Source organism: Providencia sp., assembly GCF_040396775.1.
In the GTDB taxonomy this organism is placed as follows: Bacteria; Pseudomonadota; Gammaproteobacteria; order Enterobacterales; family Enterobacteriaceae; genus Providencia.
In genome coordinates, this window is sequence record NZ_JBEBNT010000004.1 from 57,672 (window position 1) to 115,342 (window position 57,671).

Consider the following 57,671-nt stretch of genomic DNA (forward strand, 5'->3'; position numbering starts at 1 on the left):
CGCAAAGTTATACATTATCCCAATATTCGTTGTAACACCTACGGCAGGTTGACTCCAGTATCCTAAATCAATATTAGGTACACTTGGGTTTGTAATTGTCGCCGTTATACCGCCACCAATTGCACTTCTTTGCGTCACAGTTACGCCACTATTAATTAAAAGCGACTTTATCTCTGGAGGCATGGCATTTTTAAAATAAACATGATTAGGTGTAGCTACCGACCCTGTAAAATCACATGAAAATGAGATAAAAGAAGATGCTGCAGATGCTAATAATGCTCCAGTCGCTATTGTCGAATTACTATTCGTAATTTCGAATGTGATGTCTTGCTGTATATAATCAGGCCCTGAGTTTACTCGGCAATTTGATACCGCTGCCGACACATTAAAACTGAGAAATATAAAACCGAATACAATAAATGACACTATTTTTTTAAAATAGAACATAGAACCCTCTTATTCTTTTTCTGCATTAAGCACACATGATGTATTACGGCATGAATAGGTTAATAATTTAGGGGAACCATAATCATCAATATATGTTACAACTATTTCAGATGTATTCTTTTGTTTATCAGATAAAAAATAATTTGTATTACTATTCGGTTTAATGATTATTTCTTCAAAATTAGCAACCTTATTTTTATTATCATTAATATTGATCACAACTACATGATAAGCCGTCGGGTTTACCAGTTTTAATGTGCTCCCCATTTTTTCAATTTTAAGCTCTTTTTGCCAATTATTATCTGCATACTTAGTTATTCCCTTTGGGCGATAAAACAACTTAAAGCGAGACTGAATGACAATTTCAACTGCATTCTCTAATTGGCTTTTAGGTGGAATACCAAGTACATTAAAATAAAATAATGATTCTTTATCATTAGGAATATTGAGGCTATTCTTTGATGTGCTGATCCTAATTTGTTTCTTTTGGTTCGCTTCAATACGTTGTAATACAGGTAAAGCCACTAAAGGATCTGTAATTTTCTTACCTTTTTCATCTTCAACCCAAGACTGAACTAAGAATGGATCTTTACTATCTGTATTTTCAACAACGACACTAACGCCCTTACTATTTTCATCATAAATAACGCGAGTTCGGTCAACGGAAATTGATGCATGTGTATATGTGCTTACTAAAAGTAATGCACTCATTATTAATTTTAAATTTTTCATAATCTTCTACTATTTATAACAATTTATATTTTGAACATTAGTGTTATCTAGCACAATTCGGCAAGACTGACTTCCATTCCATTTAACAATTAATTTTTGATTCAGTTGAATACCAGCCAAATAAACTTCACCTTGTTCAGCAATCATACCCAATACTTTCTCACCATCAGAATCATAAACTAGTGCACCAAATGGCGGTGTTTTTCCATCAGGGAAACTAATTGTTAATAGTGCTTTCTCTCCCATAATAGTGTTTAGTTTTGAATATCCAACCGCACCATCTGTCAGTGTTGATTCAACAACGCTATCATCGATACTGACATTTGCTGGTATATTATTTAAATCTACATACTGAGTTGATCTGTAATAGGTTGGCACGTTGCTGATCGCAGCTAAGCCAAACCTATTAGTTATTGATTCATTTTTATTAATAGACACATCTTTTGCTTTATCTGTATCTATTACCAATCGTGCCTGATTTTCGTAAACTCGACGATGTAAAACAGGCCCTTGACTTGTCAATGTTAAAGAACCATCTAATGAGCCACTCGCTGTATGGTAATCATTGCTATAAGCCCCAGTAAACTGAGCTGTGCCATATTGAGTATCACGATATAATGATGTATTAATGGCGGCATTCTCGAAAAAGTCTCTACTCGACAAACCAATATTTACATTATTACCATTCATTTTGGTGTAATAACTCACATTATTGCTATACTTCTTATCTCGGTCATTATAAGAAGCAAAGTATTGTAATCTAGAATCTCGTTCCCCTCCCAAAGGAAGGCTTAAAGACAGATAAGCTTGTTTAGAACGTTTTCCTTTTAAATAACTACTTTCACCAATTGAAAAAGATAAAAGTGCATTGTTGATATAGTCATTTTTAATCGTTTTATTAAAAGATAAATTTAATGTGTCATTACTTTTAGATTCATCCCAATAGCTTTCTCTTGAATAACTCAAACTGACATCTGCATTCCAATTAGGGACTTGTTGAGTAAAAGATGTTGTAAATACATTCTTTTGTCGATAATAATTTCCAGAAGGATTGCCTTTAGTATCAATATAATTATTGACTGACATAAAACCTTCATTAGAAAATTGGTACCCTGTCAAATCAAGACGACTTGTGTTGGAAAAACGTTTAGCATAATTAATTCGATAGCTCTCTCCTGTATGCGAAGCAGCATCTTTCAATTGGTTTCTAGATTGCGTAATATCAAATGACATCGCACCTAAACGTTCCATATTTAACCCAACACCCACACTATAGGCATTATATTCATTATCAGAAGTTGCAAATAACCCGCCAAATGCAGATAAGTTATTTAAAATTCCCCACGAAAACTCAGTTGAGATAAAATCATTTTTAACATTCTTATATCCCATAGGATCGAGCTGACCCGCGTTTAATTTATACTGAACCATACCTGGTCGCGTTAAGAATGGAATGCTTGTCGAAGATATCTGGTACTCTCTAATAGAGCCATCCTCTTCTGTTACCTTAACATCTAATGTACCTGATAAAGAGGAACTTAAATTATCAATCGAAAATGGCCCGGGAGCGACTTTAACTTGGTTTAATATCCGTCCATTTTGCGATACTGTCACTGTCGCATTACTTGTTGCTATTCCTGAAACATTCGGAGCATACCCCCTTAATGAGGCAGGTAACATGTTATCATCTGTGAAAATACTAACTCCATTAAAACGAACAGAGTCAAATAACTGGTTAGCTGTATAATATTTTCCAGCAAAAAATTTAGCTGATAAACTCGGTAAATCAGTAAAAAGGTATGTTTGAACCCATTTGAAATTATCATTCTGGTTATCGTTAAAATCTTTCAAGAACTGATAATTACTGCGTAGTCTCCATCGCCCAATATTGGCACCTACAGAACCGAATGAGCTCAAGTTATTCGTACTTTCAGTATTTTTATACTTAAAGTAATTTTCGATGATATTGTAATCAAAAACTAATGCATTAATACCGACCTCACGTTGCATTGGAGGAACCCAATTATCATCCGCATACAAAAAATAAGCTTGTGGTATTGATAATGCTAGCTCTTGTTTTTCATCATCAAATCTTGATGTAATATTTTTATCCTGTGATGATAAATCATAACATTGGCCATCTTGCCATGTAGGAGTTTCATTGATGAAATTTTCTTTTAAACCAATAATCTCCACTAATTTTTGTGAAATACAAGGTTGAACTATCCCTTCTTTATTCAAGAAATCAATTTTATCAAAAAAATTAACTCGTTTTCCATTTACAGAAACATTTGAAAAATAAGCACCTTCAACAACTCCATTTTTTTCAAAGGCGCTTAAGTCAATATCTGAATCACCAGAAATAGACAAAGCATCCTGATTAAATTGGACTGAGTCTGCATTAACATAGTTTGAATAAAAAAATAGGCTAGATATTAAGCTAGCTACTATGTTTTTTTTAAAATTATCCATTTTCATTAGCCGGAATATTCTGTGATTAATATATTTATTACTTTCTTATTTATAAACAGCCGAAAACGCTGTGAAATATTATTTTCACATAGCATAATCGGCATATTAATAACTAAATAGAAAATTTACTTATAGCAATTAAATACTACAATATACTTATTGATAATCTAGGACGTAAGCGACTGTTGATTTCACTGAACCTGCTGTTGCCGCACCTAATGCTTGCATACGCGCAGATAAATTAATCGTATTAGAACCCGCATTTAAATTTTGAGTAATAATATCACCTGTTTTTAAGTCAGTACCATTACCATTCTGGAATAAAATACCGACATTCTGCGCTGTACCGCTGTTTGCCCATAAAGCACCAGCTGCATCCATTTGACCTGTGAACTTAACAGTGACTTTAGAGTAATCTGTACCGCTTGCTGATGGGTCTAACACACAGTCAGCCAGTTCAAGGGTAAAATCAACATTAGGACCTTGCGCACCCGCTGTTTTTAAAGAAACAGCTGGCACAGAACCTAACTGAACTTCTTTATTAACTGATGATGGTGCGATAGTACAAGCACCTGAGTTAACTGTACCGTTAAATTCAATAGTACCGCTTCCAAGATCTGCAGCAAATGAAGTTGATGCAGCAGTGAATGTTAAAGCAATAATTGAAGAGGCTAAAAGCGTCTTTTTCATTTTTAAATCCTTATTTCATAATATAATTGTTACACAAAGAAGTTTCTTCGTGTGAGATAACAGCGATATCTGCAATAACAAATATCGCTAATTAGATTCATATGTTGTCTTTGCTTATTAAGTTTAAGTCCCCGAGAACATGTGCAATAGATTATTATTTAATGGAAATAATAAATATAAGGGAACCCTTAAAAAACCTAATGGCTATAACTCATTAATTAATAACTATTTTTATCTTCTGGAGGTAAATTACTATTTAAATCATCACTATTTAGCCATGAATGATCTATAGACTCAAAGGAAGATATATCCTCAAAAAAGTAATGAATACTTACTTTCAAAAAATTTGCAATAATAACTAAAGAATCAATATCAATTCGGTTAACGCCTCGCTCATATCGAGAGAATTGCTGCTGACTGACATGTAAGTATGCTGCCAATTCTGTTCCTGTAAGCCCATGTTCTTTTCTTAATCTTTTTATTTTACTCCCTACTATTTTAGCAACGGGGTACTTAGGCATTATTTCCCTTCCATTATTAAAGTCACATCTAAAAATCTAATCCAATACAAATACAACACTAACGAGTGGGCAAATAGTAATTAAACCAAATAAAAATAACAAACCGATGCCCGAGTAAACTTCCACTTCAATTCATCAGTTTAATTTAATGATTATTATTTTTTTTGATCTTTATTATTTGTTTTTCAGTCTTTATGTTCAATTCTGCAAAACAATCATGAATAAACATATCTTTTTTCAGGTAAACTCAATGGATAAATACAGTGAATTATAACCCTTAAGTCAAAAATACAATTTTTTACACTATACAAGTGTTATTGCCTCAATCGATTAACAAATAACGCCGTGAAAAAACAAAACAATTCATTAACATTTATAGGGGGGAGTAATTTAGAAATAGTCGTTATTGACTTATATACAAAAATAGCAGCAAAACTGATTAGTTGCAGGAAACTACCTCGTTTTACCCCCCTAAGTGAAAAAGATATAATGAGATAAATTGTATTGCTGGATTAAATATTATGTCGATTATTGATCTCTGGGCTGAACGCCATATTCAGGAATCCTTACATAAAGGGGAATTGTCACAACTTAATGGCGAAGGCAAACCGCTGCATCTTGAAGATGATAGTTTAGTTCCTCCTGAGTTAAGAGCTGGATATCGCTTATTAAAGAATTCGGGGTATTTGCCTGCTGAGTTGCAGCAAAGAAAGGATGCGCTAACACTTAGCCATCTACTTCAAGGGCTATCAGTTGATGATCCAAATTATGTCAATGTGAGTAAGCAGCTCTCACTACTTGAATTAAAATTGAGACAAGCTGGCGTCAATACTGATTTTTTACAAGGTGAGTATTCGCAGGCGATTTCGACACACATGGCACAGACTGATAAATAACTTTAACGGGATATTGTTGCTTGTGTTCGGTATTCAAGCGGGGTTTTGCCATAGTATTTTTTAAATGCATGGCTAAATGCAGAGTGAGAATCATAGCCAACACTGAGGCCTATCGTTTCTATACTGCTGTTGGTGAGCAATAAGCTCCCCGCGGCTTCCATCCTTTTTTGTTGAATAAATTGCATCGCTGTTAAATCTGTTTCGGCCTTAATTCTTCGTTGTAATGTACTGACTGACATGCAAAAAGCCAATGCCATATCTTCACAACTAATGGGTAAATGTAGCCGGGTTTCAACCCACTGGGAAACCCCATCAATCCACTGACTTTCGGGTTTTAATTGCGCCAACAGTAAACGCGCCACCGCAAAATTATTTTCAGGTGCTTGGGGAAAGCTTTGTAACCAATGAAGCAAACCCATTGCTGAGGGCGTAAGTGCAAATTGGGTCATTTTTTCGTCTAGCGCCCACTGTGCAGTGGCTGGCATTTCCAGAACGTAGTTTTGATTACCATCTTGGCCACTAAACGCATGGTTCACACTTGGCGGGATCACGATGCCCTTTCCTGCATCTAATTGAAAATGCTGCCGATACATATTGATTTCCATTTGCCCAGATAACGACAATACGACTTGCCACTGCCCATCGTGTTGATGAGAAATGACCTCGTCAGAATATTGTCGAAAATGCAGCTCAGGTAATCGCAAAGGAAACACTCCCACTGATACAGATAGTCAGAGTATAACCTTTTTACCTATAAATGGCAGTGATGCCAATATGGCATCACTTGAGAATTCAAATAAATATAATGAAAAGTTATATCAAATTAAATGCTCTAAATAGTTCGTGCTGTAGCAAGGCGGCAAACACAGTTATCCCTAGGAACATACATAAGTATGTGACTAGGGTAACTTTGTGCAGCCAACACCGCTACAGTGCGAAATATGACGAGCATTAAGCGAGTAAAGCGCCATTCGGAAGTGGCAAATTAAATTCAGCAAGAACAATTGCCCCCGCTTCATCTGGTGCCCCTGTGATTAACACTTCGGACTTAATCCCTGCTATACGTTTTACTTCAAAGTTACAAACACAAAGAACACGTTTGCCGATTAGGCTTTCAGGGGTGTAATTGACGGTAATTTGTGCGCTTGAGCGTTTGATGCCCAGTTCACCTAGGTCAACTTCCATCACGTACGCGGGTTTCTTGGCTTTGCTGTTTAGCTCTGCACTGATAATGGTACCTACACGCATTTCAACACGGGTAAAATCATCCCACTCAATAATTTGCATACTCTTCATTCCTAAACTAAATCACTATTGGTCACTAAATTAGCATAGGACTCGCAGAAAACATTATCGCCAAACAATCATTTTTTATTGCAAAAAACTCAGTAACCTCAGATGATTTGCAAAAAATAGCCCTCAACAAAAAATGATTGAGGGCAAATAATGAACGAGATAAAGAACAAAATAAAATAAGGCCTACATCGTTGAGAAGGTATTCATGATAATCCCACCAGAAATAATTAACCCCATCGCGAATACCGCAGGGAAATCTGGTTTTTGTTTATATAAAATCATGGAAACTAATGTCACACCGACAATACCAAACCCACACCATAATGAATAAGCCACTCCGACAGGGATATACCCCATTGCGCGGGTCAATGCGAAATAACATAAACAATAGGCGATGATCACTAAAATAGACGGGCCCAGCTTACTAAAGCTATTAGTCTTTTTGATCATTGAAGTTCCCGTTATTTCAGAACCAATCGAAAGTGCTAGCCATAAAAACCCAGTAAACATAATCTTTCCCCTTAAATTTTAATTAATGAACAGCTTTATTATTGGTGGATAATAATGACTCTTGCGTTTCTTTCTTTGGTTCTTCGGCTTCTTCTTCATCCGCTCCCATTTTGGAGAACAGATTCATGATCACAATGCCACTTGCGATAACAGCCATGCCAATCATTGCTGCCGTATCAGGGTGTTGCCCATAAAATAGCATACCAAGTGTGGATACCATAAGGATCCCAGTACCGGACCATGTTGCATAAGCTAAGCCTACAGGGATATATTTAACTGCTCGGGAAAGTGAGTAATAACAGATAACATACAATACAACGATCAGCGCTAATAATAAGGATTTTGTGGTGCCTTCACTATTATCGAACATTTTCAATGTAGAGGTTGCTGAGGTTTCTGAAATAATAACCGCTAGCATCCAAAGCCATGATTTTGCTTTAGGGGACATAGATAATACTCCTACAATAAATAGACAAATTAGATTTAATTAATTTTGATATTTTATTTCTTTAAAGACTTTAAATAATCGGTAGCTGAATCCGTTAATTTATTATCATTCGCAATATACCCTCCAGGGTTTTTCATTACTTCATTTAAAGTAATATAGCGACGTTCGTAGTGGTTATTTTCAGGCTTTATTTTTTGATTAAATTTATTCTCTAAAAATTTATTTTCTATTTCATTGAATGTATTGAATTGCACACCCAATGAAATAAGCTTCGTCATATTCTCTTTAATCAAACTGTTATAGTGTTTATTTTTATCTAAACCTAAAATTTGGTTGATTTCACTTTCAGGGCAACAATGGTGTTTTAATGCCAATACAGGGATATTTTGTGCAAGGGCATGCAAAACCAGCTGGCTTTCCTCACTGGTAAACAAGCCATTTGCCACTTCCCCAACCACTTTGGCATCAATAAAAGGCAAAAATACGCTGTGATAACGCCCTAATGCATTTAGCTGCAACGTATTTTTATCTAACATTATTCCCAACGCTGCCCATTGCCCAAAATGCGGTGTTGAGGGCATTAAATTCGTGGCGTAGAGTGAAAAAGAAATCGATGAAAATTGCATTAGTCTTTGGTAAATCGCCTGTTGGTAGCCCTCGACTGGGGATAACACCACAAGAACGCGTTGATTTAGCTGCCGTACAATTTGTTCAACTATCTGTTCAATTTGCTTTTCGTTCACCTTGCCACCATCCCTTAACCAACAATAAATACGCTGTCATTATTACGCAGACCCGCAGCGTTGGCCTCGTCAGTATCAATATGAAATTCAAGGGAAAACCTCTCATCTATACGGACAACAACTTCATCAAACACTAAGCGGCGCTCACCTTCCGTGCGAATATTAACCTTTTGCCCATTCACCACGTTTAACGCTCTGGCGTCCATCGTGTTCATATGAATATGTCGCTGCGCACAAATCACTTGAGATTCAAGGTTTGCATGCCCTGCTGGGCCAATTAATAATGCGCTGCCAGAATCCGTTAAATCCCCTGACTCCCTCACTGGCGCTTTAATTCCTAAGGCAAAGCAATCCGCTTTTGAAACCTCTAACTGGCTTTTTGGGCGCACAGGGCCTAACACTCTGACTTTGCTGATTGAGCCTTTTGGCCCAACCACCATCACGCACTCTTTCGCCGCAAACTGCCCAAGTTGCTTGAGATCCTTAAACGGCGTGAGTTGATATCCTTGACCAAATAAGGCTTCAACATCCTGTTGCGAAAGGTGCACATGGCGGTTAGAAACGCCCACAGGGATAGCAATCGCAGGTTGCATTCCACTTGCAGGGTTGTAAGTTGAAAGGCGAGATAAAATTTTGCCCATCAATTGCTCATTTATCATGATTTTTTACCTTTACGCAGGTCATTTTTAGGCTCTTTAACGCTATTTTCCGTTACCTCTGGCTCAGCTTTTTCCTCAGTAACCAAATTTTCTTTTGGTTTTTCAGCTTGTTCGGCGCTTTTTGCTAACTCACCCTTTTTGCTTTTTACTGTTAATAATTTGGTAATCACACTTTCTTCAGGGCGCGCAATCACCAGCGAGCCTACACATAATTGGCTATTGCTGATTACGGCAATACCGTGATCGACGGCGGTACGTACTGCACTGATTTCCCCTTGAAAACAAACGGAAACTAAACCAGAACCAATTTTCCGATAACCGACAATCTCAACACTCGCGGCTTTACACGCCGCATCCGCAGCCTGTATTGCGGATGTCAGTCCCCGCGTTTCAATCACACCTAAACTTTTCATCTGTCTCTCCTACTTAGTGACGAACCAGTCGAATATCAAAATCAAACTGTTTAAAGAACGCTTCCAATTGGTCAAGCTCTTCTGCGCTATAAGTTGGGTCTTGCTTCACTGGGTAAATCATGTCCAGTTTGTCGTATTTACCGCGTCCCAACTGGTGATAAGGTAGAATATCGATACGTTTTACATTGCCGCGTTTGGCTAATTCCATCGCGTATTCAATGGCACCCGTGATGGCATCGTACGAATCGTTATACCCACGAACCAAAGGCATCCGCACCACTACGTTTGCACCTAATTCAATAAGCCTTTCAAGATTTTGGCGTACATTCTCGTTACCAATACCAAAGATACTTTTATGCTGTGCGCTATCGATGTGTTTGATGTCATACAAAAACAAATCAACAACTTGGGCGAGCTTTTCATAGTTAGCTAATGATGTTGTCCCTTGGGTTTCTACCGCAGTATTGATCATCATTTTTTTGCATTCACGCAGCAGCTCAACCGCGAAATCGGTTTGCAGGCTCATTTCCCCGCCACCAATCGTGACGCCACCACCAGAAGAAATATAAAAATCATAATCTTGCATAATGATTTCCATCATTTCTGCAACCGTGACATCTTTGCCCATAATGTCTAATGCGCCGCCAATGCACACCTCTTCACACTTACGGCAACCAATACAATCAATGCTGCGATTAACACGGTGAATCTGTTCACCCTGCTCATTGGTTGTTTTGTAATGAATACCCGTTGGGCAAACATCCACGCACTTACCGCAATTGACGCATTTATCGTGGGAAAACATCACTTGAAATTGGCTACTTAACCCTTCAGGGTTCGCACACCACGGACAACGAATATTGCACCCTTTAAGGAAGATCAGCGTGCGAATACCATCGCCGTCATAAATGGAATATTTTTGGATATTAAATATCCGACCTTTAATATCTGCCGCGCTCATCATTGCACCTCAAAACATGACAAAACTTATTGTTTTTATTCTGAAATGGCAGGTATGTCGCCATACCTGCCGATATCGATTTAGAATTTCTCAATCACGGTACGGCTAATAATTTCATCTTGAACTTCTTTACAGAGTTCGACGAAGTAAGCACTGTAACCTGCGACTCGAACGATTAAATCACGATATTTTTCAGGCTCTTGCTGTGCTTTTTTCAGCATTTCATTATCAACATAACTAAATTGCATTTGGCCATTACCTAAAATTGAAGCCGTTCTGAGTAAGGTAATTAAGCCGTGGCGGCCTTCTGGTGTATCCAGCAAGCCTTTTAAGAACTTGAAGTTATGCACCATACCGATGTTCATTGTTTCCACATTCATCTTACTGATGGATTTAATGATGGCGGTTGGGCCTTGTTTGTCTGCACCTTGCGTTGGGCTGATACCATCGGATAATGGCATCCACGCCAAGCGGCCATTGGCACTCGCGGCAGTCAATTCCCCGATTGGGGTATTATTCGAAATCGACAAAGTCCCGTGGCTGAATGTGGAGTACAACATGTCGTATTTACGGCACTCACGCTCTGTCCACTCCGTAATATCCAGCGCATATTGGTCAACATAGTTGTCATCGTTACCGAATTTCGGCGCATTTAAGCAGTCACGGCGCAGTTCGTCATAGCCTTCAAAGTTAGCTAATAGGCCATCACGCACTTGCTCAAGGGTGTAACGTTTATCTTCATAAACCAATTTACGAATAGCAGCGAGGGAATCGACATAAGTTGCAAGGCCAGAGAAAATCAAACCTGGGCCGTGGTTTACCATCGCACCACCTGCCGCAACGTCTTTACCTTTTTCCATACAGCCTTCCACCAGCAAGGACATTAATGGTTTTGGCGCAACATCACGGTGTACACGCTGGCTAATCACCGTACCGACCGCAGATAAACGGACAATATGGGCGATTTGTTGTTTCACAGCACGGTCAAAGTCTTCGAAAGTTCTCAAATCACGCAGGTCACCGGTATCTAAACCTTGGTAACTATCAAACAACACCATACGACCACGGTTTAGTACAAACTCAATGGCAATTGGCCACTGGGTATAACCTGTTGATGTCCATTGATAAATTCGGCCTGATTTTTGTGGTTCAACGCAGCCCATCAAGCAGTAGTCACGCGCATCTTCAAAATCGAAGCCTTTACGCAGCATCATTTTTATATGGGAATCATCGAAGTGGCAGGCAGGGAAGCCCATACCGGCTTTAACCACATCAACAATTTTTTCCATGTATTTCTGTGGTGATTGGTTATGGATACGGCAAGCCAGCGATGGCTGATACACTTTAACAAAGCGCACTGCGTCCATAATTAAGTAGGTCAGGTCATTACACGCATCACCGCCTGAGCGTTTTTGCCCGCCCACCGTTAAGTTGATAAACGGCTGGTAACCCGCAAAATATTTTGCTCCTAACTCACTGGACATCCACATTAATTCAGCACATTTGATGATAAACGCCTGCATCATTTCCAGTGCTTGCTCTTGTGTTATGCGGCCTGTTTTGATGTCGTTTTCGTACATCGGCAAGCAATATTGGTCGAGGCGCCCTAAAGAAAGACCTGTTTGGTTTTCTTCGATTTCAAACAGGGATTCCACCGTCCAAATGCTTTGTAATGCTTCTTGCAAGGTCACTGGTGGATTAGCCGGTACGTTTTCATTCACTTGCGCAATAGTCAGTAACTCTTCACGGCGTTTTGCATCCGTTTCTTGTGCGGCTAATTCACGTGCATGCTCTGCGATGCGATGTGCGTAAGCCACAACACCTTCGCAAGTTTCAATAGACGCTTTATAGAAATAGATGCGGTCAATATCGTCTGGGTTTTCCATGCTGAGCTCGGCCAGTTTCGCCTGTGCATCTGCCTTAATCCCATTCATCCCTTTAGTGAATAACAAGACATCGTAGCCTGGGCAAGTATCGCCACCACCGTTGATTTGGTGATAGGACAAATCACTGACAAACGTTTCGCCACTAAATTCCCACACACCTGCCTCACGGTATTGCGCCTCACAGATTTCATCTAATGAGCGGCCTTCCCAGAACGGTGCAATATCTTCACGAATGACTTTTTTGTCTTCTTCAGAGATAACAAACGGGTCTTGTGGGCGTGTGCTCATGGTGTCGAGTTCTTCGACCACCCAGCGCCATGCAATATCAGGTGAGAACGCACCAGCACGGGGCTTGCCACATGGATGTCCAACAATTAACTCTTCGGGTTGAATTAAGATTGGTGCAGTTTCACATGCGCGGCGAAATGCTTTTGCACGCAGTAAAATCGGCGGTAAACCAGGGTTATTTTTGACAACGTCAGTAAAAGCTAAAGCGCGGTAAATAGAAACACTTGGGCGTGCTTCCAAGTAGCGGTTACGCAGGCGTTGTAAACGCGGAGTCAGCCCTTCCATGACTTTGAATTCGGTCTCAGCTTGTGCAGACGGTGCAACATAGCTGGCATTCGGTGCAGAATATTGCGGTTGCGTGCTTACTTGGCCACAATATAAACGAACTTTTAACCCATTATTGACGGCCATGATATTTTCATGAGCCGATAACATCATATCCGATAATTCGTTAATGCATACGCGAGGGTCGGTTAAATATACACCACCTTTTAATGCATCAAACATTGGGTAGCCATCCACCATTTTTGTCGAGCGCACTTCAGAAAGCTCCGCCAATTTCAGCCATAAACTTTCAACCACTTCATACGCTTGGGCTGGTGTTAAACGGCCTTGCTCGATGTCCCGTTGGTAGAACGGATAAACCGCTTTGTCGAAGCCCATTGGGTTAACTGCATAGCTGCCATTTTCCAGATGTAAAATAAGCTGCAATAAATAGAACGCTTGGCAAGCCTCTTTAAAGGTTTGTGCAGGTTTGGCTGGGACATTACGTAAAGTCGCTGCGCTTTCTTGCAGTTCTAAACGGCGATATTGGTTTGATTCCACCGCTGCCATGCTTTCCGCTTTTGACGCGAGGGATTGTGCAAAATGAATTGCTGCATCACAGGCATAAATTGCAGCGCGGCAGTTATTTGCCTCATCAATGCTATTGCGGCTGACTGCGCTACCAATATTTCTAACTCGGTTTTCCAATTGGGATTTAATTTCTAAAAAACCAATGTTTAGTACAGCTAAATAGTCAGGAGCGTCAACGGTGGTATCTCCTGCTAAGAAAGTGTAAATGCTGTTGCTGTTAATTTCGTTTTCAGTGAAAAAAATCGCACCACGCGGTGTGGAGGATTGGCTACCAATAATCAATTCATCTTGCGCGATAAACGCAGGGAAATGGCGAATAAATTCATAAAAACGTTGGGCAGGTTTAATTGCCTGCGGTGCACCCGAAAGCTGGTTTTCCAGTGCTTCTAAAATGTTGGCTCGTTCAGTAATAATTGAGCTATTGCGGGCACTTAAGCGTTCAGCCAGCATTTTTACGCGTGGGGTCAGAGCATATTTAGTCATGTTAGCCTATCCTGATGTTCGTTTTAGTTTGTTGTTCATCACCTAACAGCTTGCGGCTGTTAAAAAGATTGCCGATATAGCGTTTCAAGTTGCACTTGGTTCACATCCCGTGGATTGGTCGGAGTGCAACTATCACGCAGTGCTTGCCCCACCATTTCCCCTAAACGGGCGTTAAAATCGGTTTCATTAATGCCTGTAGCTTGAATGCCTTTTGGCATATTCATTTCATCTTTCAATACGTTGATTGCCATAATGAGGCTTTCAACGCCTTCACGTACGTTAGAAGCAGGTAAATTCAAATTCTTCGCAAGGTGCGCATAACGCCTCGCCGCGTCAGTATCACAACGCCCTTCTAACTCGGCATTAAATGCCACTACGTGTGCCATCAATAATGCATTGGCACGGCCGTGTGGAATGTGAAACACACCGCCTAATGCGTGGGCTAAACTGTGCGTGATCCCTAAAGATGCATTGGTAAATGCCATTCCTGCGATGCAAGAGGCGTTATGCATTTTTTCGCGAGCAAGCAAGTTGCCCCCTTCGCGGTAGCAGTCAATCAAATGACCAAAAACCAGCTGCACCGCTTTTTCCGCTAGCGCATCAGAAAAATCAGACGCAGTGCGGGAAACATACGCTTCTAAGGCATGGCAAAGTACATCCATCCCTGTATCTGCGGTAATCGAAGCGGGTACGGATTTCACTAAAACAGGGTCGAGGATCGCCACATCAGGCAACATAAACTCATCCACTAGCACCAGTTTTTCAGAGTGAGACTTAATCACTGAAAAACTGGTCACTTCAGAGCCTGTGCCGCTGGTCGTTGGGATGGCAATAAACTGCGGTTTTGCCCGATTGGCGTCATTTTTCGTGTGCCATAAGGAGTAAATAATCGCTTTCGCCGCATCAATCACTGAACCGCCACCCAGTGCAATCACCACATCGGGATATTGCACATCCATGACTTTCATGCCTTTTACGATGGCTGAAATATCGGGGTCTGGCAGGACATCGTCATACATTGAAAACGCAATGCCTGAGTGTGTTAACCGACGAGTGACTTCCTCTGCTAAGCCAAACTTCACCATGGCTTTATCAGTGACGATAAACGCCTGCTGCGCTTGCATCGTTGAGATGAAATCCAGTGCATTGGCACCAAATTGCACTCGCGGTTTAATGAGAAACTGGTTCATGCTGTTGTTTACTCCTTGGTATAAACCTTTTCGACAATGGCAACCACTGACATGGCTTTGTATTTGTCTTTGTTCAACGCGAAGTACGCTTCGGCTAACACAATGTCGTTGATACCTGCACCAACGCTGTCTACCGCCACATACGTTCGGTTTTTCAACGGTTCAAGGTCATCCCCCAGCGCAGCAACCATCAATAAGTTGCTTCCACTAAGTTCTTGGCATTTTTGCGTTGCGACAACATGTCCGATTACTTTTGCCAAAATCATGGTTTATACCGCCTTATTTCAATGAGTTACTTATTTAGGCGACCGAGAACGGCCTTGATGATTTGCTCAACATTTTCCTCAGTGATATCACCTTGGGAAACCACCGCTTCCGTGATGGCCGCCGTGCTAAAACGATTGTCTGCGATATTAGAAGCAGGCGCAGAAGCCGTTACTGGCTGGCGAAAACGGTCATCATCTAAAATGCTAATTTGCGATTGATTTACCGCTGTTGAAACCGCAGGCTGGGCAACTGAGCACGGTTGAGCAGGCTGTCTTAAATCATCAATAGAGCGCACGCCATAACCTACTTTACGAATGTTCAGTAAGTTCATTGGCCCGACGTTATCTGAGCTCGAACCGCCGCCCACTGCACCGCAACCTAAGGTTAATGCCGGCGTAATGTTGGTCGTAGCCCCAATGCCACCCAGTGCTGCAGGGGTATTAATTAAAATACGGTTAACCGGTTTTTCGAGGGAGAACTGGCGGATCACGTCTTCGTTTTGCGTGTGGATCACCAGTGTGTGGCCTAAACCTTCATTGGTCAGTAAATCCACCACACGATGGCAGGCTGATTGCCAATCTTCTTCGATATACATCCCTAAGATTGGGCACAGTTTTTCACGTGAATAGGGGTTTTTCGGTGAAACGGTGTCTTGTAACGCAATGAGTACACGAGTATTAGCTGGCACGCTAAACCCTGCGCGTTGGCTCAACGTAATAGCATCTTTCCCTACCACTTCAGGGTTGATGGTGCCATTTGCTCTCAATAACATTGACGCCATACGCTTCGCTTCGTCTTCATTCATAAAGTAAGCGCCTTGCGCTAACAGCTCGCGGTGTACTTCGTTATAAATACAACGTTCGACGATAATCGATTGCTCAGACGCACAAATCACCCCGTTATCAAACGTTTTACTGGTGATAATGTCATTCACGGCTTGTTTGATATTGGCGCTGCGCTCAATAAAGGCTGGGCCATTACCCGGACCGCCACTGATTGTTGGCGTACCCGATGCATAGGCTGCACGCACCATGCCCTCCCCGCCAGTCGCTAAAATTAAGGAAACATCTTTGCTGTGCATCAGCTCTTTGGTCGCTTCAAGGGTCAGCATCGTGACGCCATCAACGATCCCGGCTGGTGCACCAGCTTCTAATGCCGCTTTTTTAACGATGTCTAATGTGCGGAAACTACAGGCTTTGGCATTAGGATGCGGGGAAAAGACAATGGCGTTACCAGCTTTTAAGGCAATCAACGTTTTGTAGATGATGGTCGATGTCGGGTTTGTCGATGGCACCAGTGCCGTGATCACCCCTAATGGAACGCCTACATCCATGACTTTGTTGATTTTGTCATCATTAATGATGCCAACGGTTTTGAGATCTTTGATGTGTTCATAGACACGCATTGAAGCGAAGGTATTTTTCAAGACTTTATCTTGCCACTTACCAAAACCTGTCTCTTCATTGGCCATTTTCGCCAGCTCTTCAGCATGAAGGGCGGATTCAATAGCAATGTGTTTCACGATACTGTCGATTTTTTCCTGCGAAAATGTCGCAAAAACTTTCTGCGCTTGTTTCGCGTTTCTAACTAGCTCTCTTGCCAGTTGTCTGGATTGCAGATCTTTATCTAATGCAACCATGTCTTCCCCCGTATCGGAGTCAAAATTAACTAATTAACTTGTTGTTTTATTTACTTATCAGCCAACAACTTAGGCTTTGTGCTGCTGTGCAATTTTGCCGATATCGTTATGCGGTCTTGCTATCACACGTGATGTCACCACGGTGCCAACACGTTTTGCAGCTTCAACACCAGACTCAACGGCTGCGTTAACCGCACCGACATCGCCTTTCACCATCGCAGTAACCAGCCCTGAGCCGACATTTTCATAGCCAATCAGTTCGACATTAGCGGCTTTACACATGGCATCAGCGGCTTCAATACAGGCCACTAAACCTTTGGTTTCGATTAATCCAAGCGCTTCTTTCATAAGTAATTTCCTTTTTATTCCGTGACTTTATACTGGGCGACGATTTTCTGAATATCGCTGTGAGGACGTGCAATAACCAGAGATGTCACAACTGTGCCAACGCGAGAAGCCGATTCAACACCTGAATCAACCGCCGCTTTGACTGCACCAACATCCCCTTTCACCATTGCCGTCACTAAACCTGACCCAACATTTTCATAACCAATCAGCACAACATTTGCGGCTTTACACATTGAGTCAGCCGCTTCAATACATGCCACTAACCCTTGAGTTTCGATAAGACCTAATGCGTCACCCATGTTTTTTCCTCCGGAAAAAGTTATGCCTTATGTTTAATCACGATTTTGTTGATATCGTTATGTGGACGCGCAATGACCAGCGATGTCACGACTTCGCCAACACGCTGAGCAGATTCAACACCTGAATCAACTGCCGCTTTGACTGCGCCAACATCACCTTTAACCATTGCGGTTACGAGGCCTGAACCGACATTTTCATAACCGATTAGCTCAACGTTTGCAGCTTTACACATTGCATCAGCCGCTTCGATGCAAGCTACCAAACCTTTAGTTTCGATAAGACCTAATGCATCACCCATTGTTGTTTCCTCCGAAAAGCCTTCTTCATTTTTCTTTACCGCGCTCTTTAAGTTGATGTGTCCGAATACATGTTTCTTGCAGAACCGAGGTAATCATTTACGCCAACAGTGTCTGCGCGGTGATTAATTGAACGCAGCCTTTGGCTTCAAACTCACTATAGAGGCGAAAAATAAAAACAAAATATAAATCCGCAACAGGGAGATACTTAGAATATTTGACTGGAAATTAGATTTGATAAGCCTCTGATTCACACAACCATGCTAAAAAAACGAAAAATTCACGTATCTATCTGGTGAATAAAAAACACAAAAAATAGATTAAGGATTAATCAGGGGGGATTGTTAACAGGATATTATTAGGCTGATACCAAGGGGTAACTTACGCAATGATAACTGTGGGGCGGCTCACTGGCTTATAAGCTTTGCTCGCAAATAAAGATAGCCTTTTACATTACGGTACTTAGGAACTGAGCCAAGAAACTCACACTAAGATAGTCTGCAAATAATACGAAAGGTGCTTATCATTTCAATGGAAGTTAAAAGCAATTAGAAGGGAAAGATACACAAAATAATAGGCCTACCTTAATACTTTCGGCAGGCATTTTGTTAATCAAACTTACTGCCAGGCTTTAATGTGCAGATATAGAGTGGGGAGTTAATTGAACTTAGTAACAGCGCTTTGTCATTCAGCTTTTGAGCGTTAAGAAATAACCCATCATGGCTATCAGACATTTCCCGCATAAAGTAGTCAAAAATAACATCAGGGGATTCATCAATAGAAGAGGCACTCGATTCCCATTGACTAATATTATAATGGCGCTCCGTTGGGGAAACGCGTTTAGTTGTATAATTAAATTTCACATAGCGCTGTAAATACAACCATCCCGCTTTAGAATCCGTATAACCTTCAACAACAATAGACCCTTTGCCATTCGCCCCAAAATTGAAGTGAATATTGCCATTAACGTTTTCATCTTTCATATTTTCAAAACGCATAATGCCTTTGGTGGAGCAAACCATTAAGCCATCTTGCTTATTAGCAAATAAAACGGATTGTGTGTAAATCACCACCACAATAAAAAGCAAAGCACTCAGTAAACATAATACTTTCCCAGATATTTTCATGATGGCTTCCAAGAATAATAAAAATAGTTATCACAGTAGCTAAAAGGGTTGTCTTCATTTACTGCGCAATGGGCTAAAAACACGCGGCCGAGTCCATTGGTTTGTAATTTATCCCCATAGAAGAAAACAAATCGCTCTTTTTCTACACAGGCAAGATTTAAGTTATTTCTCACCTTGTCAAAGTTTTGCACATAATTTTGCGCGACAGTGCCGTTAATCATTTTTTCATTTGAAAGCACATCGCAACCAGCATGTTCCAATACCGTCATATTAATCGGTTGGGATGGCTGGTTAGATAAATAAGCCATAACTAATAATAAGATAGAACACAGCAAAAATGCGCCACTGGCAAAATACCAACACATTTCTTTTTTTACTTTGGTGAATGGCTTGGGGGGTTTAGGGGGTAGCGTAGAGTTTTTTTCTGGTTCAATTAACGGTGGCTCAATAACAGGCGATAATACAACTTCGGCGGCATCTATCTCACTCAAGCTTTTAATAAATTCCGCGGGGTGCATTTTGCCATCATTCAAACGCTCTAACGTTACTTCTGAATTAAATTCTAATCGCCCTCTTGCCACCGTAATAATTATATTTTCAATACCATATTGGCGAAATGCTTTTCTTAATAAGCTCAAATATTGGTTTAGATTACTGTTGGATGAGACTAACCCATTATCATCCCATACGGCTTTTAATACATCGTCACGGGATACCACGCCCCTATTTTGGGTAAAATAATAGAGCAATGCATTGGCGGTAATAGACAATTGCGTATCCACCTCGTCGTCTTTCAAAGACAAAGTGCCATCAACTGCATCATATATAATGAAGGCATTGATTTTATATTTCACTGTCGCCCCATATTTTTATTATATTAATGACGGTGTTTTCGGTGTTTATGTATCGGTTTTAAGGCAGTTTCTCAAACGATATTTCTGTTAAACGGCTGACAATGGCATCACGCTCTTGTTGTGATAACGTTTCGCCCTCCGTTAACGATGACAACCATAAACCGTCCGCGCCATAACGTACTAGCGCCCCTAAATAGCTGTTATCAAACTCATCACCTTTAGCTAAGTGACCTAGCACCCAATCACGCCAACATTTACGCAATACAGGCTCATTTGGCATGGCCAACGACAATAACGCGAGCTGGAAACTTTCATCTGACTCTTTTAACTCGCCAATATAGTGCAAATACGCGCGAGAAAAGCGCCCATATGTATTGGTATCATTTTCCATGATGAGACTAATTCGCTCATCCATAATGCCCAGCAATTGCAGAAATAACGCATGGATAAGCTCTTGTTTGCTCGGAAAATGGTGCATCAGCCCCCCTTTGCTGACACCCGCCTCCCGCGCGACCGCATTAAGCGATAATGCAGAAATGCCTTCCCTACCCGCAATAATACGAGCCGCTTTCAGTAGCTCCACTTGGAGTTTGATAGGGTCTTTTTTTCTGTGCTGCACTGTTTTATTCATGCAATGGATGATACCGACCAGTCGGTATGTTTCATTTTGACCAAAATCAAGTAACCCTGTTTTGTTCAAGGTTAAATCAAAATAGTGGAATGGGACTCACAATATCCATTTTAGATAAGCCATAAGACTGCAATTAATTGATAATTTAAAATTATTTTTCATCTTAATTTTATTATTTTGTCTGACTTTATATTTAACTTAGTTTTGCACCGACTCGGGTTATGATGTTTAATAATGGATGTAAAATAAAATTCTGACAAAGTACAAATTATTTGTCACATTCGTCACTAACCGTCGATAGAAGAGGTTTTACCATGTCAAAACAATATAATATTGGTGTTATTGTGGGTAGCTTGCGTGCAGATTCTCATAACTTAACCGTTGCAAAAGCCATCACCAAGTTATTCTCCGCAAATTTTTCATTCAAATTTATCAACATTGGCGACCTTCCTCTCTACAATCAAGATGCTGACCAAAATGTGCCTCCTGTCGTTGCCAATTTTAAATCCCAAATTAAAGCCTGTGACGGCATTATTTTTGCCACTCCTGAATATAACCGCTCTATTCCCGGTGTATTAAAAAATGCCATTGACCAAGGCTCTCGCCCTTGGGGTGATAACTCGTGGAATGCAATTCCTGCGGGGGTTTTAGGTGTATCCATCGGTAATATCAGTACGGCAATTGCCCAACAACACCTGCGCAACAGCCTCGCCTTTTTGAATATGCCAACGATGAACCAACCTGAATGTTACCTGAAATGGTATGACGGTATGGTGGATGAGCAAGGCCATATTTCACCGAAAAGCAAAGATTTCTTGCAACCGTGGGCGGATACCTTTGCTCAATTTGTTGCCCATAACGCTGTGAGTAAATAAGTTTATAGTGCCTCCCCGCTAGGTTGTAGAGCTTGGCGGGGGGAGTGTGCACTTAATGCTATTTTGAGTTGCGCTAAAGCTGTAATATCACACTCATTTATAATGATTCACTTTCCAGCGTTTTTCCAAGCTCTCTAGCAACTCAAAAGTCACTGACTGAGCAAAACCTTTCATTACTGGGTGATAATTAACTAAAATAGATGTTTTATTCTTTAGTGTTGAATTAGGAAGAATAAAAACTTCTGACTTACCAAAATCAAATCCCATGACTGTTTTTTCTGGAGCTTGTCTTATCGGATTACCAATGTGTTCATAGAACCAACGATCTGTCATTGTTTGCTTTAGTCCAAAAGGAATCGCATTAGGAAAAATCCATTGATTTCTCACATTATCAGGGATCAAAGTCAGAGTAATCTGCGATAACTGCTTAGACGGGTTATCAAAAGATAAAAATACATACTCTTTAGTCATTCTAAGACTTAAATCGTCATCTCCTGAGTTACCTTGTGGCTTGGTCTTATAAGGAATAAGTCCATCATTATATAGTTCATCATAGGTATCCCCTAAACGCTGTACTAAAGCCTCAATATTCACACTCATTTATATAGTCCCTTTGCTTCATTTAGCTCATGAATTTTGTCTAATTTTTTATCTAGCAATTTACTGTCATAACCTTCCTCTTCCAAACATTCTCGATTCGCAACCCAATTTCGTTCAACGGCTTCCCGCAAATTTTTAGCATCCAATTCCTTTCGACGCACCGATAATGTATCTTCAAGTTCAATCCAGCTATTATTACGCCCCCCATAGGTTTCACTACATTTTCGATGCACTTCTTTCGGTATTGCTATTGATGCAACTTGCCCTACCATACTATTCAGTTTTTCTTTTGAAATATCAGGGTACTTCCCAATCAGATAAAGCCGAATAGCACTCTGAGACGGTATATGGCCAATTTCATACAGTCCTTTTCGAGAGCGCCCTTTAAAATTATCGTAGTAATCCACTTCTAAATCATCCACTGGATTTTTTTGGAAGAAAACATAAATTGCAGGCACTTCTCCTAGCGGATCAACAATAATGTAATCATTAAAGTCATATTCTTCTAGTGGAACAGACTCTACCCATCCAGTAGACTGCTCTATTGGTGGGCCTGGTAGGCTAGATACGCTTTGAGGCTCAATCGGATTCGGTAAACTCCAGATCTTTTGGGGCTCTGGCAACGGCGTAGGGGGAAGATAGTTCCCAATCCCTCCGCCATCGTGAATGATTGAGCCACGAGTCCCGTTATCAAGACTAAATTTTACAGCTTGAAAAGCTAAATCTGGTTTTTTCGTGACATCTTGAACAGTATAGTCATTATACTCTGCAGTGTTATCGAGAGTATTCCAAATAAATTGGCCTTTAAATTCAGGATCAGAGAACGTCACTAAACCATCATCATGCCGCTCGGCAAAACGTACTCGAACACGGTCTAACCCACTTTTTTCATCTACCTCATAGCCAACAATCTTTGGGTTTCCACTCTTTTCATCGTCAATAATTCGGAAACGAACGCGGGTAGTGACTCTGCTATTTTCTTACGCTATTTCTCTTAATAGCGCTTCCGATGTGTAATCGTAAGTTGATACAGTATGCGCTGAGCGAGAAAAGCCGCCCACAATCGCCCGTTTCTCAAATGGTCTTCCAATAACAAGACGATCAAGTGTTGCATTCCCCACTTTAGGCGAGTAAAACCGCCCCATTAGCAAAAGTGTTAATGGGTTTGGTGGTGGAATTTTAACTTGAGATAGTGTGCCCAATGTATCTTTTGGCGTCGGTAATGGTTTTGGAGCTGCTATCACTGAAGGAGAAAAAGATTCTGCAGGAGCAAAAGACAGTACCCTTGGTTCCATGAAAAACCGCAGTTTAGGCACTTTGACATAAACAGTTTTTATTGACGTGCCGGAATTTGTTTTACCCACTGCACTTCCAATGTATCTAGCTTCTGGCATCCCAGCATCTCCTAATTAAAAATACGTTCAGAATCATTACCAGTTCAATTAACTAGATAAAGAAAAAAAACAGAAAAAAAATCCAGTTAAAGGTAAATTTAAACACATAAAAATAGAAGAATGAAATAAATGTGGATGCATCTAAAAACCAATTGAAGTTCACTGACTAGCCAAGTCATAAAACTGCCCATAAAAAAAGGGCACTTCAATAAGTGCCCTTTTATCAAAAAAATCACCAAACCATTAACGGCCGGCTTTTAGCTTTTGGAAATACTCTTCATACAGAATATTGGTATTCCCGACATCGCTTTGCCACTCGCCTTTTTTCAATACTTCTTCACTTGGGTAAAGGGATGGATCGTTAGCAATCTCCGCGGGTAACATCTTTTTAGCGGCTAAATTGGGTGTTGGATAGCCAATGGATTCAGCAACTTGTGCCGCAATTTCAGGGCGTAGTAAGAAGTTAATCAGTTTATGAGCGCCTTCAACATTTTTCGCATTGGCAGGGATCGCTAAACTGTCCATCCAGAAGATACCGCCTTCTTTTGGCCACACCACCTCAATCGGTAAGCCTGCTTGCCTTGCAACGAATGCGGAACCATTCCACAGCATCCCTACATCCACTTCCCCTTCAATAAACGGTGTCGCAGGGTTATCCGAGTTAAAGGCTAAGATATTCGGGCGCAGTTTTTGCAGCTCTTGATAGGCTTCTTCAATTTCTTTCGGGTCAGTGGTATTGCCTGAATAACCCAGCTTATTCAATGCAACTTGGAATACTTCCCGTGCATCATCCATCATCAATAGGCTATTTTTATATTCAGGCTTCCAAAAATCAGCCCACGACGTCAAGGAGCTTGGGTCAACGGCTTCACCATTAATGCCAATCCCTGTTGCGCCCCAAATATAAGGCACAGAATAGTCATTGTTGGGGTCAAATTCTTTGTGGATTAAATTCGGATCAAGGTTTTTAAAGTTAGTTAATTTACTTTGATCAATCTTTTGCAGCATCCCCTCTTTGCTCATTTTGGCAATAAAGTAAGTGGATGGCACCACCAAATCATAAGCCCCGTCTTTATAGGTCTTCAATTTGGTGTACATGCTTTCGTTGGATTCATAGGTGGAGTAGATCACCTTGATGCCCGTTTCTTTGGTAAATTGCTCTAATAAACCGGGGGGAACATATTCTGTCCAGTTATAGAAATACAGTACGTCTTTGTTATCGTCAGCGGCAGTCGCCGAGCCAATACTTGCAGCCATTAAGCCAGCTGCCAGTAGATAGGACCATTTTTTCATGACTGAGTTTCCCTCAACAACGTGTTTTTATCCCTGCCTGCACCAAGCCGCAACTTGAATGATTTAGGGGTGATATCTTATAGGCTCAATTGGAGCCCACCCTCTCGCCTTATGGCATTTAAAAAGCACGATAAAACAGTAATACCGTGCCATCCTGTTATTTTTACTGCACTTTTTTACCGTACTTATCCCGCATTACCCATTGGCTTAAGCAAACAAGCACCAACGACATAATCAGTAGTACCGTTGCCAACGCATTCACTTCAGGCGAAACGCCCACTTTAACCATTGAGTAGATTTTTAACGGTAAAATTTCATAACTTGGCCCCGTCACAAAAGACGACACCACCACATCATCCATCGACAATGTGAAGCTGAGCAGCCAGCCCGCCACTATCGCAGGTAGCGCTAATGGCAGAATAATTTTACGTAAAATAGTAAATTCACCCGCCCCGAGATCCCGCGCGGCTTCCAACATTTTCACATCAAAGTCTTTTAACCTTGCATATACCGTGACCACCACAAAAGGCAGGCAGAAGGTAATGTGCGAAAACAGCAACGACCAAAAACCCAGTGAAACGCCCAAGATCATAAACAGCACTAATAACGATATTGCCATCACGATATCGGGGGACATCATCACCACAAACAGCATTCCCCCCACAAAGGGCTTGCCGCGAAAGCGGTAGCGAAATAGCGCAACCGCCGTTAATGTGCCAATCACCGTGGCAAATGTGGCGGATAACACCGCCATGGTTAATGAATGCCCCGCTGCTTCTAATAAACTGTCGTTATTGCTTAGCAGTTCATACCATTTTGTTGAAAACCCTTGCCACTGAATACCAAAACGCGATTCATTGAAGGAGTTAACAATCAAAATGATGATTGGAATATAAAGGTACGCATAGACGATGGCCATAAAGCCACCCCGCAAAGTACGCCCGATCATTCTTCATACGCCTTTTTATTCAGAAGCTTAGCCGCTCGGTAATACACATACAGCAACAGCCCCATCATCACCGTGAGGAAAATACTGGTTGCTGCACCAAATGGCCAATCGCGAATATTGAGGAACTGGCTTTTAATCACATTACCAATTAACAGGTTCTTCGCGCCACCCATTAAATCGGCGACATAAAACAGCCCCATCGCGGGTAATAGAACCAATAAACATCCAGCAATAATACCTGGCATCGTTAATGGAATAATGATTTTTACAAAGGTCTGGAATTTATTAGCGCCGAGGTCTCTGGCTGCTTCTAAATATGACTTATCCAATTTTTCAATACTTGAGTACAGCGGCATCACCATAAAAGGCAATAGGATATAAATCAGCCCTAATACTACCGCTTCTGGGGTGTACATTAAGCGTATCGGTTTATCGATAATGCCAATCCAAAGCAAAAAATCATTCAAATAGCCTTTGGTACTCAAAAACACTTTCAAGCCATAAATACGGATCAGCGAATTCGTCCAAAAAGGCACAATCAATAAAAACAGCATCAATGGCTGAATACGTTTAGGTAACTTCGCTAAAATAAAGGCGAATGGGTAGCCAATTACAAGGCAGAAGAACGTGGCGATCAGCGCCATATTCAGTGAATGCAGCATCACTTCCGCGTACATGGGGTCGGATAAACGGATGTAGTTATCCCATGTGAAGATCAGATCCACTAAATTGGTATCGCTGCGTGTTAGAAAGCTTGCCCCAATGATCATGATATTTGGCAAGAAAACAAACAAGACCAACCAAGCGACAATCCCTGTGATAATCACATTTTGCAGGATCTTGTGTTTACGAATGATCATCCAGAACGACCTCCCAGCTTTCCACCCAAGTTACAGCAACTTTTTGATTCAAGGAGTGGTCAACATCGGGGTCGTCTTCGTTAAAGAATTCGCTCACCATGACAATTTTGCCGTCTTCCATCTCAACCACAGAGTCCAAAGTCATGCCTTTATAATTACGTTCACGCACGTAACCAATCAGCCCTGGATAATTTTCTGCATCATTCACTTCCTCAACACGTAAGTCTTCAGGGCGCAAAAGTACATTAAGATGCTGCCCTTCTTTGACTGAAAGCTCAGTGAAAATATCGCATTCATGGCCTTCAACATTGGCACGAATACGTTTTTCATCAATGCGATACAATACTTTCGCATCAAAAATATTAATTTCACCGATAAACTGAGCAACAAACAGGTTTTTAGGCTCCTCATAAATTTCACGAGGTGTGCCATCTTGCTCAATTTTCCCTTCACGCATGACGACTATCCTGTCAGACATCGCTAAGGCTTCTTCTTGGTCATGGGTGACAAAAATAAAGGTAATGCCCAGTTTCCGTTGAAGAGCTTTTAGCTCATTCTGCATTTGCTTACGCAGTTTGTAATCCAGCGCAGACAATGATTCATCCAGTAATAAGACTTTTGGGCGATTCACTACGGCACGGGCGATTGCCACGCGCTGTTGTTGCCCGCCAGAGAGTTGATTTGGCCTTCGCTGCGCAAAATCTTCCAATTGCACCATACGCAGCGCCTGATCAACCCGCTTTTGAATATCGGCTGTAGGCGTTTTTTGCATACGTAAGCCAAAAGCGACGTTGTCATAAACCGTCATATGAGGAAAAAGAGCATAGCTTTGGAATACGGTATTCACGAAACGTTGTTCCGCTGGAATATCCGTAATATCTTGACCATCAAGAATAATTTGACCTTCATCGACATCTTCAAGCCCAGCAATAAGACGTAAAACCGTCGTTTTACCGCAGCCAGAAGGCCCAAGAATAGTCAAAAACTCACCATTTCGAATGGTTAAGTCAAGTTCAGAAATAATTTGTTTGCCATCAAAACCTTTATTTAAAGATTTTAATTCGACGAGTGGTGTCAGAGAGGTTGTCTCAGTCATTTATAATACACTCTATCCCTAGGAATAATGCAGATAGAACCGCCACCGTTAAAGACTGTATAAGCTTGTCGGAGGTTTACTCTTCATACTTCAAGTGATATGGGTGTTCGCTTCACGCTGCCATTCGAATTACATACTTATGTATGCTCATCGAGATGCCATCGTTTGCGGCCGACATATCACTGGAATTATTTTGAGTAAATAATTTTCCCCAGCAAAGCCCAAAACCAGTAGCGCCATTTTTCAAATGTTCAAATTCATTGAGCCATGCATGATAAACACAGTTTTTATAAATTGAAAGCCATTTTCGACACTTCGTTTGCCTTTCATTATGAATTCACAATAAATAAAACTGTTTTTTGATAAAAATAAGCAACATAGCGATATATATTGTTACTCTGTCGTTATCTATAGGTTTCACTTATACGTCTAACGACACAACTTAAGTGAAACTCTTTAAAATTCACAGCGTTAATCGTTGCTATAGTAGCAACCTAATTAATTTAAAAATTAATTATTTCTTAAAACCTAATATAGAAAATATATCGTGTCACTATCCCAGCAAATATTCCTCTGAATAAAGATGAGTTATCATAAAACTGAATCGTTTAAACTTAACTAATAACCACAAAACGTATTTAAAAAGAGGACATCATTCAAAAACAGAACGTTTCTAACCGTCGTAACAAACACGTAAAATTGCCATTAAATATATTTTATGTGATTTACCTCTAAATTTCATGGGGAAGTCACTTTTATCTCGATAACTTTAACCAACATCATATTATCAATCGCATCCCTTTGAATATAATGGTCAAATTGGTATAATTTCAGCCTAAATTGTTACTTTTCGTGATTTCTTTTGTAGTTTTTGTTTCATTATTACACTTATAAATTTTACTTTGTTCCTTTGTACTGAATTTATTAAAGAATAAGCATAAGCCTACGGGTGATTATTTTTGGATATTCCACTGAAATTAATATGTGAGTGAGCAAAATGGCTAATAAAGAGTTTTTTTATCAAGAACCTTATCCTCTATCTGAGGATAAAACTGAATATACCCACGTTTCTGATAAATATGTTTCTGTCGAGCAATTCGCAGGAAAACCAATTTTAAAAATTGAACCCGAAGCATTAACTCTGCTTGCTGAGCGTGCAATTTATGAATCACAGTTTTTTTTAAGAGCTGCACACCAAAAACAAGTTGCAGCTATCTTGCATGACCCAGAAGCCAGTGAAAATGACAAATACGTGGCACTTCAGTTGTTACGTAACGCTGAAATTTCGGCAAAAGGCATTTTACCAAACTGCCAAGATACAGGAACGGTTGCTGTTGTTGGGAAAAAAGGCCAACAAGTTTGGACAGATTGCGATGATGAAGAGTACCTCTCTCGCGGAATTTATAACGTCTTCCAACACGAAAACCTGCGTTTTTCTCAAAATGCCCCGCTTGATATGTTTAACGAAGTGAATACAGGTACCAACCTACCAGCGCAGTTTGATATTTTTGCCACCAAAGGTGATGAATACCACTTCCTGTTTGTTAATAAAGGCGGCGGTTCTGCAAATAAATCCGCGCTTTATCAAGAAACAAAAGCGACGTTAACCCCAGCTAAACTGAAAAATTTCTTAATTGAGAAAATGCGCAATTTGGGAACAACTGCCTGCCCGCCTTATCATATTGCCTTTGTTATTGGCGGAACTTCAGCGGAAACCACACTGAAAACAGCAAAACTAGCATCGGCTAAATACTATGATAATTTGCCGACAACCGGTAATGAATACGGCCGTGCATTCCGTGATATTGAGCTAGAAAATGAGTTATTAGAAGCCTCTCGCCACCTTGGTTTTGGGGCGCAGTTTGGTGGTAAATATTTTGCTCACGATGTCCGCGTTGTACGTTTACCTCGCCATGGTGCGTCTTGCCCAATCGGTTTAGCTATTTCGTGTTCTGCTGACCGTAATATTAAGGCCAAAATCACCAAAGATGGCTTATGGCTAGAGAAAATGGAGCATAATCCAGCGCAATATATCCCTGAATCTATGCGTAACCAAGCTGAAGGTAAAGTGGTTCATATCGACCTCAACCGCCCGATGAAAGATGTTTTGGCTGAGCTAAGTAAACACCCTGTGTCGACTCGTGTTTCCCTCAGTGGCCCACTGATCATTGCGCGTGATATTGCACACACTAAGCTCAAAGAACGTTTAGATAACGGCGAAGAATTACCACAATACTTCAAAGACCATATGGTGTATTACGCAGGACCTGCCAAAAAACCTGAAGATATGGTATCTGGCTCGTTAGGCCCAACAACAGGTAACCGAATGGACCCTTACGTTGACCTATTCCAATCCCACGGCGGTAGCATGGTAATGCTTGCTAAAGGGAACCGTACTCAAGCAGTGACCGACGCGTGTAAAAAACACGGCGGTTTCTATTTAGGCAGCATAGGGGGTTCGGCCGCAATCTTAGCCCAAGAATATGTTAAGAGCTTGAATTGCTTAGAGTACCCAGAATTAGGTATGGAAGCGATTTGGAAAATGGAAGTTGAAGGCTTACCTGCCTTTATCCTTGTTGATGACAAGGGAAATAATTTCTTTGAACAAGTTCAGAATACAAACTGCCAAAAATGTGTAAAATAGGATTGTCGCACTATGCCAACGGAATGCGCTAACCTCGGTTAGCTTGTGTCGTCAATAAGTAGTGTAAGTAAAAGAGCAGGCAATAGGCCTGCTCTTTTTTATTTACTAGTTCTATCAATAATAGTTGATGCGAACAATTGTTGATGCTTTAAAACCGCCCGTTTTCACTGTGCCGGTTTTCTTCACCGTTGCACTGTAATCACGTGTTACTGATGTACTTCCTTGCGGTAAACTACCGAAAAACTGGAAGTAATTAAACTTCATATTATTACTTTTATCGTCTTTGATCGTCAGGTTCATACCATTTTTTAAATCAATCGCATACTCACCATTTAATGGATCAGTTGTTTCAAAATTGATATTCATTGAGAAATTATCCAAGCAACCTCTTTTGACGGCTTGAATTTGAAAATCTTTTTTAAACTCTTTGCCTTGATTAAGCTCTGTAATCATCAATTGGCCAAAGTCTATTTGCTGAGATTCAGGGAATACCTTGATGTCAGCACCGCATTTTAAAAAGCGGATCCCTTGAAGCCCTGAAATAGAGTAACGTAGGTTTTTAGCACCTGGCGTGGTATTAATCCCCCCACTTCCATCAAATTGGAAAACGGTAAATTGGTTATCGCCCAAATAATTACCCGAAGGTGGAACCACCCCTGTCACTTTAATGTATAAGTTAAACGTCACAGTCACGGTAACATTTTGCTTACCACTAATCGGAGGGGTGCCTAAATTCACTTTTTGCTGGTTGCGTTCAAGTTGTTCACCTTGATAATTCGCCCCAAGTAGCAAGCCGGTTCCTAATTTTTGTGACGTCGGGTTAAAATACATATGAACAACGTCCACCATATTTCCCAATACGTTATCGCAATATACTGTTACAGTCATCGGGTCTGATTGCCAAATAATAGTTCCAGCTGGCGTATCTGCGGGTATAGCCAGTTGCCCTACTGGAACAGGTGGTTTAATCACAACCCCCGTCCCCTTTTCTACGCAATCCAATGCAAATGTCTTTGGGCTAATAAAAACAAATAAAAATAAAAAGTAGAACCCATACTGCTTAATAAACTTGTGTATCATGGTTTATACACCTTTATATATAGGTAATATTTAAGGTAATTTGCGTTTTAATATTACCCACTGTTAATTCACTTCTTGCGCGATAACTTTCCAACATGGAATAAATTACAATTTGTTGATTGTCATCGAAATAGACAGGGTAATTTTGGTATTCACCATTCGGGATCGTATTGCCCTGTTTATCCAGTAGGCGAATGCCATAACCATTTAAAATCGTTTTACCACCAAATAAATTACGATCTGTGCTTTCCGTTGGTTCTGAAATAAACATGATCCTAACAACAGGATCGCGGTCATCACGATCGCGCTTCGGGAAAATGCAGTCGTCAAATTTCAGTTTGATCTCATGTTGAGGGCTTCTATCCCCGATCTCATTGAAATAATTAAGAGAAATTGGGCCTAATTCAATATTTTGATCAATCGAGGAAAGCGTGATTTTACAAGGCAACGCCACTACGTTGCCGGTAAAATTGAGATCGCCTCGCATCATGCTGCTATCTGCATGAGCATGACTCCCAAACAGGGATAGCATGAAAAAACCGATTGAAAAGCAACAATTTCTCATCTCTAAAATCCTATTGGTTTTCTTTTGACAACTGGCATATTGATGCAGCGCACTGATAAGTCAGCATTTTCATCCCGCCGTAATCATCCATATATCCTGCGTAAAGCTGGTTAAAACTCGCACTTGGCACAGAAATACTTTCTTTTGATAATGGCGCTACCATGGCGCTCTCAAAACCTGGAAAGTTATTCTTATTGTTGTTACTTAAATAACCCAATGTAACGTAGTATTTTGTTGGATTTTCAATGAGTAACTGGCTACCCGAATGCGTAAATTTCAGTTCTTTCGCCCACACTTTATCGCTGTTATTTTCAATTTGAGGTGGCCGATAAAACATTTTTAAACGGCTCTGAATCGCAATTTGCACCACATTTTCTTTATCTGAAACAGGGGGAATTTCACGCACATTTAGGTAGAACAACGATTCTCTATCTTGGGGTAACGCATCAATCCCTTCTGTTTTAATAATTTTAATTTGGTTTTTTGCATTCGGCTCAACACGTTGCATTGGCGGTAAAACGGTAAAAGGTTCTGAAATCTTGTTTCCCTTCGCATCTTCCATCCATGATTGCGCCAAATACGGCATGGTTTTACTTTGGTTATTAATCACTAAGCTAATAGACTTATCTTTGCCCGGAAAAATAATACGTGTGCGGTCAATATTAATTGCCGCCGAGGCGACTTGCATGCCACCAAAAATTAATGAAAGCCCGAGAGCAACTGCGTACTTTTTACTCATACATCATTCCTTATTGGCAAGGGATCAAGACTTTACCTTGATTCTTTTCAGTCATATTCGGTAAGTTCAAGCGACATTGATTTGCACCACTTGCCCACTTAACAATGTAGTTTTCTTCTGGATCCACCCCAGTCAAATAAGCGACTCCACTGTCTGCGATAATGCCGACTTCCCTGCCAGTATTTACTTCGATGACACTCGTACCCAGTGGTGGATAATTACCATTACTCAAACGAATTACAGCTAAAATACGTTTTCCTTGGTTCGCTTTTATTTTTTGGTAGCCAATTGAGCCTTCGGTTAACGTTTTCCCAATAATATTGTCATTTACATCAACATCATCGGGCAGTGTATTCATATCAATGTATACATCCGAGTTTGAAAAGCTGTTCAAGCTTGTTGCGACACCGATACCGAAGCGGTTGGTGACAGATTCGCCATTATCAATCGAAATTCCCGCAACGTTATCACTATCAATCATGACGCGTGGTTCATTATTTGTGCCATTACGATGAATCGCAGCACCATATTTAGTGGCGGTCATAGAGCCATACCAGCTACCACCAAATGCACGATAATTATTCACATTTTCCGTTGCATTAACGTTTAATACGCCATACGCAGATGAACGTTGATAGCTACCACTAAGATTGGGTTCTGCACGACCAAGCTCATGCTGAGAGCCACCCACTCGCATACTCCAGTAATTGTTTTGCTCATTTGGGCTGTAATAGGCGACAGATTGCCCAAAGTTATGGTCGTTATCTGCATATTGCGCGTCATAACTTACCGACCCGCCATTTTCTAATGGAATTGAAAATGACAGATAAATTTGGTTGTCATCAGTTTCTTCGTATTTAATTTTATTGAGAGACAATGTCCCTGAGACATTTTTCAGCCGCCCAACACTAAACAATTTACTCAGGCTCATGCCAAAGTTCGTTGTCGACTCACTGTTCCAAAATTGGTGGTGAGAAGCATTAAAATAAACGGTTAAATCCAATGGGCTGATGTATTGGTTAAAAGAGGCGGTATACACGTTCTTGTCACGCCTAAAATCAAGAACCCCATTGGCAGCATCAATATATTGCGGCATGGTTAAGAATTCTTTTTCCGAGAATTTATAGCCCGCAAAAGTAACTTGTGAATTAGTGGATTCGAAACGTTTCGAATAATTCAGACGATAACTGTTTCCTGAATAAGAACCAAAATGGTCTAAATCTGCATGGGTTCGCGTAATATCTAGCGATATTGCCCCAAACACATTCATATTTTGCCCAATTCCCAAGTTGACCGCTTGATAATTATTATTGTCAACAGTGGCAATTAACCCGCCAAAAATGGAGGTATTGCCAAATAACCCATAAGATAATTCACCCGCAATAAATCGTGGTTCGACTTTCTGAGAACGCCCAAACGGGTCCGACTGCCCCATCGTCAATTTATAAAGCAGCTGCCCTTGGCGAGTTAAAAATGGCAATGAGGCCGCCGTTACTTGGTAAGTGGTTTTTGAGCCATCTTCTTCCTCGATGGTGACATCTAACGTACCTTGTACTGCTTCCGTAATATCTTGAATATTAAAGGGGCCCGGCGCTACTTTAGCTTGTTTAATCACGCGCCCATTTTGTGAAATAATCACCATCGCATTAGTTTTGGCAATCCCTGTCACCTGTGGTGCATAACCACGTAATGAAGGAGGAAGCATGCGGTTATCACTAAATAATGATGCCCCAATAAAACGGAAACTATCAAACAAATCTGTTTTTAAATAAGATTCACCAAGTAAAACTTTAGCGCCCATTTCAGGTAATGCGCGAAATGCATAAAGCTGAGTCCAATCAAACCGCTCATTTGTTTTTCCTTGAGAACGATTGTATTGGTATTGGTAATCCGCACGGAAACGCCAAGCCCCTAAATTCACGCCAGCTGTACCATTACTGCTACCACTGAATGTTTCACTGGTATTTTTAGGGGAGGTATAATTTAAAAACAGGTTGTAGTCGAGAAATGCGCCTGCGATTCCATTTTCCCATTGGGATGGCGGAACCCAGTACGGATCGTCATATTCTAACCAAGCTTGAGGAATAGAAAATAAGATATTCTGATTCTCTTTATCGAATCGATAGTGAATATCTAATTTTTTAGATAGTTCAACACACTGGTTATTATTATTTTGCAGAAGTTCTTCCTGAACTTTCTTTTTTAATGCAAAAAGCGTGACCATCTCTGGCGTAACACAGAGTGTTGAATTATCTTTACTCTCTTCAATAAATTTAATTAAATGTTGACCCGCTAATTTTCTACCATTCAGTGTAATATCGGTAAGATATTCACCCGCAGGGATAAAATCAGGATTTGAAAACTGACTTAAATCAATATTATCTCTGTCCTTTGCATCAATAATATTCATATTAAATTCTACTGCATTAGACATTCCTGAAAAAGAAAATGCCAATACAATAGAACATAATATTTTATTCATTTTAAACTGAGGCAATAAAGACATGATGTTCCCTGTCAAAAAGATAAAAAATCAAAATAAAAAGGGAAAATAACAGGCAATAATATGCCTGTTATTTAAGGTATAGATTAGAGGTAATTTAAAGCGTAAGTCGCTTGAGAAATGATGCTACCAGTTTCTACTTTACTACCATTTGCTTCTACACGTGCACTAAATGCTAATTTGTTAGGACCGTCAGCTAATGGCATTTCAACGCTTGTATCACCAACTTTCATTGTTGCGCCATCAGCATTGATCAAACGAACACCAACACCTTTAGAAGTACCGGTGTTTGCTAACAGTTCTTTTGCAGTCGTATCTGGTGTACCAGTGAAAGTGACTTTAACTTTGCTAACTGCTGGGAAAATAACTGTGTCTGAAGCATCTTTAACTTCACCTAAATCACAGTTTTCTAATTGGATATTATATTGAACGCTTTGGCTAAATTTATTACCTGTTTCTAATACTTTATTAGCAACTTGGCCAAGGTCAACGTTAATTGTACCGTCACCTGGGAGTGTACAAGGTGCATTGATAACTTTACCAGTAAAGTTGATAACACCACTACCTTGGTCTACAGGTGCTGCATTTGCAATACCAAATGAAGACGCGATAATTGTAGCTAATGCAATTTTAGTTAATTTCATTTATATTTTCCTATAAAAAGACGACAGATGTACCAATCACCTAATAATCAAAATAATTATTAAGTTGATATTTTTTGCTGAGAATAGAATAAAAAAGCATATTCATTTCTATAGAAAAGAAATAAATGGCTTTTTATTTAATTAAACTTAATTAGTTATACTTAATTATTAACTTGTTTTTTATATTATCAACTGGAATATTCTTAACTATTTTAGTTAAATATTCTCTTTATTTAAGAACACATCATCAATGAAAAAACAAATCATCTCTGTTTCTAGAGCGCTAGCTAGTACATGTAAGTTTTCAATATTAATATTGCACTCTCCTCTTTCATAGCGCGAGATCTGTTGTTGGCTCACGCCTACAAGGTTCGCAAGTTCGATGCCAGAAAGTCCTAAATGCTTTCTTCTTTTTCTTATTTCTCTACCTACAATGCGATTTACATTTATCATCAACTATAGCCCAACAAACTTAAAATATTAAACGGCTAAACTATATAACAGATCAAAAACCTTTAGAATATCAAAATTTATTTTTTGAAATGCAAATTAAAATATGGCAAATCAATTAAAACACGAAATTTGAGTTAATTATAATTTTGAAGATATAAAAGTAAAACTGTTTGTAACGATCAATAAAATAGATTAAAGCCAGAGAAACCTATCAACATTTGAATATTTCAAATTCAAATAACTGCGAATACAAAACAACCAAACAAAATTAAATTTATCAATATAAAATAATTAGGGCTATAAACACTAACTAATTGATTTATCTTAAGTAAAAAGATATTACCATTAACAATGGTAATATGGATAAATGAAGATCTATTTGAAATTATTTAACTTAGCGTTTAATTATTTAATATTCAAAATAGACTTGTTGATTAATAAGCATTTTTACATGAAAAATCGATAAATTAATTCTTTATTTACATTATTTTAGTTTCTATTGAAAATACCATTATCAATGGTTTTTTTACTTTTATGATTTTCCAAAACTTAATATGCAGGAAATATCATCAACTCATTAAACGAGTACGAGATATAAGAAAATTGATTTAAGAACAGGTAACTCACTTTAAATGCGTAAATTTAGCGAGTTATCGCGCTTTTAAGCAGAAATGTTAACGATATCATTAAACGTGACCATTTTAAGTAAAGTGGTCATGCAAAGCGACCAAAATACCTTTTATTTAACATACAGTTGTATTTGCTACAAATTGTAACTAAATAATAAATATTATTAATGAAATTGGCCGTTTTTTTTCTTGTAACAAAAATAAAACATAATTATTAAGCAATTAGCTCACGGAAAAGGTGTAAAACAAGTATTTATACTTAGCTTATTACCACCTTTTAGGTAAAAAAACTTCCATGGTCTGATAAAAACAATGTTCATCAACTCAGTTTAGACGGAATTTAAGTACTTAATCACAAGAATAGCGTGCTTTTTTAGTACTAATTATGCCCTTTTACGACTTTTTTAGTTAAATAACTAAAGACTAATCAATAGGTTGTTTTTTGTACCCGCAGATTATATAAGAATATTTCACCGACTAAGAGGTTTTTTTTCGAAGAATATAATGTATCTCAACTTTTTTATTCAATTTAAGTCATCGATATCCGACTAACTTTATTCATCCCTATTTATTTTCGATAACCAATGGTGATTGAAAGAGAAAATAACTCATTATTTTTTACAAAAATAACGTGTTCTTATTTTGCTAACTAAGGAGATATTGATGAACACACAACCATTACTTCGCGTTGCCACAGTGCAATTCCAGCACCAGCCAGGAAATAAAACCTACAATTTAGCCTGTATCCACGACTTTATTACACAAGCCGCACAAAAAAAGGTCAAAATACTCGTATTACCTGAGATGTGTATTACAGGGTATTGGCATGTCCCAAAACTGCCTGATAAAGACGTTTATACACTCAGTGAAACCTTGCATGACAGCCCTTCCTTAGCCCCTATCCGCCAGCGTGCTATCGAGTTAAGAATGCTTATTGGCGTTGGGTTAATAGAAAAAGGCCTTGATGGAAAATGTTATAATACATGGGTCGTTTGCATGCCTGATGGGCAGTTACATGCTCACCGAAAACTGCATGCCTTTGAGCACCCAGTCATTCACAGTGGTGATAGCTATACTGTGTTTGATACTCCTTGGGGGGTAAAAGTCGGTATATTGATTTGTTGGGATAATAATCTCATTGAAAACCCGAGAGCCACCGCATTACTTGGCGCGGATATCATTCTTGCCCCCCATCAAACTGGCGGGACTAACTCCAGTAGCCCGTATGGTATGAAGCGCATACCAGTGCACTTATGGGAAAATAGAAAACAGGATCCACAAGCGTTGATAAATGCATTTCAAGGGGAACATGGTCGAGGCTGGCTATTACGATGGTTACCTTCACGCGCTCATGATAACGGTGTTTTTTATCTGTTTAGCAATGGCGTTGGTCGTGATGATGATGAAGTTCGGACAGGAAACGCGATGGTAATTGACCCTTATGGACGAATCATTCAAGAAACTACCGCTATTAAAGATGATATGGTCGTGGCTGATTTAGACCTTAGTTTGCTCTCCAATTCCAATGGCCGACGTTGGCTAATGGGACGGCGCCCTGAACTCTACCAAATCCTCAATACCACAATGGGCTATGAAACAGATATTCATCAGGTTCGCTTTGCATCTCAATCACCCCCTTTTATTAAAAAATAAATCAGACATCAGTGAAATCACGAATGCTATAGTGGTTTATTCATTATATAGATACTATAGCGTTTATCATTTTCTGTAAGAGGTAAATATGGATACTCGACTTCTTCGTGCCTTTATTACCCTTGCGGAGACAAAAAATTTCAAAGAAGCCTCAATGCGCTTATACATAAGCCAACCTGCTTTAACAAAGCAAATTAAGCTATTAGAAGAACAACTCAATGTACGGCTATTTGAACGAGGCCGCCACGGTGCAATGCTGACAGCACATGGGATAGCGTTACTCCCATACGCAAAACAGACGTTAAGCCACCTACAAGAATTGTTGAACCAAGCATTGGTGCTCAAGGAAGAGCCCCCGAAAGTTTTGAATGTCGGTTTTGGCATCTCATCTTTTCAAGAGGCCTCTTTATTTGTTACTCACTTACGGGAGAAACTGCCCAGCGTTGCCATTGTGTTGGACGATATGCCCTCACACATAATGAGAGAAAATCTCCTTTCTCACCAATTAGATATTGCATTCACTCGCCACGCCCCCCATGATCCAACTGCAAACATGATTAGCCAACCTTTAAAAACTGAAGTGTTAGCCCTCGCCATACCACGCGAGTACGCACAGCATAATTCGATACGGGATTATTTAACGCAATATCCATTACTGATGTTACGGGCAGAGCGCGGCCTTGGGCTTTATCAACAAATTCAACATTACTTGCAATCGGAAAACCTGCATATTACCCCCTTACAAGAAGCAAGCGATATACAGACACTCATTGCATTGGTTGCAGCGAAAGCGGGTATTAGCCTTATTCCTTACAGTGCAAAATATATTGCCCAAGAGGATGTCCACTTTATTCCACTCCACCACTGTGAGGCAGCAAGTTGGCAAATAGATGTCATTTGGCATACGTCATTACCCAAAATATGGCAAAGCACTTTCTACACTTGGGTTAATGACATGCATGAAACTCGTGAACAATAGGTAATAAGAATAACTCCGTAATTCCTATATATTAAATAAATGAACTCTGATATTTATTGTTGTTATCTTGGTTAGATAGGCACTTTATATATGTCCGCTAATAGGTCAATTGCCCCACTTAAAATCATCGCTTCAGGCGTTGCTTTACCTGAAAACAAAATTTACTCCTCAATGCTCGATGAAAAACTCAATAAAACGACAGGGTTTGTGGAGAAACATTCAGGTATTGAATATCGCTATCATGCAAACAATACGGACTCACAGGCACAACTTGCTGCACAAGCCATTGAAAATGCATTGCAGCAAAATGGCTTGCCACCACAAAGTATTGATATGCTGATTAACGCCTCAGCGATCCCTGTGCAAGCATTACCTTGCTCAGCAGCCCATGTTCTTGAACAATCAAATTTAAATGATGGTATTGCCTGTTTTGATATCAATTCAAGTTGCATCAGCTTTATTACTGCGCTGCAAGTGGCAGCGGGTATGCTGGCGACCAGCCAATTCCAACGTATTGCCATTGTCTCAGCGGATATCGCCTCACGGGGCATCGACTGGCAGGATAAAGAATCGTCACTCATTTTTGGTGATGGTGCAGCATGTGTGATCGTTGAAAAAGGCGATGGTAGCAGTGGGATTATCTCATATACCCACACAACGCACGTCGATGGTATTGATTTTTGCGAGATCCGTGCGGGTGGAACACGGAAAAACCCGCGCTCGGGAATGACAGAAGATGATTTTCTGTTCCACATGCAAGGTAAAAAACTTTTCCGCATGGCATCAGCCTTAATTGAAGAATTTATGCAGCGGGTCTTCAGCGAGTCAAACTTGCAACTCGAACAAATTGACACAGTCGTACCTCACCAAGCCAGCCATTTATCGCTAGAGCATATGCGCCAACGTGTTGGTGTCACGCCAGATCAACTCATTGATATTTATCGTCACCGCGGTAACCAAGTTGCCGCCTCGATTCCATCGGCACTGCACGAAGCGATTATCACAGGCCGTTTTTATGAAAAACAAAATGTGATGTTAATTGGTACGGCAGCAGGTTTAGCGCTATGTGCCATGGTATTAGTGCCATGAGGATCCTTGTCACAGGCGCCACGAGTGGCCTTGGCAGAAATGCGAGTGAGTACTTACTGGGGAGTGGTTGTGACGTCATCGCTTGTGGCCGAAACCCGCAGGCGGGAGAGCAACTAATCAACATGGGCGCTGAATTTATCCCCTGTGAGCTAGCAGAGCTTTCTTTGCCGCAGGCCAAAGAGATGATGGCTGGCTGTGATGCCATTTGGCACTGTGCCGCGCTCTCTTCCCCATGGGGCAGGCGCCAAGACTTCGAAAATATTAACGTTCATGCGACGCGTATATTAGCCACCGCGGCTGGGGAGCTAGGAATAACGCGCTTTATTCATATTTCGACCCCTGCCATTTATTTCAATTTCACCCATCAACGTGATATTGCAGAAACCACCCAAAACACCCAGTTCGCCAACCAATATGCGAAAACAAAATATTTAGCAGAAACAGCGGTTCAGCGATGTGTGAAGCAGTACCCCAACACACGCTATACCCTGTTACGACCCCGTGGCTTATTTGGCCCCCATGACCGCGTGCTACTCCCGAGGCTACTGGCACAAATCAAATCTCGACATGGTAAGTTAGTGCTTCCTAACGGTGGAAATAACCATTTTGACTTAACCTATGTGGGGAATGTGGTTCACAGCATGCAGCTGGCCACAGGTAAAGAAGGACTACAAAGCGGCGCAACGTATAATATTACCAACCAACAGCCACAAGCACTGAAACACACATTGCAGCAGCTCTTTCGTGAGCTTCAACTTGAGTGTGAAATTCGTTCCGCGCCTTACCCGCTATTATATGGCATTGCTACATTGCTAGAGGGTATTGGTCATCTCACAGGGAAAGAGCCCCTCCTCACCCGTTATAGCCTTGGTGCGGCTTATTTCACTATGACCCTTGATAACCAAAAAGCCCAACAAGAGTTAGGTTATTATCCGTTATATTCCATGGAGCAAGGAATTCATTTAACCGCTAATTGGCTAAAACAGCAGGAGAACTGATGCTAACCATTCACCAATATGAAGTCGGATACTGTACGCATCCCGGCTGTGTTGCCCTTAAAGGTGCCAGTTTTAAGTCCTGCAAATTCCCCGCTCGAGCATGGTTAATCGAAGATGAAAACCAGCGTTGGTTATTTGATACGGGGTATGCCACCCATTTTTATGACCATACACGCAAAGGCATCATGCGATTATACCGCACAGTAACTCCCGTTTATTTCGACAGCAAAGATGCACTCGTCAACCAACTCGCAAACGACGGCCTTAAACCCAAAGACATTCATGGCGTGATTTTATCCCATTTCCACGGTGACCATATCGCAGGGCTGCGGGACTTCCCGGAGATGCCAATTATTTGTTCTGGTGATGGTTGGGCAAAAACACGCCCGTTAACGGGGTTTGCTGCCCTTAAAAATGCGTTTGTTAGCGGCTTATTACCCGATGACTTTGAGCAGCGCACCGTATTTTATGAAGGTTTTGAACGTGTTGTCCTGCCCTGTGAATTGCAAATACTGGGTGAAGGCTTTGCTGTGAATAAGTCAAAAACCTTATTGATTGTGCCGCTACCTGGGCACGCAGCTGGCCATATTGGCCTGTGCGTATTAACGGAGTCTGGATGGGTGCTGCTTGCTGGTGATGCGGCATGGTCGCCCACCAATTACCGCGAATTACGCGGCCCGATGGCTATCGCCAATATCATTATGGATGACAAACAAGCGTATTATGAAACGCTGAATAAATTGCATGAAATTGATAAGCAAAAAATTGTTATTCAGCTTTGCCATGAAGGTGATTTACAGTGATTTTGTCGATGCTCTGGCACTATTGGCGAGCACGCCGTTTGTCATTCAAAAACCGTGTAAATTTAGACGCTTACCAGCAAAAGTGTTTGGCAAAATTTAAACGCAAAACACTGGCGAAAAGCCCTTACTTTCGTGCCTATATCCACCGTCCTCTACATGAATTTCCCATCATGAATAAATCCATCATGATGGAAAATTTTGACCAAATGAATACCGCTGGGTTATCAAGCCAGATGCTTCTCGAATGTGCACAAAAAAGTGAGCAATCTCGAGATTTTGCGCCGAAAGTTGGCCGTTATAGCGTTGGGTTATCTTCTGGCACATCTGGGCGCCGCGGTCTGTTTGTAGTGAGCCCACAAGAGCAAAATATTTGGTCTGGCAGTATGCTAGCTAAAATGCTGCCCAACGGGCTATTTCACGGTGAGCGGGTTGCCCTCTTTTTACGCGCCAACAATAATTTATATGAAAGCGTGAATAACCGCTGGATATCCTTACGGTTTTACGACCTTTTTGCCGATTTTCAACATCAGTTAGCCGCCCTTGAAGCCTATCAGCCCTCGATTATTGTCGCACCTGTACAAGTGTTGTGTGCCATTGCCGATGCCATAATTCACCAGCAAATCCAGCTAACAACCCATAAAGTGATTTCAGTGGCGGAAGTCCTTGAACAACAAGACAAAGAGAAGCTTAAGCGCTGTTTTTCACAAGTGGGTGAGGTATACCAAGCCACAGAAGGCTTTTTAGGTTGTACCTGCTCACACGGCACAATGCACTTAAACGAATCTTTCTTGCATATTGAACCCAATTGGCTGGATGAAACGCGATTTTCACCGATAATCACCGATTTTACTCGCCAAACACAACCGATTGTGCGTTATCAACTTGATGATGTGTTAGTGATCAAGCAAGCTCCCTGCCCTTGTGGTTCTCCAGAGCTTGCCATTGAACGTATTGAAGGGCGCTGTGATGACTTACTGCAACTCCCTGATCAACAAGGTAATATGATCACCATTTTTGCCGACCCTTGTGCAAGAGTCATCGTGAATAATTTACCCCTCACTGCCGATTTTCGACTTACCCAACAAGGCCATCATTTGTGCTTACAATCCGAGTGCAGCGAAGAAGAACTTACTCATTGCCATCAGCAACTTGAAAGTTACTTAGCCAATCAACAAGTGGATATTCAACAGTTACATTGGGAATTATTAGCCGAACCCATCGAGCAATCACTTTCCATTAAAAAACGCCGCATTACCCACAAGGAACCCCAATGACAAGCAACGTCTTATTCATTCGATTAATCTATTGTTTGATTGGCTGGGGAACCGTTGGCATTGTGTACAACTACACGGGGCAAATTGTCGAAAATACCAATATCTTAACCCCAAGCGCCATTGATAACGCCGTACAATTTTCCCCTAATGCGGTGTGGTTTTATCTGTCGTTCTTTTTATTTATTCCACTCGGCTATTTTTGCAGCCCGATTGAGCGCGCCCGTTCATTAATGTTCGCCATGCAATTATGCGCATTGGTTTCTGGCGCGGTTTATTTGCTGTACCCCACCACAATGCTGTACCACGAATATGATTTAACGACATTTTCTGGCCATGCATTATCCGCATTAATTGATATTGATAGCCCACAAAATTTATTACCTTCTCTACATGTCTCATTGACTCTTGTGGTGCTGAATGCATTATGGTCAGTAAAATATAAATTCCGCACACTGTTTTATTGTTTATGGGCCGCCGCCATTTGTGTGTCCGTATTGGTGCTAAAACGCCACTTATTTATTGATGTTGTCACTGGAGCAGTAACGGCTTGTTGCGCACTGTGGGTTGTCCACGCCGCAAAATACCGCTTAGAGAGAAAACGCTCATGAATGAATTAACCTTTCCCATTATTTTTATGTTAGCGATCGTTGTCGCAGAAGGTTTAGTGATCGCCAAAACACAAAAGGGTACGGTAAGCTGGCAAGAATTGGTTTTTAACCTGAACTCCGGCCATATTATGTTGTGGTTATTTAGAGGGTTAGAGATTTTTTGCTATGGGTTTGTGGTCACTCACTACTCATTCAACCTTGTTGAGAACTGGCCAACAGCATTAGTCTGGATTTTTACGATCCTAGCATGGGACTTTGGCTTCTACTGGCTGCATCGATTGCACCACACCTACCGAGTATTGTGGGCCGTGCATGTTGTTCACCATCAAGGGGAACATTACAATCTATCATTAGGGGTGCGAAATTCTTGGTATTCATCCCTCACATCAATACCTTTCTTTATGTTATTAGCATTAATGGGGATCCCATTAGAAATTTTCCTTACCGTCTCCATTTTGCACTATACCATCCAGTTTTTTAACCACAGTGCTCTGATCCCGCGCTTGGGTTGGTTAGAAAAATTTATGGTAACGCCGCAGCACCACCGCGTTCATCACGTGAAAGAAGGGCATTATTCCAATCGCAACTTTGCAGGAAGCTTTATTTTTTGGGATAAACTGTTCGGTACGTTTGCCAAACTCCCTGAAACTGAACATCATTTTGGTATTAAAGGTGATCCAGCCTCTGAAAACCCATTTATTGACAGCAACTTACCTTTCTGGCGGATGATAAAACGAGCTAATAAACCTGCACAAAAATTGCCCCCGCTATTTCGCGTAAACCAAGTGGCTTTGGTCATGGGCACGCTTCTCTTATTTACGCTAGTTATCGGTTATGTCTACCTTTATGGCTATGGCTACCAAGGTACGACACTGCAACAGGTGGTTTTATTTGTGCTGTTAGCCTTAGGAACCGTGGCATTATCGGGAATTTCTGATGGGCGAAAATCAGGGCTAATGAGCTGGTTTTTTATCGCCTGCTTATTACTAATTTGCGTGGTATTTATTTGGCAATGGACGACACCGTTCTGGATCATATTCACTAGTGCGTTGTGGTTGCACAGCTTATTAATGCTAGTGGGGATTGGCCGAAAACCAATAGCGGTGGCGAATGTCGCTTAAGCCGCTTAGGCCACTCAGTTACCAGCACCGCCATGATCAAGACTTCCAAAAAGCCTTGAACAAGGCGGCTAAACAATATTTGCATGATAATGCTGATCACCGATTTGCTGACGGGCGCTTTTATGCCAAAAGCGCCGTATTGGTGTTGTGCTGTTTAGGCAGCTATTTTGCGGCATTGTTCCTCAATGCATCGTGGGCCTTTTTTGTTTTTTACCCCAGTTTTATCTGCTTCGCCTTACTATTGGCGATTAATTTAGTGCACGACGCCTCGCACAATGCGATTTTTAAACATGCCAAAGCCAATTACTGGCTCAACTTTTGGGTCACCATCCCCCTTGGCTTAGACCCTGAATGCTGGCGCGTTCGGCATATTATTTTTCACCATGCTCATACCAATATTCGCCATTACGACTTGGATATTGAAGAGAATTTTGTTCTACGCCAAACCCCTTACCAGCGCTGGTATCCCTTTATGCGAGCTCAGCACCTGTACTGGCCATTGATTGCAGCAATGACATTCCCTGCACTTATTTGGTTTTTTGATTGGATGGATAGGTTTCACTTTACGCGCGTAGCCCCCCATATGCGTCATCAAGGGCAACAAGGTATATTGGCATTTATCATGGCAAAACTGCTGCATTTGGTGATGGCCATGGTGATCCCCGCCATTGTTTTGCACGACATCAGCCTTGGCATGCTACTTTTGACTTACATACTCAGCCAAATGTTTGCATCATTAATCTTTGTTGTATTAATACTTGGCACTCATTGGGCAAAAGCCACTTTTTATACCCCGCCTAAACAAGGCAACATGCCCCATGGCTTTTATACGCACACATTTTCAACCACGTATGACTGGCAAACGACGCCACGTTGGCTAACTTATTGGCTTGGCGGGCTTAACCTTCATCTGACTCACCACTTATTTCCCAACTGGAATCATCGCCATTACCCTGCCCTAGCAAAAATTATTGAGCAAACCGCAAAGCAATTTTCGATGGATTACCACTGTATTAGTGCCAAAGAGTTGTTTGTCTATCAACAGCGTTTTTTGAAAGAGATGGGGTCAGGCAAACAGGCAGATGAGCACTGAGTTTTCAAAACGAACACTCAGTGCGTTAAAAAGAACTGGCTACTTATCAACAATAATATTTTGGTTCACAACGCTTTGCTCGCTGTTACCTACCATTTGGGCAAATTTATCCAGTGGGTCGGTGCGAAACGCATATAAGCGTTTTAAGGCAAACGGATTATCCCCTAGCTTCACTTTTCCTTGGATTGTCGTCACCGCGATATGTAACCCCGCTTCTTTCGCCGCTTCCATCGCCGATGCGTTATAACCACCAAATGGGTAGGCTAAGTAACGCTGATCCGGCTCGAAGCGGCTCAAAATTCTCATCGATCGTTTAAAATCCAACATGATCGTGTGTTCTTTGCGGCTAAATAAAATCGGCGAGTTGTGGTTGTCTAAACGGTGTAAAAAATGCGTATGGGACTGGATATTAAAAACATCTTGGCTATTTTTAATCTCTTGTTTGCTCATAAATTGCAAAGAATCTGCCGACCACTTTTGCGGCTGCGTTTTAATCCTCGAGGAAATCACAAATAACGTCGCTTGCTGCTGGTTATGCCTTAAAATGGGCAGCGCATAGCGGTAAACCGATTTTAAACCATCATCAAAGGTGAGTACCACAGCTTTGCCCGGTAGATTGGCCGTTTTATTTAAATACTCTTCCACATCTTCTAGAGACAATGTTTGGTAACCCGCCGCTTTCAGGTAATTCATTTGCTCGCTGAATGCCTCAACAGATGTCGTCGTCGAAGTGTGGCGGAAGTTTTTATTTTCGCTATCTTGTAAAATATGGTGATAAGTTAAGATAGGAATGCCTTTATCCAGCGCCACATCCTGTAAACGCACATACCCCAAGCGATCCCCAAGACGAATGGTTAACCATGCGGTTTTCTCACCGTCTTTATCTGTTTTAATCATTCTAGCCAAAACAGGGTAGCGTAGGTTATCCCATAAAGAGGCAATTTGTGGGCTATTGCTGTCGGTTGTACGGTAAACAGGGGTTTTTTGGTGGGTAATCAAATAATCATAAATTGGGTTTTGCAAATCATTCAGTCGATCCACTTCTGGCACATAACGGGGCTTTTTGTTGGTAAAAGATGAGGTTTTCACAAAAGCATAATCATGGCCAAATTGTATTGCGCAGTAATCCCCAGAGGGGGAATAAGCGTAAAAGCCGTGCTCTGCATTTAGCTCTGCAACCGCCCGCATTTCACCTGCAATCGGTGAAAAGATAATTTCTGATGCTTTGGTCTGCACTAATTTTGGCGGGATATCGGCAAGTTTCCAATCATCGGTGCTGTTTATCTCGGCCGCCAACGATTGAGACATTGAATTTACAAGTAACACGCAAAACAGTAAGAAAAATCGTTTACACATTGGTCATCCATCATCCGCTAAGTTTTACCGCGATTATTCTAAACCTACTCAATAATTAACCCTATAGTTTGATAAAAATTTTTATTTTTAATTAAAATCAATAGATTAGCCTTGCCATTATTAATCCCTCAAACTTTTCCCTTTCAAATTAAATGCACCAACTTAAGTTGTTATACCAATTTGAATATTTATTTATGAGTTATCATACAAAATAAAGAGATCTAGCTCATATTTATCATTAAAAAACGGTACATCGGCACAATCTGTAAATCATTTAACAGTTAATTGCAATTCTCACTGCTAGATTGGCTCTCAGTCACTTTTCAACACCTGGGAATAGCAATGAAAATAAAAGAAATTAGCACCTTTATCATGCACGTACCGGTCACCAATGACCTGATCGGCGATTCAACCCATAGCATTACCCACTGGGGAATGCCGGGTGTGATGATTAAAACAGAGTGCGGTTTAGTCGGTTATGGCCACACTGGCACGCACGCAGACATTACAACAGACCGTTTAATTACCACTATCATTGAAGATGTATTTGGCCCAATGTTACTGGGTGAAGACCCGAACGAAGTGCGTTATTTGCACCGTAAACTCACTCGTAGTTCCACCAATATTTGGGTGGGACGTGGGGGGTTAATGCAAATGGCAATCTCCGCCATTGATATCGCACTGTGGGATTTAAAAGCCAAAGCTGCGCAGCAACCTCTGTGGCAGTTATTTGGCGGTTCTAAGCACAATAAAGTGAATGCGTATAACACCGACTGCGGTTGGTTAGTGCGTAGCCAAAACGACCTTGTTGATGACTGTAAAAAAATGATCTTCGAAGAAGGCTTTAAAGCTATCAAGATGAAGATTGGTAAACCGGATCCACGGGAAGATTTACAACGTATCGAAGCTGTTCGCAACGCAATCGGCGACGATATTGACTTAATGGTTGATGCGAATGGTAAATGGGACATCAGCATCGCTAAACAATATGGCCACCGTTTAAATGATTTCAATATCAAATGGTTTGAAGAACCACTGTGGCACGATGATGTGGCTAGCCATAAGCAATTAGCGGCTTATATGGATACGCCAATCGCTTTAGGTGAATTACTGTATCACAATGATTCATTTAAAGAATTTGTACTTGCTGGCGCCGTTGACTACTTACAACCCGATGCAACCCGTTGTGGTGGTTTAACCGCAGTGTGGGAAATTGCCGACCTCGGTATGGCATTTAACCTGCCAGTCACACCGCACCATGGCGATATGATGCAGGCACAATTGCATCTCGTGATGGCGCACCCTGCCTGTTCATTATTGGAATTTATTCCATGGACACTGGATTGCTTTGTTGACCCAGTGGAAGTGGTTGATGGTGTGTACAGCACCCCGACCGCACCGGGCGCAGGCACAACGTTAAAACCAGAAGCATTAGCAAAATTTAACGTGAAATAATAAAAAATCCCTTTCCTGATATTTTAATTATTCACAGCAAAGGAAAGGGAAATATATAACAAGAATTATTCATTTAAATTACCTATTTAATAGCTCTATACTCTACTCTGCTGATTTCTCAGTGGTGGGCTAAACACGTAATAAAAATGAATAGATAACATCATTATCTTATAAAAAATACTGGGGTGAACCATGTCCACCAATATTGACCACTTATCATCAGCAACCAGCAAAGCGATACGAAAAATAATACCGATGGTGGTATTAATGTTCATATTAGCTTACTTGGACCGCTCGAATATTGGCTTTGCTAAACAAGAATTTCAGCTAACAACAGGGTTAAGCGACGCCGCTTATGCATTCGGCGCAGGGATTTTCTTTATCGGTTACGCATTATTTGAAGTGCCGAGTAATATCTTGTTATACCGCATTGGTGCGCGCGTTTGGTTATCGCGTATCATGGTCACATGGGGGTTAATCTCTGCGGCAATGATGTTTGCCCATGATGAAACGACCTTTATTGTCTTACGCTTTTTACTCGGTGTCAGTGAGGCCGGCTTCTTCCCTGGGGTTATTTTATATTTAACCTTCTGGTTCCCTCAAAATATCCGTGCGCGAGTCACAGGCTACTTCCTGTTTGGTGCACCACTCGCATTTATTATTGGTGGGCCATTATCCGGTTCATTGTTGGCCTTAGAAGGCTCATCCTTTGCCTTTGGGTTATATGGCTGGCAGTTAATGTTCGTTGTGGAAGGTTTATTAGCTTCCATTGTCGGGATTTGGGTATTCTTCTACCTTGATGACCGCCCAGAAAAAGCGAAATGGCTAACGGATGACGAGAAAAATGCCCTTGCGGCGAAACTTGCACTAGAAGAAGACGCCAAAAAAGGCCACAGCCCGAAAGGTGCACTGAGTGCCCTGCTAGATATGCGCGTTCTCTACCTGTGCTTGATTTGGTTCACCGTTCAAGTGTGTGGATACGGCATTTATTTCTTCTTACCAACACAAATCGCGACATTATTAGGTAGTAAAGTGGGTGTGTTAGTCGGCTTTGTAACCGCAATTCCACCATTGTGCGCCGCTATCGCGGTTTACTATGTGCCACGCATCTCTGAGCGCTTAAAAGAGCGCCGTAAAGTCGCTGCGATTACCTTTATGTTAGGGGCTGCGGGAATTGCGGTATCAGGCTTATTCGATAGTATCCCAGTGATTGCCATCATTGCACTGTGTGTGGCAGCCGCGGGTCACTTAGCGATGCAACCCCTGTACTGGAGCTTCCCGTCAGCTTATTTAGGCGGAACAGCGGCAGCATCGGGTATCGCTTTAATTAACTCAGTGGGTAACTTAGGCGGCTTTGTGGCACCAAACTTAAGAGTCTGGGCAGAAACCACCTTTGAATCCGCGCGAGCTGGCTTGTATTTCATTGCCTTAGTTGCCTTTATCGGTGGCCTGTTAATCCTCACATTGAAAAGACTCGGCATCGAAAAGAAATTTGAAGATTAATTTCGTTTGATGTGAAACCTTCCCGAGTCATCATTGGTGGCTCGGGATTTTCTATTTTTAGATCAAACTCATTGAATTACCTGTTGCTGTTGTTCATGATTGAACATAACCCTACCCAATGCCATGATAAGGCTTATGACTCATGCAGGGAGCATTCAAATGAACATTGCTGTACAAAACAGTCAGTTGGTTATGACACATGATGAAGTGCTAGATGTTTTACAAACCAATAGCTGGTTCAGTAACCTACCAAATTATTTGATTAGCGCTCTGATGGAGTGCGCCACGCTGCGTTTTTATCATGACAGTGAGATGGTTCACTACCAAGGCGATCCCGCTCGCGGGTTGTATGCGGTCATCCAAGGTTCAGTAAAGGTCAGTTCTATCTCCACTGACGGCCGTGAATGTGTGTTTCGTTACCTTTCTCCCGGCAACTGGTTTGGCGAAATTGCCATGCTGGATAAATCAGCACGTACTCACGATGCAAAAGCCATTAGCCCAACAATCTTACTGACCATTTCCCCAAAAGATCTTTCTCAGATCTTGGAAAAGTACCCCGTTTTCTATCAGTTTTTAAATATTCTGCTCTGTAAAGTGATCCGCAATGCATTCACGATTATTAATGACAGCGCCCTGCTTTCGGTTTCTGCAAGGCTTGCAAAACGCCTTTTAAGTTTAGCGGAAGGCTATGGGGAGCCCCATGAAAAAGGCACTCAGTTAAGTTTATACCTCACTCAAGATGACCTTGCGACGATTATTAATACCACTCGCCAAACTATCAATAAGCGCTTGGTAGCATGGGAAAAATTGGGCTGGATTGATGCAAAATACGGGAAAATTGTCTTAGTGAACCTTCCCGCATTAAAGCAAATTTCAGAGGATGATGAAGACTAGCTAGTCGTTTTGGTCAACGGGTGGGCTATCGGCAAAGAAATAGCGATCCATCGTAAATTCGAAGTCATCACTGGTGGCGTTAAACAACATCTTTTTGGTGTTTTCTAAGTGCTGCCACATGGCTTGCCTTGCGCCTTTTGGGTCGCGACGAGCTAATGCCTGTAAGATTTGGTCGTGTTCATCACACCAACTTTCAATCGAGCGGTTATCGATGTGCTCATGCAGCTTTAACCAATATGGGTTACGCAACCGTTGGCTCCACATTTGTTCGACAATTACTACCATCGCGCTGTTATGGGTCGAAGCCGCAATTTGCATGTGAAATGCCAGATCCCACGCAGAATCACGAAAGCGGTCTTCTTTGCGTGCATTTTTTTGAATTTCAAGCAGTTTTAAAATATCTTCTTTGGTAGCTTGAGTCGCGGCAAACTCCGCAATATGGCTTTCGATCAACTGCCTTGCTTGTAATAATTCAAACGGCCCACAACGGCTAAACTCCAAGCCCCCTTCCGTATTGACAGAGTTATTAGACCGATTGCTGACAACATGTATACCAGAGCCTTTTCGAACATCCACATAGCCTTCCACTTCTAACATAATAATGGCTTCACGGATCACTGTCCGGCTGACATTCATTTCATCTGCCAACAGCCTTTCTGCGGGGAGTTTAGTGCCAACAGGGTATTCATCATTTTCAATACGTTCTTTAACCAGTGCGGCTACTTGCTGGTACAGGCGCGGTTCGCTCTCAGCTGAGCTCATGATTTTCTCCTTTTGCAGTATGGCCTAACTTAGCAACGCTTTTATGCCTTTAGTATAACGAAATTACCCAATGATGGGGAAGCAAGAATATGACCAATAAATAATTCCACCAATAATTGGTATAACACCTTTTAAAGTTATAAACCAGATCGTATAATGCATGAAAATTAGGCAGAAAAATTAAAGATAATCACCCAACTGATCTTTTCAGTCCGATGTACCGCTCAGGGAGCAAAACATGCAAAAAGAAATTATTAAAATACATACTAATGACAATGTCGCCGTCACACTAATCGATAGGTTTGCTGGGGATACATTCACCATTGAAGATCAATCAATTACCTTAAAACAAGATGTGAGCCGTGGCCATAAGATTGCCTTGTCTGCCATTGAAACAGGCAAAAATGTCATGAAATACGGGGCGCCAATAGGCCACGCTACTGTTGACATTAACATCGGAGAACATGTACACACCCATAATACCGCGACCAATCTTAGCGCATTAAATGATTATGAATATCACCCTGAACATAATGCGATTACGGCAACAGTCGCGGATCCAGGCGTTCAACTCTATCGCCGTGCCAATGGTGAGGTGGCGATCCGCAATGAGATCTGGGTGATCCCAACGGTAGGCTGTGTTAACGCCCTCGCCCGCAAAATGATCGAACGATTCCAGAAACAAAATAGCAACGCCGATGATATTGATGGCGTGTATTTGTACAACCATACCTTAGGCTGCTCCCAATTAGGGGATGATCACTTAACTACCCGCACAATTTTGCAAGATATGGTAAAGCACCCGAATGCAGGGGGCGTATTAGTGATTGGACTTGGTTGCGAAAATAACCAAGTTGCCGCCTTTAAAGAAACGCTCGGTGAATTTGATGCAGACCGCGTTAAGTTTATGGTGTGCCAACAATTAGAAGATGAAATTGAAGCCGGTGTTGAGCACCTTAACGAACTTTATCAAGTTGTTAGGCAAGATAAACGCGTTGCAGGTAAACTCAGTGAAGTGAAATTTGGCCTCGAATGTGGCGGCTCCGATGGGTTATCAGGGATCACCGCAAACCCATTATTAGGCTGTTTTTCTGACTTTTTGGTAAGTCATAACGGGACGACGGTATTAACCGAAGTACCTGAAATGTTTGGTGCAGAACAAATTTTAATGAACCATTGCCATGACGAAAACACCTTCGAAAAAACCGTCGAGATGATCAATGATTTCAAACAGTATTTTATCGCCCATGATCAGCCTATTTATGAGAACCCATCACCGGGCAATAAAGCAGGCGGCATTTCGACCCTTGAAGAAAAATCCCTTGGTTGTACGCAAAAAGCCGGTACCAGCCAAGTCATGGACGTATTGAAATACGGTGATCGCCTAACAACACCGGGCTTTAATTTATTGAGTGCACCGGGTAACGATGCCATTGCAACCAGTGCTTTAGGCGCTGCTGGCTGCCATATGGTGTTATTTACCACAGGCCGTGGGACGCCGTATGGCGGTTTTGTGCCCACCTTAAAGATAGCGACAAACAATGAGTTAGCTGCTAAAAAGCCCCACTGGATTGACTTTAACGCAGGCGCACTGTTAAACGGTAAATCTATGAACCAATTACTGGATGATTTTATTTTGCACGTTGTCAAAATCGTCAATGGCGAACAGACCAAAAATGAAATCAATGATTTTCGTGAATTAGCGATTTTTAAAATGGGCGTCACACTTTAATTTCAAGCACATCCCTATTGTTTTCCCCCTGTGGACAGTAGGGATCCTTCTTCGTATTTTCCCCTGTATACAAATTATCAACCATTGTTATTCGTTCATGCACAATAAAGAAAAGTCATCATTTCGCTATTTTTAAGATATGGTAGGATCACGCTGAAATAACGACTTTCAATTTATTAGCAAGGTGAACGATGATAGATCTAAAACTTAGGGAAGCCAGAGACAGCCTATCAACCAAGGAAAAGCAGGTTGCTGAATACATTCTTGCTAATAAAAAAAATATGCAAAGCATCAGTATTCAGTCGTTAGCGCAAGAAAACAAAGTCAGCACCACCACTATTTTACGCCTGTGCCATAAACTCGGTTACCAAGGCTTTAGCGAGCTAAAAATTGATTTAATTTCATCGATTAACAACAAATCATATGGCACGCTGCTGCAAGAAGACATTGATATCAATGACTCGATGGAAACTGTGAATATCAAAGTCAGTCAAATCGAAAAGTCGTCGATAGAAGAAACATGTGCCTTAGTCAATCTCAATGCATTTGCACAAGCTAACGAACTCATCAGCAAAAGCAAAAAAATTGTCATTTACGGTGCAGGTAGCAGTGGGTTAGTTGCCAAAGAGTTTGAATATCAACTCATTAAAATCAAAAAAGACGTTAATTGCCACCTCGATTACAGCATTCAATTTAGCATCGTCAATACGTTGGATAAAAATGACTTGGTGATTGTGATTTCCCATTCAGGGGAAAACCACGAGTGCATTAAGTTACTCACATTAGCGCGTGAACTGCAGGTACCAACCATTGCTATCACCAAGATGGGGCAAAGCTCTGTCTCTTCCTTGGCAGAAACTATTTTGCATACCACATCCACCGAAAATATCTCGCGGATTATCCCTATTCGCTCAAAAATTTCACAGCTGACTGTCATTAATATGTTGATTACTAACCTGTTTATTAATCAGTATGATGAGCGTATCCAAAAGCAAATTAGCACCCGTGCAGAGCGTTTCTCACGCTTAAATAGCAACAATTAATTTTTATTTCTCTTCTTCATCTTCTCGAGGTGGCACGATGTCGCCACTTCGATCTTGCTCACAAAACTGATCCTTTCTCACTCCCTTACCCTTTCCATTCGCTTTTTTTGTGATATTGTTACTTAAAAATAAATATATAAAAGTAATTTTATTACTAAAATAAAAACGAGATACAAAGGGGAAAAAATGAGCTCTCAACTACCCATCATACTGGCAAGCCATGGCCCTTTTGCACAAGGGTTACTGGAATGTGCAGAAATGCTAATTGGCAGTCAGGAAGATATCAGCGTGATATCCATCCAACGAGAAAGCAATATCAATGAGGTCAAACAACAATTATTTGATACCTATCAGCAAGTTAACCAAGGCAATGGTGTTCTCATTTTAGTTGACCTGCTCGGTGGTTCACCGTGCAACTTAGCCAGCGAACTGGTGCTAACACAAAATGATGTTGCGCTGTATTGCGGAATAAATGTCCCGACCTTCCTTGAAATTTTAAGTAACCGTGATTTGCCTTTACATGAAATTCATCAAGTTATCACTGACGTGTTCCCAGACAGCTGCATTAATGTAAGTGAACAACTTAAACCCTTAATTCAAGATGAAACCGAACTTTAGGAGTTAACCATGCCAATTAATGTTGCTCGTATAGATGACAGACTGATCCACGGACAAGTGATTACCACGTGGGTAAAAAACTTCGATATTGAACAAGTTATTATCGTGAATGACAAAGTCGCCAACGATAGCGTACAGCAATCTGTTCTCACCATGGCCGCACCACCTGACTTAAAAGTGGTGGTTTTTGGTGTTGATAAATTTATCAATGTCTTGAAAAAAGCCGAAATCAAACGCCGCACAATGCTGCTTTTCACCAACAGCGTCGATGTGAATAAGCTGGTTGAGAATGGCTTAAAACTTGAAAAACTCAACGTCGGCGGCATGCGGATGCAAGAAGGACGACGCAATTTATCCCGCGCCGTTGCGGTGACACCTGAAGAAGAACAAGCATTTAAGTCGTTAATCAACAATAACGTGGCCGTTGAAATTCAGATGGTACCAAAAGACCCAATTGTTGAATTGAAAACATTACTCAATTAATTCATTTATTTATGCTTATTTTGACCAATAAGCAAGGAGCCTATTATGTTGGTTGAGGCCATTTTAATCGCAATTTGGGCGGGGATTTGTTCGCTGGATGATGTTGGTCCACAAATGCTCCGACGCCCACTGTTAACGGGTACTGTCGCCGGTATTATTATGGGCGATATGGTTCAAGGGTTAGCTATCAGTGCCACATTAGAGTTAATGTGGATGGGTATCGGTAACGTCGGCGCATACTCTGCACCTGATATTATTGCTGGTTCAATTATTGGTGTTGCACTGGGGATCGCTTCAAATGGTGGGATTGCAGCGGGTATTGCCCTCGCCGTTCCTGTCTCCATTTTATGTCAGCAATTACTGATCATTTGGCGCTCGTTTGCCAGTTTCTTAAACGTTTGGGCCAGTAAATCAATACTCGATGGTAACTATAGTGGTTTAACGAAAGTCCATTATTTTTCAACGCCATTATGGTTTTTCATTCGCGCCATTCCGTGTTTTATTGCCGTCTACTTCGGTAGTGACTTAGTCAACAGCATCTTAAATGCCGTTCCAGAAAGTATCCTTACAGGTATGGGTGTCGCGTCTAAACTCATCCCAGCCGTCGGTATTTGTATCCTATTATTGATGTTACTCAAAGGCAGAATGTGGTTCTTTTTCCTACTCGGATTCATGCTTACCACTTATTTAAAACTGCCAATCATTCCAATTACTTTTATCGCCCTAGCTTTCGCCGTCCTGTATGACATGGCGTTCGCTAATGGCATGCGCCAAGCACCAGAAGAAAAAGCGACTCAAACCTCCCAGAAAAACGAAGAAGAGGAGTATGACCTATGACCGATATCACTACCGATTCTGTTTCAGATACGGCTTCTGAACAGAAAAAACTCACGAAAAAAGAGTTAAATGGGATGTTTTGGCGAATTCAGAC

59 protein-coding genes and 1 pseudogene (2 of these 60 cut by a window edge) are annotated in these 57,671 nt (G+C 41.0%); 21 read left to right on the forward strand and 39 right to left on the reverse strand.

Features of this window, described 5'->3' with window-relative positions; all coding sequences use genetic code 11:
- From ABWP91_RS06730 to ABWP91_RS06750, 5 genes are all read right to left on the reverse strand, one after another.
- Positions 1–447: the beginning of a fimbrial protein gene (locus ABWP91_RS06730; protein WP_353242608.1), read on the reverse strand. 537 nt of this gene lie to the left of the window's left edge; 447 of the gene's 984 nt are visible here — the first part of the coding sequence; its start codon is at positions 445–447; its stop codon lies beyond the left edge, outside the window.
- 9 nt (positions 448–456) lie between these two features.
- Entirely contained in the window at positions 457–1,179 is a 723-nt protein-coding gene (locus ABWP91_RS06735) for a fimbrial biogenesis chaperone (RefSeq protein WP_353242609.1), read from the reverse strand.
- Positions 1,180–1,188: 9 nt separating this feature from the next.
- Positions 1,189–3,657, reverse strand: a complete 2,469-nt coding sequence (locus tag ABWP91_RS06740) for a fimbria/pilus outer membrane usher protein (RefSeq protein ID WP_353242610.1) — start codon at positions 3,655–3,657, stop codon at positions 1,189–1,191.
- Positions 3,658–3,807: 150 nt separating this feature from the next.
- Entirely contained in the window at positions 3,808–4,341 is a 534-nt protein-coding gene (locus ABWP91_RS06745; protein ID WP_353242611.1) for a fimbrial protein, read from the reverse strand.
- 218 nt (positions 4,342–4,559) lie between these two features.
- Entirely contained in the window at positions 4,560–4,862 is a 303-nt protein-coding gene (locus ABWP91_RS06750) for a helix-turn-helix domain-containing protein (protein WP_353242612.1), read from the reverse strand.
- A 521-nt stretch (positions 4,863–5,383) separates the two neighbouring features.
- On the opposite strand from ABWP91_RS06750, the gene ABWP91_RS06755 reads away from it, so the two are divergent.
- Positions 5,384–5,758: a DnaJ family domain-containing protein gene (locus tag ABWP91_RS06755; RefSeq protein WP_353242613.1), complete on the forward strand. Its 375-nt coding sequence runs from the start codon at positions 5,384–5,386 to the stop codon at positions 5,756–5,758.
- Between the two features lie 2 nt (positions 5,759–5,760).
- Here ABWP91_RS06755 and ABWP91_RS06760 read toward each other — a convergent pair whose 3' ends face one another.
- From ABWP91_RS06760 to ABWP91_RS06845, 18 genes are all read right to left on the reverse strand, one after another.
- Complete coding sequence (locus ABWP91_RS06760) at positions 5,761–6,462, reverse strand: helix-turn-helix transcriptional regulator (RefSeq protein WP_353242614.1); 702 nt, start codon at positions 6,460–6,462, stop codon at positions 5,761–5,763.
- 247 nt (positions 6,463–6,709) lie between these two features.
- Positions 6,710–7,045, reverse strand: a complete 336-nt coding sequence (locus tag ABWP91_RS06765; RefSeq protein WP_353242615.1) for a tRNA-binding protein — start codon at positions 7,043–7,045, stop codon at positions 6,710–6,712.
- A gap of 192 nt (positions 7,046–7,237) precedes the next feature.
- Entirely contained in the window at positions 7,238–7,564 is a 327-nt protein-coding gene (locus ABWP91_RS06770) for a DMT family transporter (RefSeq protein WP_206083448.1), read from the reverse strand.
- A gap of 22 nt (positions 7,565–7,586) precedes the next feature.
- Positions 7,587–8,012 (reverse strand): DMT family transporter, encoded by a 426-nt coding sequence (locus ABWP91_RS06775; protein ID WP_353242616.1) that lies wholly within the window; start codon positions 8,010–8,012, stop codon positions 7,587–7,589.
- A gap of 53 nt (positions 8,013–8,065) precedes the next feature.
- Positions 8,066–8,755 (reverse strand): hypothetical protein, encoded by a 690-nt coding sequence (locus ABWP91_RS06780; RefSeq protein WP_353242617.1) that lies wholly within the window; start codon positions 8,753–8,755, stop codon positions 8,066–8,068.
- Positions 8,756–8,769: 14 nt separating this feature from the next.
- Entirely contained in the window at positions 8,770–9,414 is a 645-nt protein-coding gene (locus tag ABWP91_RS06785; protein ID WP_353242618.1) for a phosphate propanoyltransferase, read from the reverse strand.
- The gene (locus ABWP91_RS06790; protein ID WP_353242619.1) at positions 9,411–9,827 is read right to left on the reverse strand and encodes a BMC domain-containing protein; all 417 of its coding nucleotides are present in this window, start codon (positions 9,825–9,827) and stop codon (positions 9,411–9,413) included. Before ABWP91_RS06790 ends, ABWP91_RS06785 begins: the two co-directional genes overlap by 4 nt.
- 13 nt (positions 9,828–9,840) lie before the next feature.
- The gene (gene cutD / locus ABWP91_RS06795) at positions 9,841–10,791 is read right to left on the reverse strand and encodes a choline TMA-lyase-activating enzyme (RefSeq protein WP_219244683.1); all 951 of its coding nucleotides are present in this window, start codon (positions 10,789–10,791) and stop codon (positions 9,841–9,843) included.
- A 77-nt stretch (positions 10,792–10,868) separates the two neighbouring features.
- The gene (cutC, locus tag ABWP91_RS06800; RefSeq protein ID WP_353242620.1) at positions 10,869–14,300 is read right to left on the reverse strand and encodes a choline trimethylamine-lyase; all 3,432 of its coding nucleotides are present in this window, start codon (positions 14,298–14,300) and stop codon (positions 10,869–10,871) included.
- 59 nt (positions 14,301–14,359) lie between these two features.
- The gene (locus tag ABWP91_RS06805) at positions 14,360–15,490 is read right to left on the reverse strand and encodes a 1-propanol dehydrogenase PduQ (protein WP_353242621.1); all 1,131 of its coding nucleotides are present in this window, start codon (positions 15,488–15,490) and stop codon (positions 14,360–14,362) included.
- Positions 15,491–15,498: 8 nt separating this feature from the next.
- The gene (locus tag ABWP91_RS06810) at positions 15,499–15,756 is read right to left on the reverse strand and encodes a EutN/CcmL family microcompartment protein (RefSeq protein WP_353242622.1); all 258 of its coding nucleotides are present in this window, start codon (positions 15,754–15,756) and stop codon (positions 15,499–15,501) included.
- A gap of 26 nt (positions 15,757–15,782) precedes the next feature.
- A complete protein-coding gene (locus ABWP91_RS06815) occupies positions 15,783–17,396 on the reverse strand; it encodes an acetaldehyde dehydrogenase (acetylating) (RefSeq protein WP_353242623.1) in 1,614 nt (537 codons plus the stop codon).
- A gap of 69 nt (positions 17,397–17,465) precedes the next feature.
- Complete coding sequence (locus tag ABWP91_RS06820) at positions 17,466–17,744, reverse strand: BMC domain-containing protein (RefSeq protein WP_006658501.1); 279 nt, start codon at positions 17,742–17,744, stop codon at positions 17,466–17,468.
- A 14-nt stretch (positions 17,745–17,758) separates the two neighbouring features.
- Positions 17,759–18,043 carry a BMC domain-containing protein gene (locus ABWP91_RS06825; protein ID WP_042845468.1) on the reverse strand — a complete coding sequence of 95 codons (285 nt, stop codon included), beginning with the start codon at positions 18,041–18,043 and terminating at the stop codon, positions 17,759–17,761.
- A 20-nt stretch (positions 18,044–18,063) separates the two neighbouring features.
- A complete protein-coding gene (locus tag ABWP91_RS06830; protein ID WP_004249182.1) occupies positions 18,064–18,342 on the reverse strand; it encodes a BMC domain-containing protein in 279 nt (92 codons plus the stop codon).
- Between the two features lie 606 nt (positions 18,343–18,948).
- Positions 18,949–19,467, reverse strand: coding sequence for a FidL-like protein (locus ABWP91_RS06835; protein WP_219244687.1), 519 nt, complete (start codon positions 19,465–19,467; stop codon positions 18,949–18,951).
- The gene (locus tag ABWP91_RS06840; protein ID WP_353242624.1) at positions 19,464–20,321 is read right to left on the reverse strand and encodes a transcriptional regulator; all 858 of its coding nucleotides are present in this window, start codon (positions 20,319–20,321) and stop codon (positions 19,464–19,466) included. Before ABWP91_RS06840 ends, ABWP91_RS06835 begins: the two co-directional genes overlap by 4 nt.
- A gap of 58 nt (positions 20,322–20,379) precedes the next feature.
- On the reverse strand, positions 20,380–20,952 hold the full coding sequence (locus tag ABWP91_RS06845; protein WP_353242625.1) for a TetR/AcrR family transcriptional regulator: 573 nt from the start codon (positions 20,950–20,952) through the stop codon (positions 20,380–20,382).
- 314 nt (positions 20,953–21,266) lie between these two features.
- Here ABWP91_RS06845 and ABWP91_RS06850 point away from each other — a divergent pair, with 314 nt between their 5' ends.
- A complete protein-coding gene (locus ABWP91_RS06850; RefSeq protein ID WP_353242626.1) occupies positions 21,267–21,827 on the forward strand; it encodes an NADPH-dependent FMN reductase in 561 nt (186 codons plus the stop codon).
- A gap of 93 nt (positions 21,828–21,920) precedes the next feature.
- Here the strand turns inward: ABWP91_RS06850 and ABWP91_RS06855 are convergent, their stop codons facing one another.
- From ABWP91_RS06855 to potA, 8 genes and pseudogenes are all read right to left on the reverse strand, one after another.
- Positions 21,921–22,427, reverse strand: coding sequence for a DUF6392 family protein (locus ABWP91_RS06855; RefSeq protein WP_353242627.1), 507 nt, complete (start codon positions 22,425–22,427; stop codon positions 21,921–21,923).
- Positions 22,424–23,050 (reverse strand): S-type pyocin domain-containing protein, encoded by a 627-nt coding sequence (locus ABWP91_RS06860; protein ID WP_353242765.1) that lies wholly within the window; start codon positions 23,048–23,050, stop codon positions 22,424–22,426. Before ABWP91_RS06860 ends, ABWP91_RS06855 begins: the two co-directional genes overlap by 4 nt.
- A 171-nt stretch (positions 23,051–23,221) precedes the next feature.
- Positions 23,222–23,392 (reverse strand): annotated as a pseudogene (locus ABWP91_RS06865) (S-type pyocin domain-containing protein); the annotation flags it as partial.
- Positions 23,393–23,407: 15 nt separating this feature from the next.
- Entirely contained in the window at positions 23,408–23,722 is a 315-nt protein-coding gene (locus ABWP91_RS06870; RefSeq protein ID WP_353242628.1) for a hypothetical protein, read from the reverse strand.
- A gap of 342 nt (positions 23,723–24,064) precedes the next feature.
- Positions 24,065–25,114 carry a spermidine/putrescine ABC transporter substrate-binding protein PotD gene (gene potD, locus ABWP91_RS06875; RefSeq protein ID WP_353242629.1) on the reverse strand — a complete coding sequence of 350 codons (1,050 nt, stop codon included), beginning with the start codon at positions 25,112–25,114 and terminating at the stop codon, positions 24,065–24,067.
- A gap of 163 nt (positions 25,115–25,277) precedes the next feature.
- Positions 25,278–26,063: a spermidine/putrescine ABC transporter permease PotC gene (gene potC, locus ABWP91_RS06880; RefSeq protein WP_353242630.1), complete on the reverse strand. Its 786-nt coding sequence runs from the start codon at positions 26,061–26,063 to the stop codon at positions 25,278–25,280.
- Entirely contained in the window at positions 26,060–26,923 is an 864-nt protein-coding gene (gene potB / locus ABWP91_RS06885) for a spermidine/putrescine ABC transporter permease PotB (protein ID WP_219244693.1), read from the reverse strand. Before potB ends, potC begins: the two co-directional genes overlap by 4 nt.
- Entirely contained in the window at positions 26,910–28,019 is a 1,110-nt protein-coding gene (gene potA / locus ABWP91_RS06890) for a spermidine/putrescine ABC transporter ATP-binding protein PotA (RefSeq protein ID WP_353242631.1), read from the reverse strand. The genes potB and potA overlap by 14 nt, the downstream gene beginning before the upstream one ends.
- Before the next feature lie 997 nt (positions 28,020–29,016).
- Here potA and ABWP91_RS06895 point away from each other — a divergent pair.
- Positions 29,017–30,663 carry a fumarate hydratase gene (locus ABWP91_RS06895; protein WP_353242632.1) on the forward strand — a complete coding sequence of 549 codons (1,647 nt, stop codon included), beginning with the start codon at positions 29,017–29,019 and terminating at the stop codon, positions 30,661–30,663.
- Positions 30,664–30,777: 114 nt separating this feature from the next.
- On the opposite strand, the gene ABWP91_RS06900 is transcribed toward ABWP91_RS06895, so the two are convergent.
- From ABWP91_RS06900 to ABWP91_RS06925, 6 genes are all read right to left on the reverse strand, one after another.
- The gene (locus ABWP91_RS06900; RefSeq protein WP_353242633.1) at positions 30,778–31,743 is read right to left on the reverse strand and encodes a fimbrial protein; all 966 of its coding nucleotides are present in this window, start codon (positions 31,741–31,743) and stop codon (positions 30,778–30,780) included.
- A 13-nt stretch (positions 31,744–31,756) separates the two neighbouring features.
- Complete coding sequence (locus ABWP91_RS06905) at positions 31,757–32,308, reverse strand: fimbrial protein (protein WP_353242634.1); 552 nt, start codon at positions 32,306–32,308, stop codon at positions 31,757–31,759.
- A 10-nt stretch (positions 32,309–32,318) separates the two neighbouring features.
- A complete protein-coding gene (locus ABWP91_RS06910) occupies positions 32,319–33,047 on the reverse strand; it encodes a fimbrial biogenesis chaperone (RefSeq protein ID WP_353242635.1) in 729 nt (242 codons plus the stop codon).
- Between the two features lie 10 nt (positions 33,048–33,057).
- Complete coding sequence (locus ABWP91_RS06915; protein ID WP_353242636.1) at positions 33,058–35,553, reverse strand: fimbria/pilus outer membrane usher protein; 2,496 nt, start codon at positions 35,551–35,553, stop codon at positions 33,058–33,060.
- An 83-nt stretch (positions 35,554–35,636) separates the two neighbouring features.
- Positions 35,637–36,194, reverse strand: a complete 558-nt coding sequence (locus tag ABWP91_RS06920; protein ID WP_353242637.1) for a fimbrial protein — start codon at positions 36,192–36,194, stop codon at positions 35,637–35,639.
- 216 nt (positions 36,195–36,410) lie between these two features.
- The gene (locus ABWP91_RS06925; protein ID WP_353242638.1) at positions 36,411–36,647 is read right to left on the reverse strand and encodes a helix-turn-helix domain-containing protein; all 237 of its coding nucleotides are present in this window, start codon (positions 36,645–36,647) and stop codon (positions 36,411–36,413) included.
- Positions 36,648–37,939: 1,292 nt separating this feature from the next.
- Between ABWP91_RS06925 and ABWP91_RS06930 the strand changes: the two genes are divergently transcribed.
- From ABWP91_RS06930 to ABWP91_RS06970, 9 genes are all read left to right on the forward strand, one after another.
- A complete protein-coding gene (locus tag ABWP91_RS06930) occupies positions 37,940–38,929 on the forward strand; it encodes a nitrilase family protein (RefSeq protein WP_353242639.1) in 990 nt (329 codons plus the stop codon).
- A gap of 88 nt (positions 38,930–39,017) precedes the next feature.
- Positions 39,018–39,908, forward strand: coding sequence for a LysR family transcriptional regulator (locus tag ABWP91_RS06935; RefSeq protein WP_353242640.1), 891 nt, complete (start codon positions 39,018–39,020; stop codon positions 39,906–39,908).
- 90 nt (positions 39,909–39,998) lie between these two features.
- A complete protein-coding gene (locus ABWP91_RS06940) occupies positions 39,999–40,997 on the forward strand; it encodes a 3-oxoacyl-[acyl-carrier-protein] synthase III C-terminal domain-containing protein (RefSeq protein ID WP_353242641.1) in 999 nt (332 codons plus the stop codon).
- Positions 40,994–41,995, forward strand: coding sequence for an NAD-dependent epimerase/dehydratase family protein (locus ABWP91_RS06945; protein ID WP_353242642.1), 1,002 nt, complete (start codon positions 40,994–40,996; stop codon positions 41,993–41,995). Before ABWP91_RS06940 ends, ABWP91_RS06945 begins: the two co-directional genes overlap by 4 nt.
- On the forward strand, positions 41,995–42,798 hold the full coding sequence (locus ABWP91_RS06950; protein WP_353242643.1) for an MBL fold metallo-hydrolase: 804 nt from the start codon (positions 41,995–41,997) through the stop codon (positions 42,796–42,798). Before ABWP91_RS06945 ends, ABWP91_RS06950 begins: the two co-directional genes overlap by 1 nt.
- Before the next feature lie 8 nt (positions 42,799–42,806).
- Positions 42,807–44,072: a F390 synthetase-related protein gene (locus ABWP91_RS06955; protein WP_353242766.1), complete on the forward strand. Its 1,266-nt coding sequence runs from the start codon at positions 42,807–42,809 to the stop codon at positions 44,070–44,072.
- Entirely contained in the window at positions 44,069–44,680 is a 612-nt protein-coding gene (locus tag ABWP91_RS06960; protein WP_353242644.1) for a phosphatase PAP2 family protein, read from the forward strand. Before ABWP91_RS06955 ends, ABWP91_RS06960 begins: the two co-directional genes overlap by 4 nt.
- Positions 44,677–45,801 carry a sterol desaturase family protein gene (locus ABWP91_RS06965; protein WP_353242645.1) on the forward strand — a complete coding sequence of 375 codons (1,125 nt, stop codon included), beginning with the start codon at positions 44,677–44,679 and terminating at the stop codon, positions 45,799–45,801. The genes ABWP91_RS06960 and ABWP91_RS06965 overlap by 4 nt, the downstream gene beginning before the upstream one ends.
- On the forward strand, positions 45,791–46,894 hold the full coding sequence (locus ABWP91_RS06970) for a fatty acid desaturase family protein (protein ID WP_353242646.1): 1,104 nt from the start codon (positions 45,791–45,793) through the stop codon (positions 46,892–46,894). The genes ABWP91_RS06965 and ABWP91_RS06970 overlap by 11 nt, the downstream gene beginning before the upstream one ends.
- A gap of 39 nt (positions 46,895–46,933) precedes the next feature.
- Here ABWP91_RS06970 and ABWP91_RS06975 read toward each other — a convergent pair whose 3' ends face one another.
- Positions 46,934–48,250 carry a polysaccharide deacetylase family protein gene (locus ABWP91_RS06975; protein WP_353242647.1) on the reverse strand — a complete coding sequence of 439 codons (1,317 nt, stop codon included), beginning with the start codon at positions 48,248–48,250 and terminating at the stop codon, positions 46,934–46,936.
- 342 nt (positions 48,251–48,592) lie between these two features.
- On the opposite strand from ABWP91_RS06975, the gene ABWP91_RS06980 reads away from it, so the two are divergent.
- The 3 genes from ABWP91_RS06980 (at position 48,593) to ABWP91_RS06990 (ending at position 52,102) form a co-directional block, all read left to right on the forward strand.
- On the forward strand, positions 48,593–49,705 hold the full coding sequence (locus ABWP91_RS06980; protein ID WP_353242648.1) for a mandelate racemase/muconate lactonizing enzyme family protein: 1,113 nt from the start codon (positions 48,593–48,595) through the stop codon (positions 49,703–49,705).
- A gap of 192 nt (positions 49,706–49,897) precedes the next feature.
- Positions 49,898–51,208 carry an MFS transporter gene (locus ABWP91_RS06985; protein WP_353242649.1) on the forward strand — a complete coding sequence of 437 codons (1,311 nt, stop codon included), beginning with the start codon at positions 49,898–49,900 and terminating at the stop codon, positions 51,206–51,208.
- Positions 51,209–51,367: 159 nt separating this feature from the next.
- A complete protein-coding gene (locus ABWP91_RS06990; RefSeq protein ID WP_353242650.1) occupies positions 51,368–52,102 on the forward strand; it encodes a Crp/Fnr family transcriptional regulator in 735 nt (244 codons plus the stop codon).
- Here the strand turns inward: ABWP91_RS06990 and exuR are convergent, their stop codons facing one another.
- Positions 52,103–52,864: a transcriptional regulator ExuR gene (gene exuR, locus ABWP91_RS06995; RefSeq protein ID WP_353242651.1), complete on the reverse strand. Its 762-nt coding sequence runs from the start codon at positions 52,862–52,864 to the stop codon at positions 52,103–52,105.
- Positions 52,865–53,102: 238 nt separating this feature from the next.
- Between exuR and ABWP91_RS07000 the strand changes: the two genes are divergently transcribed.
- The 6 genes from ABWP91_RS07000 to ABWP91_RS07025 all read left to right on the forward strand — a co-directional run.
- The gene (locus ABWP91_RS07000) at positions 53,103–54,596 is read left to right on the forward strand and encodes a UxaA family hydrolase (RefSeq protein WP_353242652.1); all 1,494 of its coding nucleotides are present in this window, start codon (positions 53,103–53,105) and stop codon (positions 54,594–54,596) included.
- A gap of 191 nt (positions 54,597–54,787) precedes the next feature.
- Positions 54,788–55,639 carry a MurR/RpiR family transcriptional regulator gene (locus ABWP91_RS07005; protein WP_353242653.1) on the forward strand — a complete coding sequence of 284 codons (852 nt, stop codon included), beginning with the start codon at positions 54,788–54,790 and terminating at the stop codon, positions 55,637–55,639.
- A gap of 186 nt (positions 55,640–55,825) precedes the next feature.
- The gene (locus ABWP91_RS07010) at positions 55,826–56,257 is read left to right on the forward strand and encodes a PTS sugar transporter subunit IIA (RefSeq protein ID WP_353242654.1); all 432 of its coding nucleotides are present in this window, start codon (positions 55,826–55,828) and stop codon (positions 56,255–56,257) included.
- A gap of 9 nt (positions 56,258–56,266) precedes the next feature.
- On the forward strand, positions 56,267–56,740 hold the full coding sequence (locus ABWP91_RS07015) for a PTS sugar transporter subunit IIB (protein WP_353242655.1): 474 nt from the start codon (positions 56,267–56,269) through the stop codon (positions 56,738–56,740).
- 45 nt (positions 56,741–56,785) lie between these two features.
- Positions 56,786–57,577 (forward strand): PTS mannose/fructose/sorbose/N-acetylgalactosamine transporter subunit IIC, encoded by a 792-nt coding sequence (locus ABWP91_RS07020; RefSeq protein WP_219244717.1) that lies wholly within the window; start codon positions 56,786–56,788, stop codon positions 57,575–57,577.
- Positions 57,574–57,671, forward strand: partial view of a PTS system mannose/fructose/sorbose family transporter subunit IID gene (locus ABWP91_RS07025; protein WP_353242656.1) — the 5' portion only. The gene runs 754 nt beyond the window's last position; the window shows 98 of its 852 coding nt (coding positions 1–98); the start codon lies at positions 57,574–57,576; its stop codon lies off the right edge, out of view. The genes ABWP91_RS07020 and ABWP91_RS07025 overlap by 4 nt, the downstream gene beginning before the upstream one ends.

Bases quoted from the DNA above. Each gene is read 5' to 3' on its own strand.
- ABWP91_RS07005 (WP_353242653.1), top strand. From the start codon at position 54,788: ATGATAGATCTAAAACTTAGGGAAGCCAGAGACAGCCTATCAACCAAG.
- ABWP91_RS06970 (WP_353242646.1), top strand. From the start codon at position 45,791: ATGTCGCTTAAGCCGCTTAGGCCACTCAGTTACCAGCACCGCCATGAT.
- ABWP91_RS06980 (WP_353242648.1), top strand. From the start codon at position 48,593: ATGAAAATAAAAGAAATTAGCACCTTTATCATGCACGTACCGGTCACC.
- ABWP91_RS06920 (WP_353242637.1), bottom strand. From the start codon at position 36,194: ATGAAATTAACTAAAATTGCATTAGCTACAATTATCGCGTCTTCATTT.
- ABWP91_RS06965 (WP_353242645.1), top strand. From the start codon at position 44,677: ATGAATGAATTAACCTTTCCCATTATTTTTATGTTAGCGATCGTTGTC.
- ABWP91_RS06815 (WP_353242623.1), bottom strand. From the start codon at position 17,396: ATGGTTGCATTAGATAAAGATCTGCAATCCAGACAACTGGCAAGAGAG.
- ABWP91_RS06770 (WP_206083448.1), bottom strand. From the start codon at position 7,564: ATGTTTACTGGGTTTTTATGGCTAGCACTTTCGATTGGTTCTGAAATA.
- ABWP91_RS06935 (WP_353242640.1), top strand. From the start codon at position 39,018: ATGGATACTCGACTTCTTCGTGCCTTTATTACCCTTGCGGAGACAAAA.
- ABWP91_RS06870 (WP_353242628.1), bottom strand. From the start codon at position 23,722: ATGGAACCAAGGGTACTGTCTTTTGCTCCTGCAGAATCTTTTTCTCCT.
- cutD (WP_219244683.1), bottom strand. From the start codon at position 10,791: ATGATGAGCGCGGCAGATATTAAAGGTCGGATATTTAATATCCAAAAA.
- ABWP91_RS06925 (WP_353242638.1), bottom strand. From the start codon at position 36,647: ATGATAAATGTAAATCGCATTGTAGGTAGAGAAATAAGAAAAAGAAGA.
- ABWP91_RS06945 (WP_353242642.1), top strand. From the start codon at position 40,994: ATGAGGATCCTTGTCACAGGCGCCACGAGTGGCCTTGGCAGAAATGCG.
- potC (WP_353242630.1), bottom strand. From the start codon at position 26,063: ATGATCGGGCGTACTTTGCGGGGTGGCTTTATGGCCATCGTCTATGCG.
- ABWP91_RS06895 (WP_353242632.1), top strand. From the start codon at position 29,017: ATGGCTAATAAAGAGTTTTTTTATCAAGAACCTTATCCTCTATCTGAG.
- ABWP91_RS06740 (WP_353242610.1), bottom strand. From the start codon at position 3,657: ATGAAAATGGATAATTTTAAAAAAAACATAGTAGCTAGCTTAATATCT.
- ABWP91_RS06985 (WP_353242649.1), top strand. From the start codon at position 49,898: ATGTCCACCAATATTGACCACTTATCATCAGCAACCAGCAAAGCGATA.
- ABWP91_RS06845 (WP_353242625.1), bottom strand. From the start codon at position 20,952: ATGAATAAAACAGTGCAGCACAGAAAAAAAGACCCTATCAAACTCCAA.
- ABWP91_RS06915 (WP_353242636.1), bottom strand. From the start codon at position 35,553: ATGTCTTTATTGCCTCAGTTTAAAATGAATAAAATATTATGTTCTATT.
- ABWP91_RS07010 (WP_353242654.1), top strand. From the start codon at position 55,826: ATGAGCTCTCAACTACCCATCATACTGGCAAGCCATGGCCCTTTTGCA.
- ABWP91_RS06900 (WP_353242633.1), bottom strand. From the start codon at position 31,743: ATGATACACAAGTTTATTAAGCAGTATGGGTTCTACTTTTTATTTTTA.
- ABWP91_RS06745 (WP_353242611.1), bottom strand. From the start codon at position 4,341: ATGAAAAAGACGCTTTTAGCCTCTTCAATTATTGCTTTAACATTCACT.
- ABWP91_RS06905 (WP_353242634.1), bottom strand. From the start codon at position 32,308: ATGAGAAATTGTTGCTTTTCAATCGGTTTTTTCATGCTATCCCTGTTT.
- ABWP91_RS07020 (WP_219244717.1), top strand. From the start codon at position 56,786: ATGTTGGTTGAGGCCATTTTAATCGCAATTTGGGCGGGGATTTGTTCG.
- ABWP91_RS06940 (WP_353242641.1), top strand. From the start codon at position 39,999: ATGTCCGCTAATAGGTCAATTGCCCCACTTAAAATCATCGCTTCAGGC.
- ABWP91_RS06990 (WP_353242650.1), top strand. From the start codon at position 51,368: ATGAACATTGCTGTACAAAACAGTCAGTTGGTTATGACACATGATGAA.
- cutC (WP_353242620.1), bottom strand. From the start codon at position 14,300: ATGACTAAATATGCTCTGACCCCACGCGTAAAAATGCTGGCTGAACGC.
- ABWP91_RS06805 (WP_353242621.1), bottom strand. From the start codon at position 15,490: ATGAACCAGTTTCTCATTAAACCGCGAGTGCAATTTGGTGCCAATGCA.
- ABWP91_RS06775 (WP_353242616.1), bottom strand. From the start codon at position 8,012: ATGTCCCCTAAAGCAAAATCATGGCTTTGGATGCTAGCGGTTATTATT.
- ABWP91_RS06830 (WP_004249182.1), bottom strand. From the start codon at position 18,342: ATGGGTGATGCATTAGGTCTTATCGAAACTAAAGGTTTGGTAGCTTGC.
- ABWP91_RS06855 (WP_353242627.1), bottom strand. From the start codon at position 22,427: ATGAGTGTGAATATTGAGGCTTTAGTACAGCGTTTAGGGGATACCTAT.
- ABWP91_RS06960 (WP_353242644.1), top strand. From the start codon at position 44,069: ATGACAAGCAACGTCTTATTCATTCGATTAATCTATTGTTTGATTGGC.
- ABWP91_RS06735 (WP_353242609.1), bottom strand. From the start codon at position 1,179: ATGAAAAATTTAAAATTAATAATGAGTGCATTACTTTTAGTAAGCACA.
- ABWP91_RS07000 (WP_353242652.1), top strand. From the start codon at position 53,103: ATGCAAAAAGAAATTATTAAAATACATACTAATGACAATGTCGCCGTC.
- ABWP91_RS06930 (WP_353242639.1), top strand. From the start codon at position 37,940: ATGAACACACAACCATTACTTCGCGTTGCCACAGTGCAATTCCAGCAC.
- ABWP91_RS06955 (WP_353242766.1), top strand. From the start codon at position 42,807: ATGCTCTGGCACTATTGGCGAGCACGCCGTTTGTCATTCAAAAACCGT.
- potB (WP_219244693.1), bottom strand. From the start codon at position 26,923: ATGATCATTCGTAAACACAAGATCCTGCAAAATGTGATTATCACAGGG.
- ABWP91_RS06850 (WP_353242626.1), top strand. From the start codon at position 21,267: ATGTCAAAACAATATAATATTGGTGTTATTGTGGGTAGCTTGCGTGCA.
- ABWP91_RS06750 (WP_353242612.1), bottom strand. From the start codon at position 4,862: ATGCCTAAGTACCCCGTTGCTAAAATAGTAGGGAGTAAAATAAAAAGA.
- potA (WP_353242631.1), bottom strand. From the start codon at position 28,019: ATGACTGAGACAACCTCTCTGACACCACTCGTCGAATTAAAATCTTTA.
- ABWP91_RS06790 (WP_353242619.1), bottom strand. From the start codon at position 9,827: ATGAAAAGTTTAGGTGTGATTGAAACGCGGGGACTGACATCCGCAATA.
- exuR (WP_353242651.1), bottom strand. From the start codon at position 52,864: ATGAGCTCAGCTGAGAGCGAACCGCGCCTGTACCAGCAAGTAGCCGCA.
- ABWP91_RS06785 (WP_353242618.1), bottom strand. From the start codon at position 9,414: ATGATAAATGAGCAATTGATGGGCAAAATTTTATCTCGCCTTTCAACT.
- ABWP91_RS07015 (WP_353242655.1), top strand. From the start codon at position 56,267: ATGCCAATTAATGTTGCTCGTATAGATGACAGACTGATCCACGGACAA.
- ABWP91_RS06835 (WP_219244687.1), bottom strand. From the start codon at position 19,467: ATGAAAATATCTGGGAAAGTATTATGTTTACTGAGTGCTTTGCTTTTT.
- ABWP91_RS06950 (WP_353242643.1), top strand. From the start codon at position 41,995: ATGCTAACCATTCACCAATATGAAGTCGGATACTGTACGCATCCCGGC.
- ABWP91_RS06825 (WP_042845468.1), bottom strand. From the start codon at position 18,043: ATGGGTGACGCATTAGGTCTTATCGAAACTCAAGGGTTAGTGGCATGT.
- ABWP91_RS06810 (WP_353242622.1), bottom strand. From the start codon at position 15,756: ATGATTTTGGCAAAAGTAATCGGACATGTTGTCGCAACGCAAAAATGC.
- ABWP91_RS06910 (WP_353242635.1), bottom strand. From the start codon at position 33,047: ATGAGTAAAAAGTACGCAGTTGCTCTCGGGCTTTCATTAATTTTTGGT.
- ABWP91_RS06820 (WP_006658501.1), bottom strand. From the start codon at position 17,744: ATGAAAGAAGCGCTTGGATTAATCGAAACCAAAGGTTTAGTGGCCTGT.
- ABWP91_RS06755 (WP_353242613.1), top strand. From the start codon at position 5,384: ATGTCGATTATTGATCTCTGGGCTGAACGCCATATTCAGGAATCCTTA.
- ABWP91_RS06975 (WP_353242647.1), bottom strand. From the start codon at position 48,250: ATGTGTAAACGATTTTTCTTACTGTTTTGCGTGTTACTTGTAAATTCA.
- ABWP91_RS06765 (WP_353242615.1), bottom strand. From the start codon at position 7,045: ATGCAAATTATTGAGTGGGATGATTTTACCCGTGTTGAAATGCGTGTA.
- potD (WP_353242629.1), bottom strand. From the start codon at position 25,114: ATGAAAAAATGGTCCTATCTACTGGCAGCTGGCTTAATGGCTGCAAGT.